Source organism: Pseudarthrobacter sp. TAF60_1 (genome assembly GCF_052113505.1).
GTDB lineage: Bacteria > Actinomycetota > Actinomycetes > Actinomycetales > Micrococcaceae > Arthrobacter.
On record NZ_JBFRDI010000015.1, the window covers coordinates 1 to 55497 of the forward strand.

At 66.2% G+C, this 55497-nt stretch carries 52 protein-coding genes, 2 tRNA genes and 1 riboswitch (1 of these 55 only partly in view); of the genes, 24 read left to right on the forward strand and 30 right to left on the reverse strand.

Annotation, left to right across the window (positions count from 1 at the left end):
* Positions 1-276: 276 nt before the first annotated feature.
* The gene (locus AB4Y73_RS16060) at positions 277-582 is read left to right on the forward strand and encodes a hypothetical protein (protein WP_441872893.1); all 306 of its coding nucleotides are present in this window, start codon (positions 277-279) and stop codon (positions 580-582) included.
* 3 nt (positions 583-585) lie between these two features.
* On the opposite strand, the gene AB4Y73_RS16065 is transcribed toward AB4Y73_RS16060, so the two are convergent.
* The 3 genes from AB4Y73_RS16065 to AB4Y73_RS16075 all read right to left on the reverse strand — a co-directional run bounded on the left by AB4Y73_RS16065 (position 586) and on the right by AB4Y73_RS16075 (position 2288).
* Positions 586-1203 (reverse strand): DedA family protein, encoded by a 618-nt coding sequence (locus AB4Y73_RS16065; RefSeq protein WP_441872894.1) that lies wholly within the window; start codon positions 1201-1203, stop codon positions 586-588.
* A 39-nt stretch (positions 1204-1242) separates the two neighbouring features.
* The gene (locus tag AB4Y73_RS16070; protein ID WP_441872895.1) at positions 1243-1962 is read right to left on the reverse strand and encodes an AfsR/SARP family transcriptional regulator; all 720 of its coding nucleotides are present in this window, start codon (positions 1960-1962) and stop codon (positions 1243-1245) included.
* Between the two features lie 125 nt (positions 1963-2087).
* Positions 2088-2288 carry a hypothetical protein gene (locus AB4Y73_RS16075; RefSeq protein WP_441872896.1) on the reverse strand — a complete coding sequence of 67 codons (201 nt, stop codon included), beginning with the start codon at positions 2286-2288 and terminating at the stop codon, positions 2088-2090.
* A gap of 214 nt (positions 2289-2502) precedes the next feature.
* Between AB4Y73_RS16075 and AB4Y73_RS16080 the strand changes: the two genes are divergently transcribed.
* The 4 genes from AB4Y73_RS16080 to AB4Y73_RS16095 all read left to right on the forward strand — a co-directional run bounded on the left by AB4Y73_RS16080 (position 2503) and on the right by AB4Y73_RS16095 (position 6201).
* Entirely contained in the window at positions 2503-2697 is a 195-nt protein-coding gene (locus tag AB4Y73_RS16080) for a hypothetical protein (RefSeq protein WP_441872897.1), read from the forward strand.
* 59 nt (positions 2698-2756) lie between these two features.
* Entirely contained in the window at positions 2757-2957 is a 201-nt protein-coding gene (locus AB4Y73_RS16085) for a hypothetical protein (protein ID WP_441872898.1), read from the forward strand.
* Positions 2958-3065: 108 nt separating this feature from the next.
* Complete coding sequence (locus AB4Y73_RS16090) at positions 3066-5609, forward strand: hypothetical protein (RefSeq protein WP_441872899.1); 2544 nt, start codon at positions 3066-3068, stop codon at positions 5607-5609.
* 61 nt (positions 5610-5670) lie between these two features.
* Complete coding sequence (locus AB4Y73_RS16095; RefSeq protein WP_441872900.1) at positions 5671-6201, forward strand: O-acetyl-ADP-ribose deacetylase; 531 nt, start codon at positions 5671-5673, stop codon at positions 6199-6201.
* On the opposite strand, the gene AB4Y73_RS16100 is transcribed toward AB4Y73_RS16095, so the two are convergent.
* Positions 6173-7156, reverse strand: coding sequence for an RluA family pseudouridine synthase (locus AB4Y73_RS16100; protein ID WP_441873033.1), 984 nt, complete (start codon positions 7154-7156; stop codon positions 6173-6175). The genes AB4Y73_RS16095 and AB4Y73_RS16100 overlap by 29 nt on opposite strands.
* Before the next feature lie 196 nt (positions 7157-7352).
* Between AB4Y73_RS16100 and AB4Y73_RS16105 the strand changes: the two genes are divergently transcribed.
* Positions 7353-8018, forward strand: coding sequence for a helix-turn-helix domain-containing protein (locus AB4Y73_RS16105; protein WP_441872901.1), 666 nt, complete (start codon positions 7353-7355; stop codon positions 8016-8018).
* Positions 8011-8703, forward strand: a complete 693-nt coding sequence (locus AB4Y73_RS16110) for an SRPBCC family protein (protein WP_441872902.1) — start codon at positions 8011-8013, stop codon at positions 8701-8703. Before AB4Y73_RS16105 ends, AB4Y73_RS16110 begins: the two co-directional genes overlap by 8 nt.
* Before the next feature lie 39 nt (positions 8704-8742).
* Here AB4Y73_RS16110 and yczR read toward each other — a convergent pair whose 3' ends face one another.
* A complete protein-coding gene (gene yczR, locus AB4Y73_RS16115) occupies positions 8743-10344 on the reverse strand; it encodes a MocR-like transcription factor YczR (protein WP_441872903.1) in 1602 nt (533 codons plus the stop codon).
* 61 nt (positions 10345-10405) lie between these two features.
* Here yczR and yczE point away from each other — a divergent pair, with 61 nt between their 5' ends.
* The gene (gene yczE, locus AB4Y73_RS16120) at positions 10406-11038 is read left to right on the forward strand and encodes a membrane protein YczE (RefSeq protein WP_441872904.1); all 633 of its coding nucleotides are present in this window, start codon (positions 10406-10408) and stop codon (positions 11036-11038) included.
* Between the two features lie 26 nt (positions 11039-11064).
* Here the strand turns inward: yczE and AB4Y73_RS16125 are convergent, their stop codons facing one another.
* The 4 genes from AB4Y73_RS16125 to AB4Y73_RS16140 are packed head-to-tail and all read right to left on the reverse strand — an operon-like array spanning position 11065 to position 19103.
* On the reverse strand, positions 11065-11985 hold the full coding sequence (locus AB4Y73_RS16125; RefSeq protein ID WP_441872905.1) for a DNA-formamidopyrimidine glycosylase family protein: 921 nt from the start codon (positions 11983-11985) through the stop codon (positions 11065-11067).
* On the reverse strand, positions 11978-17107 hold the full coding sequence (locus AB4Y73_RS16130) for a DNA glycosylase AlkZ-like family protein (protein WP_441872906.1): 5130 nt from the start codon (positions 17105-17107) through the stop codon (positions 11978-11980). Before AB4Y73_RS16130 ends, AB4Y73_RS16125 begins: the two co-directional genes overlap by 8 nt.
* A gap of 56 nt (positions 17108-17163) precedes the next feature.
* Positions 17164-18648, reverse strand: coding sequence for an FAD-dependent oxidoreductase (locus AB4Y73_RS16135; RefSeq protein ID WP_441872907.1), 1485 nt, complete (start codon positions 18646-18648; stop codon positions 17164-17166).
* A 59-nt stretch (positions 18649-18707) separates the two neighbouring features.
* Positions 18708-19103, reverse strand: coding sequence for a DUF4232 domain-containing protein (locus AB4Y73_RS16140; protein WP_441872908.1), 396 nt, complete (start codon positions 19101-19103; stop codon positions 18708-18710).
* Here AB4Y73_RS16140 and AB4Y73_RS16145 point away from each other — a divergent pair.
* Positions 19090-19344, forward strand: coding sequence for a hypothetical protein (locus AB4Y73_RS16145; protein ID WP_441872909.1), 255 nt, complete (start codon positions 19090-19092; stop codon positions 19342-19344). The two genes, AB4Y73_RS16140 and AB4Y73_RS16145, sit on opposite strands and share 14 nt — an antisense overlap.
* 112 nt (positions 19345-19456) lie before the next feature.
* Here the strand turns inward: AB4Y73_RS16145 and AB4Y73_RS16150 are convergent, their stop codons facing one another.
* From AB4Y73_RS16150 to AB4Y73_RS16165, 4 genes are all read right to left on the reverse strand, one after another.
* On the reverse strand, positions 19457-20221 hold the full coding sequence (locus AB4Y73_RS16150; protein ID WP_441872910.1) for a YcnI family copper-binding membrane protein: 765 nt from the start codon (positions 20219-20221) through the stop codon (positions 19457-19459).
* Positions 20222-20309: 88 nt separating this feature from the next.
* A complete protein-coding gene (locus AB4Y73_RS16155; protein ID WP_441872911.1) occupies positions 20310-20924 on the reverse strand; it encodes a hypothetical protein in 615 nt (204 codons plus the stop codon).
* Between the two features lie 72 nt (positions 20925-20996).
* Positions 20997-22265 carry a hypothetical protein gene (locus AB4Y73_RS16160; RefSeq protein WP_441872912.1) on the reverse strand — a complete coding sequence of 423 codons (1269 nt, stop codon included), beginning with the start codon at positions 22263-22265 and terminating at the stop codon, positions 20997-20999.
* 146 nt (positions 22266-22411) lie between these two features.
* Positions 22412-23491: an NAD(P)H-dependent flavin oxidoreductase gene (locus AB4Y73_RS16165; protein ID WP_441872913.1), complete on the reverse strand. Its 1080-nt coding sequence runs from the start codon at positions 23489-23491 to the stop codon at positions 22412-22414.
* 164 nt (positions 23492-23655) lie between these two features.
* Between AB4Y73_RS16165 and AB4Y73_RS16170 the strand changes: the two genes are divergently transcribed.
* On the forward strand, positions 23656-24000 hold the full coding sequence (locus tag AB4Y73_RS16170) for a hypothetical protein (protein ID WP_441872914.1): 345 nt from the start codon (positions 23656-23658) through the stop codon (positions 23998-24000).
* 1 nt (position 24001) lies between these two features.
* Here AB4Y73_RS16170 and AB4Y73_RS16175 read toward each other — a convergent pair whose 3' ends face one another.
* Together AB4Y73_RS16175 and AB4Y73_RS16180 are read right to left on the reverse strand one after the other, a co-directional pair.
* Positions 24002-25186, reverse strand: coding sequence for a cation:proton antiporter (locus tag AB4Y73_RS16175; RefSeq protein ID WP_441872915.1), 1185 nt, complete (start codon positions 25184-25186; stop codon positions 24002-24004).
* A gap of 62 nt (positions 25187-25248) precedes the next feature.
* Positions 25249-25644: a hypothetical protein gene (locus tag AB4Y73_RS16180; RefSeq protein ID WP_441872916.1), complete on the reverse strand. Its 396-nt coding sequence runs from the start codon at positions 25642-25644 to the stop codon at positions 25249-25251.
* A 361-nt stretch (positions 25645-26005) separates the two neighbouring features.
* Between AB4Y73_RS16180 and AB4Y73_RS16185 the strand changes: the two genes are divergently transcribed.
* Positions 26006-26374: a GNAT family N-acetyltransferase gene (locus AB4Y73_RS16185; protein ID WP_441872917.1), complete on the forward strand. Its 369-nt coding sequence runs from the start codon at positions 26006-26008 to the stop codon at positions 26372-26374.
* A gap of 69 nt (positions 26375-26443) precedes the next feature.
* Here AB4Y73_RS16185 and AB4Y73_RS16190 read toward each other — a convergent pair whose 3' ends face one another.
* Entirely contained in the window at positions 26444-27109 is a 666-nt protein-coding gene (locus AB4Y73_RS16190; RefSeq protein ID WP_441872918.1) for a M23 family metallopeptidase, read from the reverse strand.
* Positions 27110-27212: 103 nt separating this feature from the next.
* Here AB4Y73_RS16190 and AB4Y73_RS16195 point away from each other — a divergent pair, with 103 nt between their 5' ends.
* Positions 27213-27989, forward strand: coding sequence for a type 1 glutamine amidotransferase domain-containing protein (locus tag AB4Y73_RS16195; protein ID WP_441872919.1), 777 nt, complete (start codon positions 27213-27215; stop codon positions 27987-27989).
* Positions 27990-28088: 99 nt separating this feature from the next.
* Here AB4Y73_RS16195 and AB4Y73_RS16200 read toward each other — a convergent pair.
* A tRNA-Ser gene (locus AB4Y73_RS16200) sits at positions 28089-28175 on the reverse strand.
* Positions 28176-28359: 184 nt separating this feature from the next.
* On the opposite strand from AB4Y73_RS16200, the gene AB4Y73_RS16205 reads away from it, so the two are divergent.
* From AB4Y73_RS16205 to AB4Y73_RS16220, 4 genes are all read left to right on the forward strand, one after another.
* Entirely contained in the window at positions 28360-29877 is a 1518-nt protein-coding gene (locus tag AB4Y73_RS16205; protein WP_441872920.1) for a DUF222 domain-containing protein, read from the forward strand.
* A gap of 72 nt (positions 29878-29949) precedes the next feature.
* The gene (locus AB4Y73_RS16210; RefSeq protein ID WP_441872921.1) at positions 29950-30993 is read left to right on the forward strand and encodes a zinc-dependent alcohol dehydrogenase; all 1044 of its coding nucleotides are present in this window, start codon (positions 29950-29952) and stop codon (positions 30991-30993) included.
* A gap of 3 nt (positions 30994-30996) precedes the next feature.
* Positions 30997-31392, forward strand: a complete 396-nt coding sequence (locus AB4Y73_RS16215; protein ID WP_441872922.1) for a 6-pyruvoyl trahydropterin synthase family protein — start codon at positions 30997-30999, stop codon at positions 31390-31392.
* A gap of 2 nt (positions 31393-31394) precedes the next feature.
* Entirely contained in the window at positions 31395-32462 is a 1068-nt protein-coding gene (locus AB4Y73_RS16220) for a glycosyltransferase family 4 protein (protein ID WP_441872923.1), read from the forward strand.
* 53 nt (positions 32463-32515) lie between these two features.
* On the opposite strand, the gene AB4Y73_RS16225 is transcribed toward AB4Y73_RS16220, so the two are convergent.
* On the reverse strand, positions 32516-33022 hold the full coding sequence (locus AB4Y73_RS16225; RefSeq protein ID WP_441872924.1) for a nucleoside deaminase: 507 nt from the start codon (positions 33020-33022) through the stop codon (positions 32516-32518).
* Positions 33023-33152: 130 nt separating this feature from the next.
* Here AB4Y73_RS16225 and AB4Y73_RS16230 point away from each other — a divergent pair, with 130 nt between their 5' ends.
* The 3 genes from AB4Y73_RS16230 to AB4Y73_RS16240 all read left to right on the forward strand — a co-directional run bounded on the left by AB4Y73_RS16230 (position 33153) and on the right by AB4Y73_RS16240 (position 35019).
* The gene (locus AB4Y73_RS16230; RefSeq protein ID WP_441873035.1) at positions 33153-33845 is read left to right on the forward strand and encodes a phosphatase PAP2 family protein; all 693 of its coding nucleotides are present in this window, start codon (positions 33153-33155) and stop codon (positions 33843-33845) included.
* A 41-nt stretch (positions 33846-33886) separates the two neighbouring features.
* Positions 33887-34522, forward strand: a complete 636-nt coding sequence (gene upp, locus AB4Y73_RS16235) for a uracil phosphoribosyltransferase (protein ID WP_190990262.1) — start codon at positions 33887-33889, stop codon at positions 34520-34522.
* A 122-nt stretch (positions 34523-34644) separates the two neighbouring features.
* Positions 34645-35019, forward strand: a complete 375-nt coding sequence (locus AB4Y73_RS16240; protein ID WP_441872925.1) for a VOC family protein — start codon at positions 34645-34647, stop codon at positions 35017-35019.
* Between the two features lie 94 nt (positions 35020-35113).
* On the opposite strand, the gene AB4Y73_RS16245 is transcribed toward AB4Y73_RS16240, so the two are convergent.
* The 7 genes from AB4Y73_RS16245 to AB4Y73_RS16275 form a co-directional block, all read right to left on the reverse strand.
* Entirely contained in the window at positions 35114-35557 is a 444-nt protein-coding gene (locus AB4Y73_RS16245) for a YdeI/OmpD-associated family protein (RefSeq protein ID WP_441872926.1), read from the reverse strand.
* A 178-nt stretch (positions 35558-35735) separates the two neighbouring features.
* Positions 35736-36428 (reverse strand): hypothetical protein, encoded by a 693-nt coding sequence (locus AB4Y73_RS16250; protein ID WP_441872927.1) that lies wholly within the window; start codon positions 36426-36428, stop codon positions 35736-35738.
* Between the two features lie 5 nt (positions 36429-36433).
* A riboswitch (cyclic di-AMP (ydaO/yuaA leader) is annotated at positions 36434-36592 on the reverse strand.
* A 206-nt stretch (positions 36593-36798) separates the two neighbouring features.
* Positions 36799-38871 carry an ArnT family glycosyltransferase gene (locus tag AB4Y73_RS16255; protein WP_441872928.1) on the reverse strand — a complete coding sequence of 691 codons (2073 nt, stop codon included), beginning with the start codon at positions 38869-38871 and terminating at the stop codon, positions 36799-36801.
* A gap of 6 nt (positions 38872-38877) precedes the next feature.
* A complete protein-coding gene (locus tag AB4Y73_RS16260) occupies positions 38878-40971 on the reverse strand; it encodes a glycosyltransferase family 39 protein (protein WP_441872929.1) in 2094 nt (697 codons plus the stop codon).
* Positions 40968-42404, reverse strand: a complete 1437-nt coding sequence (locus tag AB4Y73_RS16265) for a glycosyltransferase (RefSeq protein WP_441872930.1) — start codon at positions 42402-42404, stop codon at positions 40968-40970. The genes AB4Y73_RS16260 and AB4Y73_RS16265 overlap by 4 nt, the downstream gene beginning before the upstream one ends.
* An 82-nt stretch (positions 42405-42486) precedes the next feature.
* Positions 42487-43965: a HAMP domain-containing sensor histidine kinase gene (locus tag AB4Y73_RS16270; RefSeq protein ID WP_441872931.1), complete on the reverse strand. Its 1479-nt coding sequence runs from the start codon at positions 43963-43965 to the stop codon at positions 42487-42489.
* An 11-nt stretch (positions 43966-43976) separates the two neighbouring features.
* A complete protein-coding gene (locus AB4Y73_RS16275; protein ID WP_441872932.1) occupies positions 43977-44717 on the reverse strand; it encodes a response regulator transcription factor in 741 nt (246 codons plus the stop codon).
* A 226-nt stretch (positions 44718-44943) separates the two neighbouring features.
* On the opposite strand from AB4Y73_RS16275, the gene AB4Y73_RS16280 reads away from it, so the two are divergent.
* The 4 genes from AB4Y73_RS16280 (at position 44944) to AB4Y73_RS16295 (ending at position 48949) form a co-directional block, all read left to right on the forward strand.
* Entirely contained in the window at positions 44944-45735 is a 792-nt protein-coding gene (locus tag AB4Y73_RS16280) for a hypothetical protein (protein WP_441872933.1), read from the forward strand.
* 595 nt (positions 45736-46330) lie between these two features.
* The gene (locus tag AB4Y73_RS16285) at positions 46331-47194 is read left to right on the forward strand and encodes a winged helix-turn-helix domain-containing protein (RefSeq protein WP_441872934.1); all 864 of its coding nucleotides are present in this window, start codon (positions 46331-46333) and stop codon (positions 47192-47194) included.
* Positions 47195-47374: 180 nt separating this feature from the next.
* Positions 47375-47902, forward strand: coding sequence for a SixA phosphatase family protein (locus tag AB4Y73_RS16290; RefSeq protein ID WP_441872935.1), 528 nt, complete (start codon positions 47375-47377; stop codon positions 47900-47902).
* Positions 47903-47929: 27 nt separating this feature from the next.
* A complete protein-coding gene (locus AB4Y73_RS16295) occupies positions 47930-48949 on the forward strand; it encodes an EamA family transporter (protein ID WP_441872936.1) in 1020 nt (339 codons plus the stop codon).
* A 559-nt stretch (positions 48950-49508) separates the two neighbouring features.
* Here AB4Y73_RS16295 and AB4Y73_RS16300 read toward each other — a convergent pair.
* The 5 genes from AB4Y73_RS16300 to AB4Y73_RS16320 all read right to left on the reverse strand — a co-directional run bounded on the left by AB4Y73_RS16300 (position 49509) and on the right by AB4Y73_RS16320 (position 54628).
* Positions 49509-50159 carry a TetR/AcrR family transcriptional regulator gene (locus AB4Y73_RS16300; protein ID WP_441872937.1) on the reverse strand — a complete coding sequence of 217 codons (651 nt, stop codon included), beginning with the start codon at positions 50157-50159 and terminating at the stop codon, positions 49509-49511.
* Positions 50156-52192: a YhgE/Pip family protein gene (locus AB4Y73_RS16305; RefSeq protein WP_441872938.1), complete on the reverse strand. Its 2037-nt coding sequence runs from the start codon at positions 52190-52192 to the stop codon at positions 50156-50158. The genes AB4Y73_RS16300 and AB4Y73_RS16305 overlap by 4 nt, the downstream gene beginning before the upstream one ends.
* Positions 52189-52932, reverse strand: coding sequence for an ABC transporter ATP-binding protein (locus AB4Y73_RS16310; protein ID WP_441872939.1), 744 nt, complete (start codon positions 52930-52932; stop codon positions 52189-52191). The genes AB4Y73_RS16305 and AB4Y73_RS16310 overlap by 4 nt, the downstream gene beginning before the upstream one ends.
* 66 nt (positions 52933-52998) lie before the next feature.
* Positions 52999-54468: a dihydrolipoyl dehydrogenase family protein gene (locus AB4Y73_RS16315; RefSeq protein ID WP_441872940.1), complete on the reverse strand. Its 1470-nt coding sequence runs from the start codon at positions 54466-54468 to the stop codon at positions 52999-53001.
* A gap of 86 nt (positions 54469-54554) precedes the next feature.
* A tRNA-Arg gene (locus AB4Y73_RS16320) sits at positions 54555-54628 on the reverse strand.
* 275 nt (positions 54629-54903) lie between these two features.
* Between AB4Y73_RS16320 and AB4Y73_RS16325 the strand changes: the two genes are divergently transcribed.
* A protein-coding gene (locus AB4Y73_RS16325) for a phosphoenolpyruvate carboxykinase (GTP) (RefSeq protein WP_441873037.1) crosses the window boundary here: on the forward strand, positions 54904-55497 show its 5' end (the start). Its footprint extends 1242 nt past the window's final position; the window shows 594 of its 1836 coding nt (coding positions 1-594); the start codon lies at positions 54904-54906; its stop codon lies beyond the right edge, outside the window.

Sequence of the window (55497 nt, forward strand, 5' to 3'; positions counted from 1 at the left end):
AAACAGTGAAGGGCCCACGGCGTGATCCCCGGCACCCGGCTTAATGACGGACTAAGAAGAAACATAGTGACTACGGCGTCGACAGGCGACCACAGGCACATTTTCAGCCCGGAACGGGCGCCCCGCAAGGGGCATACAAGCTTAATGTGCGTTTTTCGACAACGCTCTCTCACTTTCTTAAGGAAAGTGAGAGAGCGTCGCCGGTTTTCTTGCGTTAAGTGAGAGAGCGTTTCAGGCCGTGGGGGGGTGGGTGGCGCTTTGGGTAGGGTTGACGGCATGCCTTCGTTCCAGACCCGCCTGAAGATCACCGGCCTGAAGCCCGGCAATGCCCCCGAAGCCGTGATGGCCGCCGCGGTGGAGGCCTTGGAAACCCGCCACCACGTGGAGTCCAACCAGATCGAGCTCGCCGGCGGTGTCCCGCAGCTGAACCTCCGCTTCCTCGTGGAGGCCACCGAATACAACGGCGAGAACCATCAGGCGCGCGAATCGGCAGCCATGATGCGCGACGCCGTCGAACGCGTTGCGTTGACCGGCTCACTGATGGTGCTGCGACGCAACCGCGGCCGCTGGGCACCTGTGTAGAGGTCAGTCGCCGGGCGCCGGCTCATCCACCGGGGAGCGGGTGCCGCGCCGGCGGGTGACAATGACTCCGACGACGGCGCCGATCACCAGCCCTGCTCCCACACCGATCAGGGAGCTGGCCCAGAACGGCAGCTTGGTGGCCGAGCCGGTGAAGTAGCCAAGGCCCACCAGCCAGCTGGCCCAGAGGACAGCGCCGAGCCCGGCGCAGAGGCTGAAACCGCGAACCGAGACATCGGCAATTCCTGCTGCGGCCGACGTCGCCAGCCGTCCGCCCGGGATGAATCGGGCACCGATAATGGTCCCGTAGGTGGAAGAGCGGCCCGCCCTGGCGATCGCCGCATGGATCCCATGGTGGACCTTCCTGCCCCAGCGCCACCGGTCAAGCACGTGGCTGAGCCGGCGCTTGAAAAGCTGGAACACCACCATGTCTCCGAGCCAGGACGCCAGCGCCGCCAGGGCCGCCACGAGCAGAACGTTGGCCCGGCCGTCGGCCGAGAGAGCGCCGCCGGTGATCACCACCATCTCGGACGGGATGGGGGGGAAGATGGCGTCGCCGAGCACCGCGGGGATGATCCAGAAGTAGATCGCCGCGCCCCAGCTGTCTGCATTGCCAAAGTCCATGGCCACAAAGTACCGCACTTTCCAGCGGCGGGACGGGAGTCAGTGCACGGCTGGACGGAACCCGGCTACGAGATCACTCAACTGGCCTGATGGCGTAACGCCAAGTTCGCTTTTGAGCCGGTTCGCGAACATTGAGTAGGCACGGACTGCGGCGGACCTGTTCCCCGCGGCAAGATGGGCCTGGACCAGCAGGAGATGCGCCGATTCCCTGAGGGGTTCGATGCTCACTGCGGAAAGGGCCGCGATCACGGCCCTGCCGGGTTGGTCAGCCGCCAGATACTGCCGGGCCATGAGTTCCAGCGCGCTGAGGCGCATCTGCCGCAGGCGCTCCTGTTCGAAGATGACCCAGTCGTCATACCAGCCGGGCAGCAGCTCGGCCCTGCTCAGGTGGGCAAGGTAGTCGTCGGGAACCTGGGTTCCGGGCTGGGCGTGCAGCCTGGCGACGTGGCGCTGCAGGGCTGCGACGTCCACGCGGACCGATTCGTCCAGCTCCAGCGTGTCCGCGCCGGTGTGAAGCAGGTGCGGAAAGGAGTGGGAGATGCACCAGACGGTGGTGCGGAGGTTGCCCGCGGCCTGCGTTTCGCTGCTCTTCGGCCACAGCAGGCCGGCCAGGAAACTCCGGTGACGGCAACCGAGGAGCCCCACACAGGCGATGAGCCGCTGTTCACGGGTGGCTACCGTGACTGGATCGGTGCCGCAGTGCAACCGCCAAGCCCCCAGCAGACTCAGGTGCCAATCCTGTGCGAGAGCCACCGTCATGCTTTTCCCTCTCAAGCGTCCGGATTCCACGCATCCCCCAACTACCATCGTTGCACTCGGCCCAATCATGTCAAGCGATTTGAGTAAAGGGGGGTAGGGCGGACGGCCAAGTGGGGTAGGGGGGATCACCCGGCGGGGCGGTCGTCCGGTTGTAGCGAATCGAGCCACCGCCGGACCGCCAGCAGAATTTGGTCGGCGTCGGCCGCGGCTTCAACCAACTCGCCCTCGTGCCCTGGGCGGCTGGAGATCAAACGCGCCCGAATCTGGTTGTTTTGGGCAGGCTCCGCCCACGCTCGAATAACCATGGTGCCTTCGATGTCCGCCATGAGCGGGCGCCCTGCTTTCGTTGTCTGCAATTTGCAATCAGCCACGAACATTACTGCCCGGTAAGACCATCCTAGGCATAGAGTCCGGGCCGCCCAAGTCAAACAGTGTCACACCATAGTTTCACGAAATAACGCAAAAATAACGCGGTTGTAACGGGGTCACTACGGCCGGACGCGTTGACTGATCGGGAGACTTCGGAAGGGGGTGATTGATATGAAGAAGGAACTCACAATCCAAGAGCTGGAAAGCCAGCACGTGGAGCTGTTGCCTTCGCGGGAAACCCTGTTTCTGGACTCCACCAACTGGGCAAGCGTGGTCGCGAGCAATACCTCTCTTGCACTGAATGCCGGCTCATTGCTCTCATCGGCTAACAGCGCTGCTGTTCAGACAATCCTTGTAGCCCAGTAGTCCACGTGCTATTTGATATCTGAACCCCGGGTTCGCCTGGGGGAGAGAGGTGAGGTGCTATGGCAGCATCAAAAGAGCTGTCACCGGTGGAACTCGACGCCGAGGTTTTGGAACTGCTTCCTGTTCGGGAAACGCTGTTCTTTGACATCAACGTCGCACCCATTGTCGCTGTGAATCTTTCGATGGCCGTCAATGCGGCTTCAATAGGTTCCGTGGCTAATTCGGAAGCCTGGCAATCCCTGTTCGTAACTCAACAGTAGGCCTGCAGGATTCAATGCAACCTGATGGGCATGCTCCAATGTCGGGGCATGCCCACCCGCCCCAGTGATGAGTCCCTTCGTGCGGAAAATGACAAGTTGGCAGGGAAAGTGACAGCAACACCTGATGCCGCGTTTCTAGGCCGGTGGGTCCCGGCGCCCGGGATTGTCCTTCTGGGTCCGGTTGAAGGCTCAGGACTTAAGGACCACAGCTACCTGCTTCAGCGTGGAGACGGGCAGATTGTCCAACTTTCCGAGCTGCTCAACCTGGTGATGATTTCCCTCTCGGTGGAGAAATCCCTCGACGACGCCGCGCACCATATCAGCGACGCCTACGGCCGGGAGCTCAGCGTGAGCGGGCTGCGCCACCTGATCGACACCAGACTCGCGCCGATGGGGCTGGTCAGGGACGGGTCCGCCGATCCAGCCGGGGCCGAGCCCGTACCCGCGCCAAGGGCCAACCCGCTGCTGGCACTGCGGCTGAAGGGGACGCTTCTTCCGGAGAAGGCGGTCAATGCCTTGGCCGCGTTCCTGGCGCCGCTGTATTGGGGTCCTGTTGTGGTGACCGTCCTGGCGGCGTTGGTGTTAGTCGATGCCCTGGTCATTGCCAGGAGCGACTTTATGGCTTCACTGGAACAGATACTGCTCACCCCCGCCCTGTTGCTGGGCATCTTTGCGCTCCTGACGCTGGCTGCCGTGATCCACGAACTGGGCCATGCGACGGCGTGCCGGTACGGGGGTGCGCGGCCCGGGGTGATCGGCGTCGGCGTTTATCTTGTCTTTCCCGCGTTCTTCACCAACGTCACTGACTCATACCGGCTGGGCCGGGCAGGCCGGATCCGCACCGACCTCGGCGGGCTGTACTTCAACTGCCTCTGCCTGATCGGTTTGGGCGCAGCGTACCTCCTGACAGAACAGGCATTCTTCCTGCTGGCGGCCGGTCTGATGCATTTCCAGATGATCCAACAACTGGTGCCGACGCTGCGTTTCGACGGCTACTTCGTGCTGGCCGATATAGCCGGCGTCCCCGACCTGTTCAACCGGATCCGCCCGGTCCTGCTCAGCCTCATCCCGGGCCGCCCCGTGGATCCGCTCGTCACCCAACTCCGCCCATTCGCCCGCCGCATCGTCACCGCGTGGGTTGCCACCGTAGTGCCGCTCCTGATCCTCTCGCTCGGCTGGATGCTGGTCAACCTGCCCGCGATCATCGAGCAGGCGGCTTCCGCCATCCGACGTCACGCGGGGCTTGCCGCCGCCGCCGTCGAAACGGGGGATCTGCCCAGCGCGGCGCTCTCCACGTTGTCCATCCTCATGTTGTCCTTGCCGATGGCCGGCCTGGCCATCCTGCTGTACAGGCTGCTGTCCGGCGTGCTCGCCCTCTTCCGGCAGCTCGGCAGGCGCCTGTTCCGGAGCCCGTTGCGTTCGACGGCGGAGCCTGAGGCCGTGGTGCCACGGCACCTCCGGGCGGTACCGCCAGGGGCAGGGAAGCCATTGCAGATGGGGAAGCCACTACAGAAAGGAAGGTCCGCCATGGCTATTGCCGTCCCTCCCGCGGCCATGCCCGACAACAACGTCCCCCCGGCTCCGCTGCGCTCGCCGTCACATTTTGAGGCGGCAACGCATCTTCAGGCGCCGGCCCCCGCTGCGGCTTCCGGGTCTGTGCCCGGGTCTGCTTCCGGGCCTCTGCCCGGGTCCCTGTCCTGGCCCCCAACCGACGACGACGTCCCCACCCTGCAGGATTTTCTCGCCGACAGGCCGACGCCACCGTCAGCCCTGGCCGAGGGCGGCTGGCAGGGTGCCATCCGGCGGCTCACCGGCAATGCAATCAGCCCCGCACCCGGGCGCCGGGAACTGGCGCACTTGCGGGCTGTCGAAGACGTTCAGCGGCGGCTTGACGGCCCCAGGACCGTGGTTGTGGTCAACCCGAAGGGCGGTGCGCATAAAACCACGGCAACGCTGCTTCTCGCAGCAACTCTAGGTATCCAGCGCGGCGGTTACACCCTCGCGTGGGACAACAATGAAACCCGAGGCACGCTGGGGTGGCGTGCGCCGATGGCCGGGCACACCGCCACAGCCGTTGACCTCTTGCAGGAGGTGGACCGCTTCGAGGACCCGGCCCTGGGCCGGATCGGGGATCTGGACCGGTTCGTCCGCTATCAGGGGTCCGCCCAGTTCGACGTGCTGGCCTCGGACGAGGACGCCGCGGGGGCCGCCACCATCGGAAGCCGCGAGTTCGACCGGTTGCACTCGGCGCTCCGCCGTTTCTACCGGATCATCATGGTGGACACGGGCAACAACATGCGGTCCTCCAACTGGGAGGCCGCCGTGGAGGCGGCAGACGAACTGGTGATCGTCTCCACACTGCGCGAAGACACCGTGGCCAGTGCCGTGTGGCTGGTGGACGGGCTCCGCGAACGCGGCTTCCAAGCCAAGATCAGCAACGCCGTGACCCTGCTCGCCGCACCATCACGGCACACCGACGTGCAGCTTCATCAGCGGACGCGGGCCCACTTCGAGAGCCTCACACGTGAGGTCCTCGACGTTCCCTATGACACCTCTCTTGTGGCCGGCGGACCGCTCAGTTACCAGGCGCTGCAGCCGGAAACGCGGGAGGCCTGGCTCCGTGCCTCGGCGGCGGTGATGCAGGGCCTCTGAGCTGCCGCATACGGACCATGCGGCCGTTTATCCGGGCGTCCGCACATGCGAAACTGGCCGCATGCGGATCAGCATCCTCCAAGCCGACATCACCACCCGCAACGTAGACGCAATCGTCAACGCGGCCAACTCCTCGCTCCTGGGCGGCGGAGGGGTGGACGGAGCCATCCACCGGGTGGCAGGGCCCGAACTCCTGGCCGCGTGCCGCGAACTCCGCGAGGCCAGCCTGCCGCACGGGCTGGCCGTGGGTGCCGCCGTCGCCACTGCCGGATTCCGGCTCCCGGCCCGCTGGGTCATCCACACCGTGGGGCCGAACCGGCGCGCGGGGCAGACTAACCGGGCATTGCTGGTTTCCTGTTTCAGCGAAAGCCTGCGGCTGGCGGATTCGCTGCGTGCTGCTTCCATCGCTTTCCCCGCGGTGGGCGGCGGCGTTTACGGCTGGACAGGGCGGCGAGTGGCCGAGGCAGCGCACGACGCCGTTACCGGGCTTGGTGCCTCGCATCCGGAGAGCGCACTTGAGCGGGTCGAGTTCGTGCTGTTCAGCTCCGAGATGGAGGACGCCTTCAGCGCGGTGTTTGAGCAGCCTCGCTGAGTTCCAGCCGGCTGCGGTATTCGACGGGCTGGTTGCTGATGGGGTCCACGAACCGGATGCCGCGGGCCAGCAGCTGCAGTGGTTTGGCGTAGTCGTCCGGGGCCTTGTCCAGCAGGTCGGGGTAGAACGCGTCGTTCACGATGCCCAGGCCCAGCGACGCCATGTGGACCCTGAGCTGGTGCGTCTTCCCGGAGTGCGGCTCGAGCCGGTACCGCGCCAGCCGCTGGTGACCCTGGTTGCCGGAGCTCGCGGTGAAGGGCGCGCGCGAGGAGGTGCCGGCGTCGAACGTTTCCAGCCGTTCGATGCGGGTTTCCGCGTTCGGTTCGCCGGCGATCACTTCGGCCAGGAGGTAGCTGCGGGACTTGGTCATCCTGTTGCGGACTACCACGGGGAAGTCGACGGCGGGGTACCCGGCGGCGGGCTCGGCGGCAGAGACGCACTCGTATTCCTTCTGCACCTGGCGCTTTTCGAAGAGCACCTGGTACTTGCCGCGGGTTTCGGGGTTCGTGGACAGCAGGAGCAGGCCCGCCGTCATGCGGTCCAAGCGGTGCATGGGGATGAGGTCCGGCAGGTTTAGCTGGTTCCGCAGCCGCACCAGGGCCGATTCCTGGATATAGGTTCCGCCGGGGGTGGTGGGCAGGAAGTGCGGCTTGTCCACCACCAGCAGGTGCTCATCCTGATGCAGGATGCTGATCTCCACCGGGATGCGGGTCTCCGGGGGAAGGGTGCGGTAGTACCAGATGAAGGTGTGGTCATCGAGTTTCGTGGCCCGGTCCAGCGGGATGCCGCCCTCCCCGACGATCTCACCGGCGTCGAAACGGTCCTCGATGCCCTGCGGATCGATGTGGCCCCAGCGGTGCATCATGTAGTCCATCGCGGTGGTCCACGGCCCCTCGTCCGGGAGGCGCAGGCGGGTGGCGTTGACGCCGTCGCGCACGGGGAGGGGGGATTGCATCACCGGTCCATTCTACTTTGCGTTGCGGGCCGGCTCGGGCCTTGCTGGCACTGTCCCGCCCACTCGCCGGAATGCGCCGCACTCGCCGGAACGTTCCGGCGTCCCCGGCGTGCTCCGGCGATCCGGGTGCTCCGGCGTCCAGCCGACGGTAAAAAAGTTCTTGACAATAAAAGTTGTCGGTAGCCATACTTGAAGCATGTTGGACATCGAAGTGATCGAGGACCCCGCTGCGGCGGAAGCGTCGCTGGACCCGATCCGGACCCGCATCCTCCACGAGTTGGCCGAAGCGGGATCCGCCACGCAGCTCGCCGCCAAGGTGGGCCTGCCGCGGCAGAAGGTCAACTACCACCTGAAAGCCCTCGAACGGCACGGGCTGGTGGAGCTGGTGGAAGAACGGCGCAAGGGGAACGTCACCGAACGCGTCCTCCAGGCGACGGCGGCCTCTTACCTGATTTCCCCCCTGGCGCTCGCATCGGTGGCGCCGGACCCGCACAGGTTTTCCGACCGCTTTTCCGCCTTCTGGCTTCTTGCACTTGCCGGGCGCATGGTCCAGGAAGTGGGCAAGCTCATCGCCGGTGCCGCGGCGGCCCGGCAGAAGCTGGCCACGTTCGCGATCGACGGCGAGATCACCTTCCGCACGGCATCGGACCGGGCCGCATTTGCCGAGGAACTCGGCGTCGCGGTGACCCGGCTGGTGGACAAGTATCACGACGCCGGCGCATTGCCACCGAACGGGCCACGCACTTCGGCGAGCGGCACTCCGGCGGGCGGCGGCCGGAAGCATCGCCTCGTCGTCGCCCTTCACCCCGTACTCAAGACCCCTACCAAAACCCCCTCAGCGAAGGAGCAGGACAATGACTGACAAGCGCGAATTTGAGATCGTCTACGACACCGAGCTGCCGGGCACTCCCGAGCGCGTCTGGGAGGCCGTGACCGAAGGCACTCCGGCCTGGATGTTCCCCACGGACCAGTGGCCGGCCGTCAAGACCGTGCAGGAATACCCAACTCACCTGGTCTCCCGAATGGACGGCCCGGATGGCTGGTTCAATCAGCTCGAGCACGTCCTTGCACCCATCGACGGCGGCCGCGCCAAGCTGCACTATGTGCACAGCGGGATCTTTGCCGATAACTGGGATGAGCAGTACGACGGCGCCAGCCGGCACACCGAGTTCTACCTCCACACCCTCGGCCAGTATCTGGCGCACTTCGACGGCCAGCCGGTGGTGTTCACGGACATCCAGGGACCAGCGGCCTCGCAGACGCCGGACGGATTCGATCGGCTGAAGAAAGCCCTGGGCGTGGACTCTGCGGTGCAGGGTTCCGCAGTGGAGGTGGAGGTCGACGGCGTCGGGCAGCTTTCCGGGGAAGTGGACTTCACCAACGAGCACTTCCTGGGGCTGCGGACCGCCGATGCGATGTACCGGTTCTTCGGCCGCAACGCCTTCGGCGCACCGGTGGGCATGACGGTCCACGATTTCAGCGGCAGCGGCGACTCGGAAACCACTGCCAAAGCCTGGGGAGGGTTCCTCGCACGGGTTTACGGGTAGGCCGGTTCCGCGTCACCAATCCTTCTCCGTGTCACAGGTTTAGGCGATCGCGACGGCGGGGGCCGGCTTGAGGGTGCGGCGGAGCTGCGGGGTGGCCCGGAGCCTGTCCTGGGCTGAGCGCAAGGCCAGCACGGCTGTCTCCAGTTGTGCCGGCGGCAGGCTGAATGGCACCCGGAGGTAGCGTTCGAAGGCGCCGCCGACTCCGAATCGCGGACCGGCGGCCAGCCGGATGCCAAATTCCGGGGCGATAACTGTCAGCGCGGTGCTGACAGGCGCCGGCAGCCTGCACCAGACGGAGAGGCCACCGGACGGGCGTTCCGTTTGCCAGTCCGGGAGGTGCCCGGCCAGCAGTTCCAGCAGCGCGGCGCGGCTGTCCCGGAGGGCGCCAAGCCGGGCAGGAAGCGGTTCGTCCAGTGCGCGGACCAAGTGGGCAGCGGCCAGTTGTTCCATGATCGGTCCACCCAAATCCAGGGATGACCGTGCTGCGGCAAACCGCTGGATCATTGCTTCCGACGCGCGGATCCAGCCGGTCCGGAGGCCGGCCCAGTGGGATTTGCTGAGCGAGCCGATGGTTACTACCGCGTGGCTGAAGGCAGCCACGGGAGTGGTCACGGCGCCGTCGAGGTTCAACGCCCGAAGCGTCTCATCAACCACCAGGACAGTTCCGGCGTCCGCTGCCATGCGGACCAGTTGGCGGCGCTGGGTGTCTGGCATCAGTTGCCCTGTGGGGTTGTGGAAGTCCGGAACTACGTAGGCCATTTTGGGGCGTTGCTGCATCATGGCGGTGCGCAGGGCAGGCATGTCCCACGCCAGGGCAGGCGAATTGCCCGGGGATCCCGCAGCGCCGGCACCCGGGTGCGTGCCGGCGTCGTGCAGTGACGTGAACGCCACAGGAATGGCCCGGCAGCCCGTCGCCCGGATGGCATCCAAGGCGTTCGGATAGCTCGGGTGTTCCACCAGAACCCTGTCCTGCCGCCCGGCCAGCGCGCGGATGATGATGTTCAAGGCGTGCTGCGCTCCCGAGGTCACCAGGATCTGATCGGCAGTGGTGGGCGCGCCCGCAGCGGTGTAGCGCGCGGCCACTGCCTCGCGCAGGGGGAGCAGGCCGATGGCGTCGTAGCCGAAACCCGGCAGGAGCGCGGGCAGTTCGGTGAGGGCTGCTGCGAACGCACGGTGTACGACTTCGCCGCTGGCAGGCTGCGATGCGTGGGCGAGGTCGATCAGCCCATCGGATGTGGCAAGCCCGGGTGCCGCGAGCCCGGGCGTGGCAAACTCCAGCGCCGCGGTTTTGTGCCGCGGCGTCCCTGCAAGGTTGTTTGCAGGTGTGGATCCCGGCCTATTGAGCGACGCGGGTCCCATCGGCGTCGGGCGCGGAATTCGGGTGCGGCCCCGTAAGCCTTGCCCGCTGCTGAGAAATCCTTCCTCGCGGAGGAGGGCGTATGCAGCCGTCACCGTGGTGCGGCTGACGCCCAGCACCTCGGACAAGGCACGCTCGCTGGGCAGTGCGGTGTCTAGGGCCACGCGGCCGTCCAGGACCAGGAGGCGCACGACGGCGGCCAGTTCGCGGTAGGCGGGCGCGGCGCCGAGGTGCCACTCGCCCAGGAGGCGTCGCAGCGCGGCCGGGTTGAGCGATGCAGACATGAGGCCAGTATCTCAAACTGGCTATGTAATTCAATGCCAGTTCTCTGGCAGGGTAGTCGTTATGTTGACCCGTAGAGTCCTCCAGCTTTTCGTCGGCCTGGCCATGTATGGCCTGTCGCTGGCCCTGTTCATCCGCGCCGGCCTGGGCCTTGACCCTTGGGATGTGTTCCACCAGGGCGTTGCGGGCAGGACCGGATTGAGCATCGGCATGGTGGTGGTCATCGCGAGCTTTGTGGTGCTGCTGCTGTGGATCCCGCTGCGGCAGAAGCCCGGTTTCGGAACGCTGGCCAACGCCGTTCTGGTAGGGGTTTTCGCCGACGTGGGGCTGGCGTTGATCCCCGTGTTCTCCCATTTGGGCGGCCAGATCGTGATGCTCGTCGGGGCGGTGGTGCTGAACGGCATTGCAACCGCCTGTTATATCGGCGCACGGTTCGGTCCGGGGCCCAGGGACGGCCTGATGACGGGACTGGCGCGGCGGACCGGCTGGTCGGTGCGGATCGCGCGCACTCTCATTGAGGTAGTGGTGCTCGGCATCGGGTGGCTGCTGGGCGGTTCCGTGGGCGTGGGCACCGTGGTCTATGCCCTGGCGATCGGGCCCCTGGTCCATCTGCTGCTGCCATGGTTTATGGTGCCGGCTCCCGTCAAGGAGGCCGTCGCGCCCGAGTCCCGGGGACGTGACGCGCTGCGCTCCTAGCCCACCAGCGGCTGGTCCCCCGGCCGCTAACCCACCAGCGGCTGGTCCACGAGCGGCTGGCACTTCGGGCAGAAATAGATGTCCCGCTCCTCCTCGCCATTGAGTTTCCCAAGCGCACTGCGGCGGATGGGCGTGCCGCATTTGAGGCAGGCCTGGTGTTCGCGGCGGTAGACCCAATATCCCGGCCGGCCCGCCATTCGTCCAACCGGCATCCCGCGGGGATTGAGGATGGTGACCCGGCGTCCAGGGCCCAGGTTGGCTTCCAGCAATTGCTTGGCGTCCGCCATGAGGGTTCGGAGGTCCTGGACAGCCGAGACGGGTGTCGCCGGGTGCACGCCGGACAGGAAGCATGCCTCGCACCGGTAGATGTTGCCGATGCCGGCCAGGTTGCGTTGGTCCAGGAGGGCCACGCCGATAGGGACTTCCGGCGCCGCGCGGATCCGCTGTTCCGCTTCGTCCAAGTCCCAGTCCGGGCCGAGCAGGTCCGGCCCCAGATGGCCCACAATCTTGTCCTCATCAGCGGTGCGGACCACCTCCACGATCCCCAAGGAGAAGCCGACGGCGTCCGCCACCGCCGTGCGCAGCACGCACCGTGCCGTGAATCCAGGTTTGCGCCACCGGCCGCCGGGGGGATAGACCTGCCAGGTGCCTTCCATTTTCAGGTGTGAATGGATGGTGAGCCTGCGCTGCTCCGTGGCCTGTCGGCCCGGGGCGTGGCCGCCCGCTACGTGGTCGACCGCGCGATGTTCGTCCGTTACCGGTTCGCCCGGTCCCTGCACACGCATCAGGAGGTGTTTGCCGCGCGGCACAACTTCGGTGACGGTCCAGCCGGCCAGATTGAGGGTGGCAAAGCGGGGCACCCGGAAATCGGACGCGGTGAGCGTTTGCCCGGCCAGGGCCTGATGCAACTGGGCAGCGGCACGCCAGACGGAGTCCCCCTCAGGCACGGATCCTCAGCCCCTTGGGAGTGGAGTAGGCGCCGGCATCAGCCAGTGCCTTGGCCACGGCAGTGTCCAGGATGTCGTGGCCATTGACCTTCTCCATGATCAGCTTGTCCACGGCGCCGCGGGTGACCACACCCACCAGCGCGGCGCCGGCGGCTGCGAGGACGGCGTCGACGTTGCTGAAGGCCAGCAACGTCTTGCCGCCGCGCTCCACGTACAGGACCAGGGCGCCGTCCACGAGCACCACCAGTGCGCCCGCTTTCCGTCCCGGCCGATGGCCGGTGCCGGCTTCCTGGTTGAGTGCCGGCCACGCCAGCGCGGCACCGTACGGGTTGGCTGGATCGGTGGCGGCGAGTGCCAAGGCAACGGGTTCCGGCTTCGCCAGTTGGCCGTCCTCGGAATAGGACCGCAGCCGGTCCACGGTTGCCGGCACGGCGAACTGGGCGGCACCGAGGTGTTCAATGAAGTACCCACGGCGGCAACGCCCAGCCTCCTCCAGCCTGGCCAGGACTTTGTACATCAGGCCAAAACCGCCCAGGATCTGCTCCGCCATCACCGATCCGCGCGTCACCACACCATAGCGGTCCAACAGCAGCTCCGCCGTGGCACGGGCATGGATGGTGGCATCCAATTCGGGCAAGGGAAGCGCAGACCACCGTCCGGCCGCCAGCGGCGGGGTGGCCGCTGCGCCGCCCGAGGCGCCGTACCGGCCGCCAGCCAGGCCGGGCGAGCCCGATCCCGAGGATCCCAGGAGGCCGGTGCCGTGGGAGCGGCCCAGCCTGCTCAGCCGCGGTGCACGTGCCCGGGGTGCCCGGGCCACCTGCTTGTGGGCGGTATGGCCACCGGCGATGAGGGCGCGGACCGGCGCGAAAGTGTCCCCGGTGATGCGGCCGGCCCAGGCCAGATCCCACAATGCCGAGACCACGGCCTGGTCGCTCAGGACGGCGTCCATGCCGCCTGCCACTTCCGTCAGCTGGCGGAAGAAATAGCCACCGCCATTGTTCCGAAGGTGGTCGAGCAGCCGCTGTTGGGCATCCCCCGGCTCGTACTCTATGGCTGGGTTCAGGGTCAGGTCGGCGGAATCGGCCAGGTGCATGCTCACCCAGCCGTCATTGCCGGGGAGGGCACCGGCACCGGACCAGAGGACCTCGCCGGCAGCCATGAGTTCGTCCAGCATGGCGGGCTGGTAGTTGGAAACCCGGCTGGCCAGGACCAGCGGCTCCCACGCCGAAGCGGGAATGGGGACGCCGGACAACTGGTCGATTGCCGTGACAATCCCATCCAGTCCTCGCAGGGACGGCTGCCCGCGCCCGGAGCCCGGGGTGCGGACGTGTTGCCAGGCGGGAAGGAATCGCCCGTAGGCGGCGGCATCCACCGGTTCCACTTCCGCGCGCAATGCCGCCAGTGAACGACGCCGGAGCTTCCGGAGCACTTCGGCATCGCACCACTCGCTGGTGGCGGAGGGCTGCTGTGATTCCTGCCGGTGTTCGTGCGGGACCGGCTGGGACTGGCCGTCCGTTTCAGCCGCGGGGGATTCCGGCGGCGTGGCGTGGGGCCGGAATTCGCCTTCCACTACACGGCCGTCGGCGGCGAGCCGCTTCAGCGCAGTGCCAACTACGGCGACGCCGAGGCCCAGCCTCGCCGCGGCTTCCGTCGCCGTGAACGGCCCGTGCGTGCGCGCATAGCGGGAGACGAGGTCGCCGAGCGGGTCAGCGATGGGTTCGATGAAAGCAAGCGGCACGCCCATGGGCAGCGGTACGCCGATGGCATCACGCAGCCGGGCTGCGTCTTCGACGGCGGCGAACCGTTCAGCCCCGCCGATGTTTACCTTGATGGCGCGCGCGGCCCGCTGCAGCGCGGCCAGGTGGGTAGCGGCGAGGGCGGTATCCGCATGCGGCGTCTCAGCCGCCGGGGCTTCCTGGGCCGTCTCACCGGGCTCAACCAGCGGGGCCGGTTCAACCGTCCCAGCTGCGGCCGGCCCAACGTCCGGATCCAGCCGGGCGGCGACTTCCTCGGGCGTCAGCGGCCCCAGTAGCCGGAGCAGGTCGGCCACCCCTTCCATGCCGCGGGCACGGCGGTCCGGTGCAAGCCGCTGGAGTTCGAGCTCGGTGGCGTCGATGACTTTCGCGTCTAGCAGCTCGCGGAGTTCCACCCGGCCGAGCAGCTCGTTCAGGAGGGTCGAGTCCAGCGCCAGGGCCGCCGCACGGCGTTCGGCCAAGGGCGAGTCACCCTCGTACAGGAACTGCGCCACGTACCCGAACAGCAAGGACTTGGCGAACGGTGACGGCTGCTGCGTGGTGGTCTCGACGATCCTCAGCTCGCGGCGTTCCACCGAAGCGGCGATGTCCTTCAGCGCGGGGAGGTCGTACACGTCCTGCAGGCACTCGCGAACAGTCTCCAGCACGATGGGGAATGTCGGGTATTTCCGCGCTACATCGAGCAGTTGGGCCGACCGCTGGCGCTGCTGCCACAGCGGCTGGCGCTTGCCCGGCGTCTGGCGCGGCAGCAGCAGGGCGCGCGCGGCGCACTCCCGGAATCTCGAGGCAAACAGGGCGCTGCCGCCCACTTCGGCGGTGACAATCTGTTCGAGTTCCTCGGGGTCGAAGAGGAAAAGCTCAGCCCCGGGCGGTTCATCCTCCATCATGGGGACGCGCAGCACTATGCCGTCGTCCGCGGCCATCACGGAGCCGTCCAGGCCGTAACGCTGGTGGAGCCGTTGCCCGACGGCGAGTGCCCACGGCGCGTGCACGGGCATGCCGAAGGGGCTGTGGAGGATGACCCGCCAGTCGCCCAGTTCATCGTGGAACCGTTCCACCACCAGAGTGGTGTCACTCGGCACGACGTCGGTGGCGAGCTTTTGCTCGCTCAAATACTGGATGAGGTTGTTGGCGGCGAACGTGTCCAGCCCGCTGGCCGTACAGCGCTCGGTTGCAGGGCCGACGTCGGACGCCGAGAGTTCGCGGATGAATGCACCCAGGGCGCGGCCCAGGTCCACCGGCCTGCCCAGCGAGTCGCCTTTCCAGAACGGGAGCTTGCCGGGCTGGCCGAAGGCGGGGGAGACCAGGACGCGGTCGTGGGTGATGTCCTCGATTTTCCAGCTCGTGGCACCGAGGGCAAAAATGTCACCCACCCGGGACTCGTAGACCATCTCTTCGTCCAGTTCGCCCACCCGGCGCCCGCCCTTGGCCGGGGAGGGGGTGGAAGTCTTGCCGTCACCGGACGGCGAGGCCGAGCCCTCGGCCTCCGTGCCGATGATGTAGACCCCGAACAGCCCCCGGTCCGGGATGGTCCCGCCGGAGGTGACGGCCAGCCGCTGGGCACCGGGCCGGCCTTCGATGGTGCCCGCATTGCGGTCCCAGATGATGCGGGGCCGCAGTTCGGCGAACTCGTCGGAGGGGTACCGGCCCGCCAGTAGATCAAGGGTGGCTTCGAAGGCGGATCGCGGGAGGGAAGCGAAGGGCGCCGAGCGGCGGACCGTGGCGAACCATTCCTCTACGTCAATGCTGCCCAGGGCGGCGGCGGCAACGGTCTGCTGCGCCAGGATGTCCAAGGGGTTGGCCGGCACAAACAGCCGCTCGATCTTTCCCTCGAGCATCCGCTCCACCGTGATGGCGGTGTGGACCAGGTCCGCACGGTGCTTGGGAAAGAGCACACCTTGGGAGATTTCGCCGACTTGGTGGCCCGCCCGCCCCACGCGCTGCAGGCCGCTGGCCACCGACGGCGGGGACTCCACCTGCACCACGAGGTCCACGGCGCCCATGTCGATGCCGAGCTCCAGGGAGGAGGTGGCCACAACGCAGCGCAGCCGGCCGGACTTGAGGTCATCCTCGATGAGGGCCCGCTGGTCCTTGGAGACTGATCCGTGGTGTGCCCGGGCCAACACGGGATCGGCTCCTGCCGTGCTGCCGGCCTGCGCCATCATGTGGGCGGGCGTGGCCGTGGAGACCGGAAGGCCGCGAGATGCTGGAACGGCGCCCGACGCCGACACACCAGCGGGCGCGGGGCGGCCACTGGAAGATTCCGCGGTATCAACGTCTCCCCAACCCCCGCCGGCTGCTGCCGGGAGCTGACGTTCGGCATAGATCTCGTTGAGCCGGGCAGTCAGCCGTTCAGCCAGGCGGCGCGAGTTGGCAAACACGATGGTGGACTGGTTGGCCAGCACCAGATCAACGATCTTTTCCTCCACATGCGGCCAGATGGACGCCTGCGGCTGCAGCCCCGAAGCCGGCCCGGAGTCAAAGGCCCCCGCCGCGCCCTGAAGGTCAGACATGTCCTCCACAGGCACGGAGACGGTGAGGTCCCAGTTCTTCCGGGACGGCGGGGCCACGATTTCCACGGGAGCGGAACCCGCCAGGAACTGGGCCACGAGCTCCCGCGGCTCCACCGTGGCCGACAAACCGATCCGCTGGGCGGGCTTTGCCAGGAGAGCGTCAAGCCGTTCCAGTGAAACCGCCAAATGGGCTCCCCGTTTGGTGCCGGCGACGGCATGGACCTCGTCAACGATGATGGTGTCCACCTCGGTGAGCGTTTCCCATGCCCGGGACGTGAGCATCAGGAACAGCGATTCCGGCGTGGTGATCAGGATGTCCGGCGGGTTGCTGAGCAGCGAGCGGCGGTCCGCCGTGGTGGTGTCCCCGGACCTGACCCCTACCGTGATGAGCGGGCCAGGCAGTCCCAGCCGCTTGGCCGTCTGGGTGATCCCGATCAGCGGCGCGCGCAGGTTCCGCTCGACGTCCACGCCCAGGGCCTTCAACGGTGAGATGTACAGAACCCGGGTCTTGCGTTTGGGCGGCCGCGGCCGCCTCCCTTTGGCGGGGGCGCCATTTGCCTGAGCGTCTTTGTCCGGGGCAGCATCCAGCCCGGGCAGCTCAGGCTCAGGGGCAGGAGCCGAAACGAGCAGCCGGTCCAGGGCCCACAGAAACGCGGCGAGGGTCTTCCCGGAGCCGGTGGGCGCCACCACCAGGGCATGGGAACCGGACGAGATGGCGTTCCAGGCCCCGTCCTGGGCGGGCGTTGGCTCCGAAAAGGCGCCGAGGAACCAGTCCCGGGTGGGCCTGCTGAACCGGCCCATGGGCGTGCCGTTAGGGGCGTCCCGGCCCGCTACCGGCGGCTGCTGCTCCTGCATTCCTCCATCATGCCCTACCCCACCGACAGGATGGTCGGGCCCTCCCTCCGGGCGAATCAACCCTTCCCTGCCGGCGGAAGGTTCTTGGTGGCAGGGCCTTCGAGGAGCTGCCCGTCGTTGCTGAAGCGGGACCCGTGGAGCGGGCAGTCCCAGGTCTGTTCGCTGTCGTTCCAGCGCACAATTCCGCCGAGGTGGGTGCAGACGGCGGACAGCCTGCACGTGGTTCCCTCGACCGTGGAGACCGCCACCGGACGGGCACCATCGCGGTAAACCTTCCCGGCGCCGTCGGGCGGTGGTGTTCCGTCAGAGGCGAGCTTCACCCAACCGGCGGCGAGAGTCGCGGCTACTTTGGCATTAAGGGTGACGGCCGAGTAGGCGCCGGCGGGGGAGGTGATGCGGTGATGGATGGTGTCCGCCCACGGGATCTGTCCGCCCAGGATGTCGGCCGAGATCCCGAGGGCAACGGCCACGGCGTTGGTCATGCCCCACTTGTTGTAGCCGGTGCCGAAGAGGATCTTTCCCCGGCCCCGCGGCAGCTTGCCAAAGAACGGCATGAGGTTGGTGGCCTGGTAGTCCTGGGCCGACCAGGTGTGGGTGGCCGCGGCGCCGGGAAAATGGGTGGCCGCCCAATCAAGCAGGCCCGAAAGGTGGGACTGTTCCGACGTCGTCCGCCCCACCTGGTGCCCGTGCCCGCCCACCAGCAGGAGCCTGCGGCCGTCCGTTTCATAGTCTCGGAGGGAATGCGTGGGCTCTTCGGCGGAAAGGTACATTCCCGGCGGCGGCGCCAGCCCCTGGGGCAGTTCGAGCGCTGCGCCGTAGGAGCGGTTCGGCTTCAGTTTTGCGAAGTAGAGGCCCCTGTCCAGTACCGGGATCCCGGTGGCCAGGACTACGTGGTCAGCGGTGACGTTGCCTTGATCCGTCCGGACCGTCATAGGTCCATGCCCGGTGACATCCTGCAGCCTCACCCCGGACGCAACCAGGCCGCCGTGGGCACGGACGTCCACCAGCAGGGCGTCCAAAGCGTCCATGGGATTGATCTGGGCCTGGTCGGCCAGCATCAAGGCGCCTTGGATGGGGAAGGGAAGGCCGGCGTCGAGCACGTACTCCACATTGAGTCCCGCCGTGGTTGCCGCGATCAGTTCCTCGCGGAGCCGCTCGGCCCCGTCACCGGTGGTGGCATAGGTGTAGGCGCTCCGGCGCTGATACGGCACCCTGTTCTCGTCGAAGTAGCGCAGCAGCCACGCCTGCCCTTCACGGTTGGCCTCGACGTATGCCTGGACTTGTTTGTCCGAATACTGCCGAGACAGCGAGCCCAGGACGGTTCCCTGCAAGAGGCTGACTTTCGCCGTGGTGTTCCCCGTAGTCACGGCACCCGGGTACCGGGCTTCCAGCACTAGGACCCGCTGCCCGGACCGGGCAAGCAACAAGGCTGTGACCAGCCCGGTCAGCCCGGCTCCGGCCACTACGGTGCTGTACCTGGCGCCGGGCTGGAAGGGGTCAGAACTGAATGTCTTTTCGCGGTCCAGCCAGAGGGACGTCATAGAAGCTAAGTGTACTTATCACTGCTGCATACGCCCATAGTCCAGGCCGGCGGAAATGCCTAGGCCGGCTGGAACGCTCCGATGGTCAGCAGTTCAATAGTTGCGTTGCTGCAGGCCTGGGTGGGCTGGGCCAGGAAGAGGGACGCGGTGTCCTCCGGGGGATAGATCCGGTAACCGGCTGCTGGCGTCAGGGTGCAGTCCGTGTAGTTTTCGGCGTGGGTGTAGCGGAGCACGGCCTTGCCGCCTTGGCCTGGGGCCAAGAGGACATCCGCAACAGGTGTTGTCTCGTCGCGTTTGGCAGGGGCGCCGATGGGCTCGCCGTTGGCGTCCGCGGTGAGGGAGACGCCGGGGAATCCTCGCAGGAGGCACGGTTCATTGCCGGTGTTGGTCAGCGTGAGGGTCATGTAAACGCTGCCGGCAGCCCCGCCGCCGGTGGCGTCCGTGGCGGCTGACAAGGTGGCCGCCTTGCAGCGTGCGGGGCCGGCCGGGCTGGCCGGGCTGGCCGGGCCAGTCGTCGCCAACGACGCCGGCGGCTGGGACGTGCTCGGAGCCGCCGAGCTGGGTGCCGGGCTGGCGGAGTCGGTGCCGGGTGCCGAGGATCCCTGCGGCTGCGCTTGGCTTGGACCGCACGCGGTGAGCATCAGTGCTGCCGCGGCGACCGCCGTCGTAATCAAAAACCCCTGTGAAATGCGCTGAGACGTCATGGCATAACCTTTGTTGTTGCCGTGACCGGAGTCAACGACGCCACGGGGCGGCGTGGGGATTTGATGCCCGGATCGTGATGATCCGGGCACCAAACCACGCAACGTTACGTAGCTGGCTGAGACTTACGCTTCGAGCCGCTGCGTGCGAAGGCCACTCCGCCCAACACCAGTCCGCCGAGCCCGGCGGCCAGGCCTGCCCAGCTGCGCGCGTCTGCGCCGCTGTCAGTCACCGCGGCAGCCTGCTCCGTGTCTGCCTCGGGAGCGGAGCCCGCAGAAACTGAGCCGGCGGAGGCTCCGTGGGAGGCCGAGGCGTGGGCGTCCGCCGCCTCGCTGATGGTGATGGACGGGGCCGGCGCCTTCAGGGAGTGCGGGTCCTGGCCGTCCTTGGCGATCTCCGACCAATCGGTCTGCCCCGTTTCGCAGGTCTGCAGGGTGGGGAAGTACAGCGTGGTGCCGGCCGCATCTGGCAGCTTTACGGAGAGCACCAGGGCGTCCCGCAGTTCGTGGGCCAGCGGCGCTTTGGCCGTGTAGACAATCTGGCTGGTGCGTTTGGTGATGGACGAGCCGTCCGCGAGTTTCTTGGGTTCCGCCAGCTGCTCCGTCATTTTCTCCACGGTCCAGTTGGGGTTGACCGTGGGCTGTGCGTCGTTGAGTTCGGCCGGCAGCGTGATGGCCACCTTGGTGGTGCCGGACTCGTCGCAGCCGTGCGGGATGCCGAAGGTCAGCAGGGCGTACGAGTTGGCCGCGGTTTTGTCCGGGGTAACGCCTACGTGTGCCGACGCGCCGGTGGCGGCGGTCAGCAGGAGGACGGCGGCGCCGGCAGCGGCGGCTGCCGGCGTGAGGGTGCGGCGCAGTGCGGTGGTGTTCATGGGTGTGCCTTTCGGCCGCATGCCTGTTGCGGGCATGCGGAAGTACGGGGGGAGGCCCGTCAGCCGGTGAAGTCCGGTACGGGCTGGGTCAGGGAAGGACGACGGCGGAAGGCGGGCCGCGTCGGCTGTCCGGTCTGAGGTTCCGCCAGGGGCGGTGGGGCAGGACCGCAGCGGTGCGGGGCACCGCCCGGGGGGTGCCGGCGTCGGGCGTTACTGCTTCGGGGAGCCGGACGAGGGGTCTGAGCCAGGCCGCGAGGGCCCAGAGGGCGGCCTCACCTTTGGCGAGCAGGAGCGCACACGCGGCGGTGGCCAGGGCGTGGGCCGCAAGCATCAGGATGCTCGTGGGGCCGGCCAGGGCGTGGATGTGCGCGGCTGTGTCGAGGGCGGGTATTGCCGCTGCGGATAGGTGGTGGGTTTCTGCCGCCGGGTGGGAGGCCACGACGGGGGCGCTGAACACCGTAAAGACTTCGTGCAGGGCGAACTGTCCGGCACCCAGCACCGCGATCATCGCGGCGAAATTCAGCTTCAGCCGGGTGGCCGAGGTGGCCGCAAGGACTGAAAGGGCCAGGACCGCGAGCAGGATGCCCGGGGCGGGGAGATCGCCGCCGCCCAGCACGTGGGCCCCGGCCGCAAGGGTGAGGGTCCCCGTGGAAAGCGACGCGGCGCGCAGGAAATGAAAGGGCGCCCGGGCGTGGGTTCGCACTGGATCCTCCCTTGTTTCGGTGCCGCCATTGGAGTGCCGGCGCGCTGTGGTTCCCGCGGCGACGTTCAGATTCTATCGGTGATTGAGCCCATCGCCCGTCTGTGACGGGGCATGCAGGGGGAGCACATTGGACTCCGTCTCCACGCCGTCGGCTGGCTCGTGAGCGGGATTCAGGTAACCCAGGGCCAGGTCCACACACTGGACGGCCACAGGGGGAACCCGGTAGGCAGTCGAGGCCTCTACGAGCCCCAACTCAGCCAGCAAGGACAACCTCCGCCGGGCCTGCATGGCTGTGAATGACGCGTAGATCTCTTCCAAGCGGCTATCGGCGAGCTCCGGATCCGCATGCTCTGTGTCGTCGAGGAACGGTCCCTTCGGGTCCAGTGCTGCCAGACTTTCGAGTTGCGCCACGGGCACCGGGTCATCTGTTGTGCCGTAGACAAGGATGGCTCGCATAGTCTCAGACACTGCTTCCCGGTCCCACGTGTCATCCGATTCGCTGAGCACCCTGACTAAGAGGACCACGGAAAGCGTCCGACGCATATCCAGCCGGTCTTCGATCTTGGCACTGTTCCAGGCGGTCGATGCGGGGCCGGGTACGGCGCGCGTGGGACTGAGCGAGATGAGACCGGCGCCGACCAGTGCCGCCCAGATGTCACGGAGCACCGGCACGTCGAACATGGTGTTCACCTCTAGCGGTGCGTCCGGCTGGCCTCCGGCAGCTTCCGGCTCGTCGCGTGACACGATTCGCTGCGCACCTCGTTTTCCACGGGCCTGCACCCCCACCGCGGCAGCGGCCGGCTCGATGTCCTTGAGCCGCAGGGCGCCGGTGGCCGTGACTTCCTTGCCCGTGCCCAGCCACTCCAGCAGGGAGGACGCCCGCTGGATCAGAGGCATGGCTGTGAATGCGGTGTCCTGCTCCTCGTCGCTGAGCTGGGGCACCAGGATGTCCGGAAGGCTCGGGGTTGCCGCGCCGATGCCGCCACCCAGTACCGAATGAAGTTCCTCGTAGGCCTCCTCGGTGCCGGTCCAGCGGCCGGTTTCCTTGAGGAAGTGGGCGAAAGAATGCAGGGCGAAGTAAAAGTCGTCCAGGGCGTCCTCAGCCTGCTCCGGGTCCAACGCTGCAATGACCGACCCCACAGCCGGGTCCACGCTTTCGCCGGGAATTTCTGTGGCGGAGCTCGAACCGCTGATGGCGTGCTGGGAGGTAAGGAAGAGCTTGACCAGCTCGAGGCATTCGAAGGCCTCGGCCGGGTCAGAGGATTCGGTCCCGTGCCACCGAATGAACTCGACAGCCATCGAATCAACGGCGCGATGGTTCAGGACCAACTGCAGTGGCATCTTCGGGGCCTGCGGTACTGCCTTGAGATGCCGTTGGTTCTTGCTTTTGCTCTTGGACCTGCCGGGTTTTTTCGCCAAGGATTTGCCTCCGGTCCCAGGGGCGGTTCCCCTCTATGATTCGCGGAACATCCGCGGACATATCGAGCTTACAAAACAGGACTGCCGGCCAGAAGCTCGGCAAGGACATCGGCAGCGGAGTCATGGCGGATCAACGGCGCGGCCTGGCCTGCCCACAGCGACATCAACTCCGTATTTCCCTGCGCTGCAGCTTGGGGCCGGAAACGGCCGGTCAGCCAGTTCTGGACGGGGAACGGGGCGGTTCCCCCGCCCTTGGAGAGCTCGCGAATGATGCGGTTAGGGATCCCGCGGGCCAGCCGTCCGCTGAGGACGCGCGTCAGCACGGTTTCGCTCGCGGCGGGGCTGTGCAGGATATCGCGGTACGCCGGGACCGCAGCGGATTCCCGGGTGGCCAGGAAGGCCGAGCCCACCTGCACCGCGTCGGCGCCGAGCACTCGTGCGGCTGCGTAGCCACGGCGGTCCACGATGCCGCCCGCCGCGATCACCGGAATCTTAATGGCGTCCACCACCTGCGGGACCAGGGCGAAGGTGCCGATAAGCGACTCTTCCGCGGGCCTGAGGAACGAGACCCGGTGACCGCCTGACTCCGTGCCGCTGGCAACCACCGCATCGACGCCGCCGGCCTCCAGCGCAACGGCTTCTGCCACAGTGGTGGCGGTGCCCACGAGCACGATTCCACTCCGGTGGGCCGCCTCCACAATTTCCGGAGCCGGCACCCCAAATACAAAACTGACGACGGCGGGACCCGCCTCCAGCGTGGCAGCCACCTGCTCGTCGTAGTCCGGCATGAAGCGGTCGGGCATGTCCGGAAGGGGCAGGCCTACTTCTTCGAAGTAGGGCTTCAGGGTTTCCACGTAGTTGCCGAAGTCCTTTTGGGGGAGGGAGGTTGTTTCGTCCCCGGTGGGGATCCACAGGTTGAGGGCGAAGGGTTTCGCCGTCGCCTTCCTGAGCTGGGCGGCGGTGTCACGGATGGCATCGGCGGTGTAACCGTACAGGCCGTAGGAACCCAGGCCGCCGCCGTCGCTCACTGCCGCCGTCAGTTCCACGGAGGACACTCCCCCGAAGGGTCCAAGGACCACGGGAACCTCCGTACCGAACAGCTCGGTGAGGCGGTTCCTGTGGGTGGGGGTGCTGGGGTCCGGCGTCATGGTGTGCTCCTGGAAGTTCGCTGCTGGCTTCGGCTCCAGTCTCGCAGGGCGCCCGCCTGGTCCCAAGCCCGTCCCGTCTCGCGGCGGGAGGTGTGGCTATATACCCCGTCAGGGGCCGGGCTAAACTGCTCGCGTAAGTCGCCGACAATCTCAGGAGACAAACCATGAACTATTCAGGCACTGGCAACGAGAAAGCCGTTCTGGCCAGCGAACTCAACCGAACCCACGTTGGGCAAACTGTCAGCTTTGAACCGGACGAGTTCACTTTGGTTTTCGGCAAGATTGCGGCCATCGCACGGAAGGAAGGCGGGGTCACCATCGCCTTGCGCGGCGTGGAAGGAAGTGGCGGCCTGCAGTCCAGCTACAGCCTCCCGGGCAGCCAGCACGTGTATTTGCAGCCGGACATGCTCACGAACACGGAGTCCACCATTAAGGATCTTTTCGGCAAAGTGCAGGAAAACCTCCGTGGTGCCGGCCACAAGGGCGAAGACAAGACGGACAAGCTGTGAGCTAGCGCGCGTCCCTTGGTGGATGCGCCTTTGCACCATGGGGAGTTGGCGGCACGGGCTTCCCGAACGTCCGTGCCGCCTGGGAGCCGGCCGCGGCGCTCGCTCCGATGCTGATGAGTGCACCCAGAATAAGGGCCGCCGCCTCGCCCGGTTCCAGCAGGTGCAATTGTGATCCGATGGTGGCTGCGGCCACCGGGACACCCAGTTGCGAGGCCGTCATGATCGCCAGCGGCAGCGGTTGGCCCAGGAGCCGCAGGCTTCCATGCACCAGCAGGGTCCCGAAGCCCAGGCACACCCCCAGCAGGATCATCCGGGGACTTTCTGTCAGGGCCCGCAAATCCAGCGACGCGCCCAGCCAGACGAAAAAAACCGGGCCAAGAAAGCCGTCGCTCACAGCAAATAATTGGTGCGCCAGGCGTCGCGGCTCGCCCACTGCGGCCACCACCAGGCCGAAGGAAAATCCGGCCAGCATGATGGAGACGTGCCCCGCAACCGCCAGCCCAGCCAGGGCAAACAGCAGGGCCAGCTGGATGCGCAGTTCGAGGGCGAACTTCCGGTCCTCGGACATGTCATGCAGCCGGGCCCGGGTGCCGCTGTTCTCCACGAAGCGGAGGGCAAAGTAGAGGACTACCGCGCAGCCGGCCACGGCGGCGGCCCCGATGGCCGCCCGCCCTGCATTGGGTGGGTCTACGGCCAGCGGAAGCGCCACAATGCAGGCTATATCGGCGATTGCCACTTGTGCCGTGGTGGTCAGGACCTTGGGCCCGGACAGCCGCAGAGAGTCGATGATGGGGAGCACGAGTGCCGCTGACGAGGACGCCAGCAGAACCACGTATAAGGGGGCATGACCGGTGCCGAAAAGCAGGGCAATGACGATTCCGACGACGGCGGCGAGCCCGGCAGCTATGCCTGCCCGAAGGGCACCCGAACCGAGGGCAGGGCGGATTGCCTTATCCCGGACGGGGACGTGCGACCCCGCGACAAACATGATTAAGGCGAATCCGACGTCGGCCACGAAGGTGAACGTCGGATCCGTGGAATCCACCAGCCCCAGCCCTGTGCGCCCGATGGCTATCCCCGCGAGTAACTGCCCCAGCACCACAGGAAGGTGCCACTTTTGGGGAAGGGCCAGCAGGGGTCCGAGCAAGGCAACGGTGGCGATCAGCGAAAGCTGAAGAAATGACACGGGCCCCCTTCTGCTGGCGTTCTGGTGACGGGTGTTCCGAGGAATGCGGTGGCGGGCCGCAGCTACCGGGGAAGGTTCGCCAGTTTGAGCGGGATGTCCGTGTTCTCATCCGTATAGTAGCTGGCGCAGACCCGGTGGTAGCCGTCCGCTACCTGTGCGGGAACGCCGCTGGCCAGGTCGCCGCGGACCATCAAGATGGGTGAGAGCTGTTTGCCGTCTTTGATTTTCTTCAGGTCCCCAGCCACATGAGCGTTGTCCTCAGGCAGGAGCACCAACCGGGCGGCCCGGAGGATGTCCTTGGCCTTGCGGTGCTCGATCGGGGCGTCCCTGAGCGCCGAGACTACGGGGCCGACGACGTCGTCCCCGCTCAGCAAGGACAGGTAGGCGGACGCGTTCGGATAGTCCTGCTCTTCGGGCGCGGGCAGCCAGAGCACTTCACCTTTGTCTTCATCATGCATGGCGTTCTCCTTGATGGCTCCGCGGCGCGGATGATGGTGCTCAACAGTAGTCAGGCGCCGAGAGGACGGTCAACGGTCCGTCTTTGCCGGGGAAAGGGCGCCGGGATGTTCAGGCGGACGAACGAGGCCGGGGGATAGGCTCGAAGCTGATGACTGAGACGGAGGTTCGTGATGCCAGGCACCAGGCCCGGAAGTCCAGCCAGTAACGGCGGCGGACCCGCTGACACGGCCAAAGGTAGTAGTGCCGGCTAAGCGGGAGGCGGCCGGACCGCCATGTCTGCTGCGCGTGGCTCGGGCTGACGACCTCGCTGCAGTGGCTGGGCTGTGTCGGGACAGCGGAGCCGCGCCATGGACTGCCGGGATGATCGCAGCGGATACTGCCAGGACGGTAGTTGTTGCCACCGTAGGCGGCGAACTGGCGGGCGTGGCTAAGACACATCATCATCCCGAAGCCGACGCAAGAGCTCCCGCTGGGCACTATTTGGGGGGAATCCTTGTCGCACGACAGCGGCGTCGCCGGGGCATCGGAACGATGCTCACCACGGCGAGGCTGGACTGGATCTGGGACCGTACGGACACGGCCTTCTATTTCGCCAACGAACACAACGCCGCTTCGATCGAGCTCCATAAGCGGCTGGGTTTCGAGCCGATCGCTACCGCCCCGGGTTTCCATTCCGTCCGGGCCGATGGGCTTTCACAGCTCGTCCTCTTCTCGGCGAATCGACGCTAAGAACTCCCGCTGAACGGCACTAGGAGCCAGCGTGCCAACACCCGCACCCAGTCAATAGGGCGCTCGGGATCAGGACTTGACGATTTCAGAATCCCCGGGAACCCACACAGTCCCGGCAGGGTGACGGAACGCAAGGGGAACTCCGCGAGCGTGTGGCCAGTCCGTTGAATCAGTTACTTGGACATGCACGTGCGGCTCGGTGCTGTTGCCGGAGTTCCCGCATTGGCCGATGGGTTCGCCTGCCTCCACTGGCTGCCCCGGGCGTACGCGGACAGTACCTTGCCGCAGATGCGCAAGCAGCACGAAGGGACCGCTAGCACCTGAGGCGATCACAACGTGATTCCCGGCCACGGCCGCAACGCCTTTGCGGATTCGTTCGGCCTGCCCCAGCATGTACGGCACAAGTGTCAGCTGTGATCGGCGACCGTCATGGTCTGGCTCGCCGTCAAGAATAGCGGTCACGGTTCCGGACAAGGGCGCGAGGATCGGTTGCCCGAAGCCGAAGAAGACTTCAGGGCGTTCCGTTGCGACGAGGGAGCGCCACGAACGGGGCGCGGATCTGCCGGTATCGTTGACTGCGACAAAATCGATCGCGTGCGAAGTCCCGAAAGCGTATGTACCGTGACTGGGCACGCGGCGCGCGGGACTGTTCTCTACCCGCCAGCTTCCTCGGAAAGGCAAATCGAGCACAACTGCGTCGGCAGGAGGATGGGAGGAACCTTTGCGGCGAGTCATACCCACATGGTCCTCGTCTCGCTGGGATCAAGGCAACGGGCAGCGCGAGGTCTCCTGAATGGGGCGGGGCGTAGGGTGGGGAGTCGGACGATAGGAGCACTTCATGAAGAAAATCCTCATGGTACTGACCAGCATTTCCGAGATCGGCGATACGGGAGAGAAGACCGGCTACAACGTGGCCGAGGCTGCACACCCCTGGAAGGTCTTCAAGGATTCCGGGCATTTCGTCGACTTCGCATCCATCAAGGGCGGCCAGCCCCCACGTGATGAGGTGGACTCAGAAGATCCCATTCAGGTCGCCTTCACGAAGGACGAGACTACACGCGCCGGGCTCTACAACACTGCCCGCGTCGACGTCGTTGATCCCGGCCAGTACGACGCCGTCTACCTCGTCGGTGGCCACGGCACCATGTGGGACTTCCCGGACAGCGAAGGCCTGCAGAACCTCGTAGCAAGCGTCTACAACGCAGGCGGCCTGGTGGGCGCGGTCTGTCATGGGCCAGCCGGCCTGTTGAACGTGGAATTGGAGAACGGGCTTCGCCTCGTCGAGGGCCGGAAGGTGGCCGCCTTCACCAACGACGAGGAGGTTGCCGCAGGGAAGGACAAGGTTATCCCATTCTTTTTGGCAGACCGACTTGAGGAACAGGGCGCCACCCACGTCTCCGCCGATGTCTTTGAGGAGATGGTCGTGGTCGACGACCGGCTGGTGACCGGCCAGAACCCGGCCTCGGCCGCCGGCGTCGCCAAGGAGATGGAGAAGCTCTTCGCAGAGGTCATCCACCGGGAGAAAGCTGAGGAACAGCACGAGACGGAGGCTCTCCGGGCCGAGAAGGACGCCGAGAAGGACGCCAAGAAAGCTGCGGCGGACTCCGAGCACTAACGCCTGCAACCCACTGAAATTGTCAATGAGCGCGTTCCAGACAAAGCAAAAGGCCCTGCTTCCCTTTGTTTACAAGGGAAGCAGGGCCTTTCTCATCAGCGGTGACGGTGGGATTTGAACCCACGTTGGCTTTGACACCAAACAACATTTCGAGTGTTGCACCTTCGGCCGCTCGGACACGTCACCAACCTGTATAGGGTACCGGAGCAAGGCTCACATACCCAAAACGGCCGGTGATTTGCCTGCCTTGGCCGGTCTCTTGCCGAGTGTGGGCACCGCTGAGGAGGTCAGCGGCTTCGCGGTCGCAAAGTTATGCACATAGGCGGTCTTCCTGACGTAAAGTGCCTGATTCTCGCGGGATGATTTGGGTATGGAACGACGAGCTGCGGTGGAGGTTGCAGAGGCCCTAGTTGCTTCTGCCAGTGCGCTGGTTGCAGCTTTGCGGGGCACAGGATCTGCCGGCGCCGGTACGGTTCGGGGCGACGGTGACGCTGATCCGCTGCGGGTGTTGGCGGATGATTTCATAAACGGGTTGGGGGAGACTTCCCGGATTGACGCAGTAACGTCGGCTCTTAGAGTCCATCTAGCGGCGGGCTACTCGTACGCCATGGAGGCCCTCGCTCCGCCGCCTGCGTCCCCGCGGGAACACACAGCTCAGGAGATGGCCGTCATAGCGGAGGTCGCTTGTGCCATGACGGTCAGGGAACCGGCCGCCGCAGGTCTGTTGGTAGAGGCCCGGGAGTTGACGTCGGGGCTGCCTTTGACGTTGTCGGCGTTGGAGGCGGGGTCGATTTCGTGGCAGCATGCCCGGATCATGGTGGATGAGACCAGCGGCCTGGGGCCGGTGGGGGCGCGGGCTTTGGAGGCGCATTTTCTTGACCCTGACGAGCCGAGATCGGTTCGTGCGTGCCCAGTAGGTGAGTTGGTCCCCGGCCGGTTCCGGGCAAAGGCCCGGACCTGGCGGGAACGGCACCACCCGGCGAGCATCGAGAAGCGTCATGCGAAATGTGTCGCGGACCGGCGGGTGGTGTTTTCCCCCGACCGGGACGGCATGGCCTGGCTCTCGGCGTACCTGCCGGCGGACACCGCGTCCGGGATCTGGGAACGGACCACCACCGCCGCCCGCGCCATGCAGGGCCCCGACGAGCCCCGCACGCTCACCCAGATGAGGGCGGACATCGCGGCGACGTTGCTCCTTGGGGGTATTCCGGACCGTGAGGACAGCTCTCGTGAGGCAAGTGCTTCCGAGGTGGCGTCGACCGGTGGGGCAGGCGCCATGCCTGCCGTCGAATCTGACGGTCCTGGTGGCCCTAGCGCCGGGGTGCCGTCGCCGCGGGCGCAGGTGCTGATCACTGTCCCGGTCATGGCTTTGCTGGGTGTGACGGAGGAGCCGGCAATGCTGGACGGGTATGGGCCGATCCCGCCGTCGATGGCCCGGAAACTGGTGGCCGATGGTGCCGAGTCGTTCCATCGCGTCCTGATCGACCCGCGCGACGGAGCCCCGCTGGAGATCGGCCGGAGCAGTTACCGGGTGACCAAAGCCCAGCGTCAATGGCTCAGGCTCCGGGACGGGAGGTGTCCGTTCCCGGGCTGCGGCAACCAGTCCCTGGACAACGAGGCCGACCACGTTCTCGCCTGGGCCGAAGGCGGGGCTACCGGGATCAGCAACCTGGGTCAGCCCTGTCCGAGGCACCACAGACTCCGGCATACCACCGGCTGGACCCCCACCAAACCCAGCAAGGGCGAACCACCGGGCTGGATCTCACCGGCCGGACGGCACTACCGAAGCGAACACCCCGACTGGGAACCACCCCACTGGCCTCGGCTGGCTATTCCGGATGCCACCGGCCGGGGATCGACCGCCGATGCGTTGGAACCTCCTGAATGAGTGCTGCCACAACACAGTTCGACCGACGCGACTTCCTCAAGCAGCCTCCAGCGGACTAGATTCATAAGCAAGATGACTACTTCAGACGAACTGACTCCTCAGGCAGCTCAGGCAACGGCATATTGGACCACCGGCCCGGAACGCGGTGAACTCCGGACTGAGGTGCTGCCTGTCCCGGGGCCCGGCGAAGCGCTGGTCCGCACGCTGTACTCCGGCATCAGCAAAGGCACGGAAATCGTGGTTCATACCTGCTCCGTCCCGCCCCGGGTGGCTGAGGCGATGCGCGCGCCACACCAGGAGGGTTCGTTCCCTTCTCCGGTGAAGTTCGGTTATCTGTCTGTCGGCATCGTTGAAGGGGGCCCGGAGGACTGGATGGGCCAAAAGGTCTTCTGCCTGAATCCCCACCAGGACCGTTATGTCATCGATACCGCGGCGCTGACCAGAATTCCCGACGGCGTCCCCGCCCGCCGCGCAGTGCTTACCGGGACTGTGGAAACAGCCATCAACGCGCTCTGGGAAGCAGGCCCAAGGATCGGTGACAGGATCGCCGTCGTCGGTGCCGGGTTGGTGGGCGGAATGGTGGCGACGCTCCTGCGCACGTTCCCGTTGTCCCGCCTGCAGCTCGTGGATCTGGACCCGGAACGGAAGCAGCTAGCGGACAAGCTGGGCGTGGAATTTGCCCACCCGGATGATGCCAAAGCGGACTGCGACATCGTGTTCCACTGCTCCGCCTCCCAGGAAGGTTTGGAACGCAGCCTGCAACTGGCCGGCGACGAGGCGGATGTCATTGAAATGTCCTGGTACGCCAACCGTGATGTCACCTTGCCGCTCGGCGAGGATTTCCATGCCCGCCGGCTCTCCATCAGGGCCAGCCAGGTGGGTGTTGTGGCCCGGGCACGAAGGCACCGGCGAACCACCGCCGAGCGCCTGAGTTTGGCAGTTTCGCTTCTGGCGGACCCGGTGTTTGACGCCTTCCTCTCCGGGGCATCGCCCTTCCTGGACCTGCCGGACGTGGTGCAGAGCCTGGCCGACGGCAAACTCGAAGCCCTGTGCCATGTGATCGAATACCCCGGCAACAACAGCTCAGCCAAAACCGACCCCAAAGACAGGACGTAGCCCGTGTTCAGCCTGACCATCCGCCGCCACTTCATGATCGCCCACAGCCTCCCGCGCGAGGTTTTCGGCCCCGCCCAGGCCCTGCACGGGGCCACCTTTGTGGCGGAGGTGACGTTCCGGCGTCGTACTTTGAACAACGATGCGATAGTGCTGGACATCGGAGCTGCCGGCGGCATCATCGAAGATGTCCTAGCCGGGCTCAACTACACCAACCTCGATGAGCACCCTGACTTCGCCGGAAAACTCAGCACCACCGAGGCACTGGCCGAATACATCGCCCAAGCTGTGGCGGGGAAGATCAAGGACGACGCCGACGGCCGTGAACTTGCCGGCATCGACGTCACCCTGCGCGAAAATCCTGACGCCTGGGCCACGTTCGCCCTTGACCTGTCCGCCTGACCATGCGCGTCAGGTTCCTGGTCCCCGGCAACATCCGCCACAACTCAGGCGGCAATGTCTACAACGGCCGCCTCGCCGAAGGTCTGCAGAGTTTGGGCATCGACGTTGAGGTTCTCGCCGTGGATGGGGCCTGGCCGGATGCCGGGAACAGTGAACGACGGCGGCTGGGCAGCCTGCTGGAACGAGGCGAACCAGAGGCGGAGGGCAAGTCAGCCACGGTCACCGTGGTGGACGGGCTGATCGCGTGCGGTGCCGCTGGTGAACTGGAGGCTGCCGCTACTGCGGGGCACGGCGCGTGGATCCTGCTCCACATGCCGTTCCCCGATCATTCCGACGGCGAACGGCGGGCGCTCCAGGCAGCCGCCGGCGTGATCTGCAGCAGTACGTCGGCCGCGGACCACGTCAGGGAAACGTACGGCCTTGCGGCAAAGGTGGCGCTGCCCGGTACGGATTCCGCGCCGGTTGCTGCCGGTTCGGACCCCGCGCACCTCATCTCGGTAGCGGCCCTGCTGCCCAACAAGTGCCAGCTGCTGACGGTGGAAGCGCTCGCCAAGCTGCAGGACCTGGCCTGGACCGCATCCCTGGTGGGTACGGACGGCGTCGACCCCGCCTACGCGGCGGAGGTCCGGGCCGCCATATCCTCGCACGGATTGGACCACCGGATTCGGCTGACCGGCCAGCTCGTTGGCAACGCCCTGACGGACGAATGGAACCGGGCCGACCTGAGCGTGCTCGTCTCCCGGGCCGAAGCGTTTGGCATGGTGGTTACTGAGTCGCTGGCACGCGGAATCCCGGTCATCGTGCGGGCCGGCACGGGGGCCGTGGAGGCGCTGGGCCTGGCCGCCCTGCCGGTCCTGCCGGGAACCGCCGTCGTCCTTACCGGCAGTGAAAGCGACGAACCGGAGATTCTCGCAGCGGCGATCCGGAATTGGCTGGCTGACGCCGTACTCCGCGCAGATTGGCGGACAGCTGCACATGCCGCCCGGGACCACTTGCCTGGCTGGGAATCCACAGCACGCAAGGTGGCGGCGCTCCTCGGTGTGCTCCCTCAGATGCACCATCAGGCATGAACAGGCACGCGGCAACAGCCGCCGGCCTCCAGGATGAAAGCTCTACCCTCTGCCTAGAGCTTGCCGCGGTGGGCGGCGAAGAAATCCCTGAGCAGGGCCCCGCACTCGTCCTCCCGGATGCCGCCGTAGACCTCCACCCAATGATTGAGCCGGCGCTCGCGGAGGACGTCGAACACCGATCCGGCCGCCCCGGCTTTCTCATCCCACGCACCGAAAACCACCCGTGGGATCCTGGCCAGTACCACGGCTCCGGCGCACATGGCACACGGTTCAAGCGTGACCACCAGTGTGCAGTCGGCCAGTCGCCAGCCATCCCCGGCCCCTCCCTCACGCTTCGACAAGGCACGCAGCTTCTCCGCCGCCTCGCGGATGGCAACGATCTCGGCGTGGGCGGTGGGGTCGCCCAATTCCTCCCGCTGATTCCGTCCGGAACCCAGCACGACGCCGTCGGGCCCTATAACAACGGCGCCGATGGGCACGTCCTCGGTAACCAGTGCGCGCCGGGCTTCGTCAAGGGCGAAGCCCATCCACTCGTTGTGTTTCTTGTCGCCCGGTGCCATGGCTCAATGATAGTTTCGAGGGATATCCGTCCTTGCCACCCACTGACGCCAGGAGGAATTCGTGGATGTTGACACAGTCAGGGGCCGTGTAGGCCGCTGGTTCAAACCCTACGCGGCGCTGTGGATCACCATGCTGGTGGGTGGTGTGCTGGTGGTCATCATGGCGCTGCTGGGTGCCGAGGTCTATGACAACGTGGTGGACGACGTAGGTTTGGCCAACCTGGACAAACCTGCCCTGTCGTTTGCCGAAGGCCTGCGGAACCCTTGGCTGGATTCGGTGGTGACCGGGTTTACGAATATCGGTGGCGGTATAGGAATGCCCATTCTTGCCAGCATTCTTGTCGCCTGGCTGACATATGTGGGAAGGACCTGGCGCGCTCTGATCGTGGTCGGCGGGGCCGCGGCGTTTTCCGTTACTGCCACCACCATCGGTAAGAAGCTGGTTGGCCGCACGCGGCCGGACCACGCGGACGCGGTGCCGCCATATGAAGACTCGCCTTCCTTTCCCAGCGGCCACACGCTGAACACCACAGTGGTGATTGGACTGGTGGTCTACCTGGCGTGCGTGCAGTTCCAACGGACGGTGGTCCGGGTGTCACTGATCACCGGCGGAACGCTCTTCATCGTTGCCATGGGACTGAGCCGCGTTTTCCTGGGGCACCATTGGCTCACGGACGTCATGGCGGCGTGGCTGCTCGGACTGGCGTGGGTGGGAATCGTGATCCTGGCCCACAGGCTTTTCCATGTATTGCGGAAACGCGAGCATGCCGGTCCGGCTCCCACGTTCGAACACCCCGTCATCCGGGACGAACAGCCGAGCTGACTCGCGGCAGGGGCAGCCGGGCCGGATGATAGTTTTGACCCATGCGCACTCTTGTTGTGGACCACCCGCTGGTCGCCCATAAGCTCACCGTCCTGCGGGACAAAAACACCCCGTCTCCGGTCTTCCGGATGCTGACGGAAGAGCTGGTGACACTGCTCGCGTACGAGGCCACCCGTGATGTGCGCACCCAGCCTGTGACCATCGAAACGCCGGTAAGCACTACGGTTGGCACCGCCTTCACGAAGCCGACCCCGCTGGTGGTCCCCATCCTCCGCGCCGGCCTCGGCATGCTCGAGGGCATGACCAAACTGGTCCCCACGGCTGAGGTGGGATTCCTGGGCATGGCCCGCGACGAGGAAACGCTTGACATCATCACCTATGCCGAACGCCTGCCGGAGGACCTCACCGACCGGCAGATCTTTGTCCTGGATCCCATGCTGGCCACCGGCGGCACCCTGCGCGAGGCCATTAAGTTCCTGTTCAAGCGCGGCGCCTCGGACGTCACCTGTATCTGCCTGCTGGCCGCGCCTGAAGGCCTGGCGAAGCTGGAAGAAGAACTTGCTGACGCCAACGTGACCATCGTCCTGGCCTCCATCGACGAAAAGCTGAACGAGAAGTCCTATATTGTGCCGGGCCTCGGTGACGCAGGAGACCGCCTCTACGGCATCGCCGGCTAAACGGCGGAATTTCAGGCTGAGGGTTTGGCTGCTGTCCTTCGGGCGGCAGATTGGCCAGCCGGACCCGCCACAGGAAATATCCAGGCCTTTCGGATTCGGGAGGCCACCGCTAGCCTGTGCGGATGGACTGGAAACTTGAACTTGTCTTTGTCCCCGTGTCCGACGTGGACCGCGCGAAGGATTTCTACGTCAACAAAGTGGGCTTCAACGCTGATTACGACGAGCGGCCCAGCGAGGGCATCCGCTTTGTCCAGCTGACGCCGCCCGGCTCCGCCTGTTCCATCTGCATTGGCGAGGGCCTGAATGACGCCCCGCCGGGTACGGCCCCAAGCCTGCAGATGGTGGTCAGCGACATCCAGGCCGCCCACGACCACCTCAAGAACAACGGCGTTGACGTCAGTGACGTGGACGTTCAGGACTGGGGCCATTTTGTGTATTTCGCGGATCCTGACGGCAATAGGTGGGCCGTGCAGTACATTCCGGGCCGCGAACCCTGAGTCGCCGGACCGCGAACCTTAAGGCCTGAGCCACGAAACCTCGGTTGATTCACGTAGGCGACGCCGTGCTGCGGTTGGATGCATTGGCGGGAGATCATTTCTTTCCGGCCTTGAGGTCGGCCACGGCCTTCATGATCCGGCGAGCTCGTGTTTCCGCCGTCTTGGCGTCGCCGATCGGCTCCACGTATCGGCGCTGTGCGCTGTAGTTCAGCGTGCCGTAGAACGCCTGCGCTTCCGGTTCGGCGGCCAGGGCGGATGCGAGGTCGTCCGGGACTTCGACGATGCGGGGCTGGGTGTCCAGTTCAACGTCCACTTCCACCGTGTCACCGGACGCTACGCCGGTGAAGTCCCGGTTCGCGGTGCTCACTCCAATCAGGTACTGCCCGCCCATGACCGCAATGCTGCTCCGGTAGCTCTTGCCGTTGAGGGTCACCACCACCGGCGGACGCTTGCCCGCCCCCAGTTCCGCCACCACCTCCTCGGGGACCTCAATGCCTGCCTTGTTGCCGCTGCCCACGATAGTGGTGGTGAATTTCATGGGCCAAGTATGCCCCGGCGCCCCGAATCATGGGAAGGACACGAACCATGGGAAGGAAGGGGCCGCCGGGAAGGAAGGGCCTGCCGGGACAGTGGACGGCAGCGTGGATGCAAAACAGCAGGCCCTGAACCGGGGGATTCAGGGCCTGCTGCGGCTGTGCGGATTCCGGGGAATCGGTTTAGTACCAGTTGTGTGACAGGTGGAAGTTCAGCGCACCGCACGGCGACTGGTAGCGCTCCTGGATGTAGTTCAGGCCCCAGTTGATCTGTGTGCGGTAGTTGGTGAGGTAGTCCGCGCCGGCGCTCGCCATCTTCTCGGCAGGCAGCGACTGGACGATGCCGTATGCGCCGCTGCTGGCGTTGGTTGCCGTGGTGGTCCAGTCGGATTCCTTGGTCCACAGCGTCTGCAGGCACTGCATCTGGTCCGCGGACCAACCGTGGCTGGCCAACTGGCCGGCGGCGTAGGCCTGCGCTCCGGCGGGGTCATTCACGGCTACAACAGGCGCCGGCTCCGGTGCGGCGGCCGGCACGGGTGCAGGCGCTGGCACGGGTGCAGGCGCTGGCGCGGGTGCAGGCTCGGCGGCCTGCGGGGCTACGCTGATTTCTGCAGCGGCAGGTTCCGGTGCCGGTTTGGCCTGCATCTGGGCCTTTTCCATCGTCAACTGGGACTCGATGTCGGCAGTGGACAGCTTCTGGGTGTCGCTGACCGCTGTGAGGCCGCCGGACTCGGACACCTGGCCTGCTGCGCCCAACCCGACGAGGAGTGCGAGCGCCGTACCGACTACGGCCACGCGCTGTCCCAGGGAGGGAATGCGGTTGCGGAGTTTATTTGACCCGTCCTGCGGGCGCGTTTGTACCTTGGATTCAGACATGATTGATCGCCTCTCACACCTGCGGAGTTAGCTGTCGGGTTCGGATGAGGGCATCCGGCCGCACGGAACATCACGTGCTGGCTTCACCCCAAGGGCACTAAAAGCCCGGGACTCTGGGTCCCCCGCCTCTGCCTCGATCGAACGGAATCCGGGGAGTGGCAGAGCTTGGCGTCATCCGGATGAGAGGTCCTATTGGCGGCCTCACTCTATCGACGGTACAGGAGCCGACCGCATAAGTCACATTTTGGTAACGAGCATCACGATGGCGGCGTGTTGCCTTGTGGTGTTCGGCGGACTTTGAGTGCGGGAAGACTTTCCGCTTTCAAAGGAGGGCCCTGCGTGAGTGCGCAGGGGCCATTCAGTGCACGTTCTATCCGGTCAGCGCGTAGACAGTGGTTCCGCCGATGGTCTGGGCCGGGAAGGTCGCTGCCACCCATTGTGCTATCTGAGAGGGAGCGTCCGATCCGCTGGTGGACCGCATCGTTCCGCCGGCAATGAAGTAGTGGACCTTACCTTGCCTCAACAGATCCTGGAACTGGGCAAGGCTGGGGGAGGGGTCTGTTCCATTGAAGCCACCCACGGGCATAACCGGCAGTTCCGTGGCCAGCTGGTAGCCGGCGGCATTGTTGGAACCTACGACGGCGGCGGCCCAGGTGTAGCGGGAAGCGTCGCTTTTCAGCGCTGCAACAAGCTCGGACGACGGCGTGGTGGCACCTAGGAGGCCACCCATTCCGCCGGCCTGCCGGCCTGTGCCGCTCGGCCGGTTGCCGTTGCCCTTGGCATTGGCGTTGCCGTTGGCGTTGCCGTGGGCACCGAAGCCGTTGCCGTTTGCGCCGTTGCGTGCCCCTCCAGCGGGGCTGCCTATTCCGCCGGCAGCAGGGCCGCCCGGACGGAAACTGTCGGCGCTCGTAGCCGGTCCGGCGCTAACGATCGCGCCGCTGTGAGCGACGGCCGCCGTTGACAGCGAGAAGGCCAGCGGTCCGGAGAGGGAGGCAGCGACGGCGAGGACCGCCGTCGTCCGCTGAACGGAACGGAACGGCATGTACCTGCCGGACAGCACACCTGCGGCGCCGGCGAGCCCGCACGTCAGGACCAGCCAGCGGAGCCACGGACCGTAGGCAGAGGTGGTGCCCAGCAGGGCGAAGGCCATGAATGCCGCAGCCGCCACGGCGGCTGAGAGAAACAGGGCTGCGACGGGCTGCCGCCGGTGCTGCCACAGAAGGACACCGCCCAGCCCGGCCAGCCCCGCGATGCCGGGCGCCAGCGCCACCGCGTAGTAGGGGTGGATAATGCCCGCCATGAAACTGAACACCAGCCCGGTGACCAGCACCCACGAGCCCCACACCATGACCGAGGCCCGGACAGCGTCCGTGCGCGGTGCGCGGCGGCCAACCCACAGCAGGCCGGCGGCGAGGAGCAGCACGGAAGGCAGCAGCCACGCTATCTGGCCGCCGAATTCGGTGTTGAACATCCGCAACAGGCCGGGAATGCCCCATCCGTTGCCGCCGCCCACGCTTCCGGTTTCCTCGCCGGTCAGGCGGCCTAAACCGTTGTAGCCGAGCGTGAGCTCAAGGATCGAGTTGTTCTGCGAACCGCCGATGTAGGGCCGCAGGTTCGCGGGCGTCAGCTCCACTGCGACGAGCCACCAGCCGGCCGCGACCAGCATGGCTCCGCCCGCCGCCGCCAGATGCAGCAGGCGCCGGCCGATTCGTCCCGGAGCCGCCAGAGCGTAGGCCGCGGCAAAACCGGGAAGCACCAGCAGTACCTGGAGCTGCTTGGTTAGGAACCCGAAGCCCAGGAACACCCCGGCCAGCGTCAGCCAGCGCACCCTGCCGTCCTGGATAGACCGGATCGTCGCGTATCCGGCAGCAGTCATGAGCAAGACCAGCAAGGCGTCGGGATTGTTGAAACGGAACATCAGCGTGGCCACCGGTGTGATGGCCAGAACCACTGCCGCCAGCAGGCCGGCCCGGTGTGCCAGCCGGGTATCGCCGGTGGCCGGTGCCGCCGCCCGCCGTACCGCGAGATACAGCAGCCAAGCCGTGGCTACGCCCATGAGTGCTTGGGGGACCAGGATGCTCCACGAGCTCAAGCCGAAGAGACGGACTGAAAGGCTCATGAACCACAGCGAAGCCGGGGGCTTGTCAACGGTGATGGAATTGGCGGCGTCGGAGGAACCGAAGAACCAGGCATTCCAATCCTGTGAACCGGCCTGCGCCGCCGCTGAATAGAACGCGTTGGCCCAGTCCGAGGCGCCGAGGTTCCAGAGGTACAGCACCGCCGTGGCCGCCAGGACCACCGCCAACTCCAGACGCTGGCGGAGATGTGGTGGACCGCTCTGCGCAAGTCCCGCCTGAGGACGGCCCGCCTCCGGACCGCCGGCGTGCACGCCCGTTATTTCCCGGGGATCGCCGGTGGCGTGACCCGGAATGTTGATGGCCACAGCGTGCTACTTCGCCAGCGCGTACACGGTGGAGTTGCCCACGGTCTGGGCCTGGAAGTTGGCCTGCACCCACGCTGCGACCTCAGAGTTGCCGCCGCGGCCCCCCGTGCCGGCTCCGCGCATGCCCCCGCCACCCATGCCGCCGCCTTCGATGAAATAGCCGATCTCGCCCTTGGACACCATGTCCTGGAACTGCGCGAGCGTCGGGTACGGATCGCCGCCGTTCCATCCGCCCAGGGCGATCACACTGGTATTTGTTGCGAGTTCCAAGCTGGCCGCCTGCGTAGCGCCGGAGACAATCGCGGACCACTTGGTGGTGGTGGTTGAGAGCAACGCGGTCACCGCGGAGTCCGCCGTTCCTTCCCCGCCGGGGCCGCTGCCGTCGTCCCGCAATCCGGCTGTGCGGTTTCCGAAGGCGCCACCGGAGGAACCTGCGGGGCCCGACGTCGGGATGGAGCCCGAGTGCGCGGCGGCAGCAGTCGCCAGCGTCCAGGCCCCGGTCCCCAAGCCTCCCGCAAGGAGTGACACCACGACGACGGCAGCGGCCGAGGCCGGCCGGAACCTGCCCGCGGTGCCATGGGAGTCGAGCCGAAGGATAACCGCTGCAGCGGCGAGGACGCCGAGGAAGACGATGGAAATGCGGAGCCACGGGAGCCAGGACGCATCGCGGCCCAGAAGCACCGCGGACCAGACGGAACTGCCCAGGATGACCACGGCCAGGACGATCCGGGCAGGCCAGTGCGCGCGGCCACGCCACAGCTCCACGGAGCCGATGCCCACCAGGGCTGCGATTGCCGGAGCCAGCGCCACGGCGTAGTAAGGGTGGACGATGCCGCTCATGAAGCTGAAGACCCCGGCCGTGACCAGAAGCCAGCCGCCCCACAGGATCAGCGCAGCACGGGTACGGGAGGTGCGGATTTCCCTGCGGGTGAACCACAGGCCGGCCGCCAGCAGGACCAATGCCGCCGGCAGCAGCCAGGACACTTCGCCGCCGAAGCTGGTACCGAACATGCGCAGTAGGCCCGCGGCTCCGCCGAACCCGCCGTTGCCGCCGCCGAAGCCACCTGCAAGGCCATCCGTCCCACCCGGGACACCTGCGCCTCCCGGACCACCTGCGCCGCCGCCTGGCATGCCCTCGCCCGAGCCGGTGATACGTGACAGGCCGTTGTAGCCGAAGGTCAACTCGAGGAAGCTGTTGGTGGTTGAGCCCGCCATATACGGCCGTGCCGATGCCGGAGTCAGCTGGAACAGTGCCACATAGCTGCCGGCCACTACAAGGATGCCGCCCAGCGCGCCAAGCAGGTGCACTAACCGCCGTCCCAAGGTGGTGGGCGCCGCCCACAGGTATGCCAGTCCGAGGGCAGGAACAATCAGGAATCCTTGCAGCATCTTGGTGAGGAAGGCCAGGCCAACCACTGCTCCGGCAGCCACGAGCCACTTCCAGCCCGCCCGCTCAACGGCACGCGTGGTGAAGTACGCCGCGAGGACCAGGCAAAGAGTGAGCATGGCGTCGGGGTTGTTGAACTTGAACATCAGCGCCGCTACGGGCGTCAGCGCGAGGGCGCCCCCGGCCAGCAGGCCGGCCCCCGGCCCGGACACACGTTTGACGGTCAGGTAGAGGATTCCGACGGCGGCGACCCCCATGAGTGCCTCAGGGACCAGCATCCTCAGCGAAGAGAAACCGAAGATCCTGCCAGCAAGGGCGGGGATCCACAGCGCCGCCGGGGGCTTGTCCACCGTGATGGCGTTGCCGGCGTCGAGTGAACCGAACAGCAACGCCGTCCAGTCTTTGGTTCCGGCCTGGATGGCAGCAGCGTAGAAGGAGTTGCCGTATCCGGTGGCCGCAAGGTCCCACAGATAGAGGATGGCGGTGGCCACCAGCAGACCCGCGGCCGAAGGCCGGACCCAGCGGGGCTGGCTGCCGAAAGCGAAGCGGGTCCACCGCGTGCCGGGACCCGCGCTGCCGCGAACTGAATCTCCGGAATGTGCCTGTCCGGGATGTGCCTGTCCGGATTGTGCGGCGGCGGGCTGCCCTGCAGGGACGTTCGGCGGCGCATTCCCGGCGGGGCCGGTGCCTGACGGGGTGATGGTGGAGGTCATGATGCTGCCGTTTCCGTCGAAGTGGTGGTGGGGGCTGCGGCCGCTGATACTGCGGCTGATGCGGGCGAAGCTTGGAATGCGGGCGAGCCGGGTGATGCGGGAGAAGCGTGGGATGCTGGCGAACCGGGAGCCGCAGGGGCTGCCGGCCCGCGGAAGACCCACAGCCGGAACAGCAGGAACCTCACGGCGGTCGCGGCGAGGTTTGCGCCCACCACGGTGAGGACTTCCGCCCAGCGGTCGGGCGTCGTCGTACTGTGCACCAGGGCGAGGGCACCCGAGGTGAGCAGCAGGCCGATGCCGAACACGATCAGCCCCTCGAAATGGTGCCGCACCGGGTTCCCGCCCTGGATGCCGAAGGTGAACCGCCGGTTGGCGGCGGTGTTGGCCACCGCAGTGATGAGCAGGGCCACGAAATTCGCCAGCTGGGGGTCCAGGAACCCGCGGCCGAACAGGAAAATGAGCAGGTAGGCGAGCGTGGAGGCGGCGCCGATGGCACCAAACCTGACCAGCTGGCCGAACAGGCTGCCCACACGCGTCTGCTCGGCGGCACGGAATGAAGCCGGCAGCGGGCCGCGGGCCAGGGCCGCACGCAGTTCCGGCACGGGGATGCGGCCGTAGACCAGGTCCCGGGTCAGCCGGGCCATGCCGCGGAGGTCTGCCACGGCGGTGCGGACGAGGTCAACGCTGGAATCGGGATCGTCGGTCCAGTCCACCGGGACTTCATGGACGCGCAGTCCGCAGCGTTCGGCGAGGACCAGGAGCTCCGTGTCGAAAAACCACGAGTTGTCCAGGGTGTAAGGCAGGATCTGCTGCGCGACGTCCGCCCGGATGGCCTTGAAGCCGCACTGCGCGTCGCTGAACCTGGCACCCATGAAGGAATGGAGCATGAGATTGTAGCTGCGGGAGATGAATTCCCGCTTGGGCCCGCGGATAACCCGCGAGTTGCGGGTCAGCCGCGTGCCGATCGCGAGGTCCGAATGCCCCGAGATCAGCGGGGCCAGGAGGGGTGCCAGCGCGGCAAGATCCGTGGACAAGTCGACGTCCATGTAGGCAAGGACCGGCGACGGCGAGGCCAGCCACACTTTCCGCAGGGCATTGCCGCGTCCCTTTTCCCCGAGGTGGACCACCACGAGCTCCGGAAGCTCCCGGGCCAGGCGTTCGGCGATCTTCAGGGTTCCGTCCGTGCTGGCATTGTCCGCCACGGTAATACGGAAGCTGTGCGGAAAGGACTCCCGCAAGTGGGCGTGAAGCCGGTGCAGGCATTCCTCCAAGTCGCGCTCCTCGTTGAAGACGGGGATCGTGACATCGAGGACCGGGATCGCGGTGCGGGTGTCCACCGGGGCACGCCGCCCGGCGGGCCGCCGGGACGGGAGGCTCGGCGGCGCCACTGCGGCGTCCGGCAGGCTTCCTGAGGTGGGGTCGGTGAGCGTCATGAGTCAAGACTGGCGCCGGTTCATTTGAGGCCTTTAGGCGCAACCTGTGACGTGCCTGTGTAAGTCAGCTGACCTGCCGGACTCAGGCTGCCGCAGCCTTGGATCCGGGCAGCCGGATGGCGAACTCGGTCCGGCCGGGACGTGAGGTCAGTTCAACACTCCCGCCGTGGGCCTCCACAATGGATTCCACGATGGAGAGCCCCAGCCCGGATGAGCCCTCCAGGCCGGAGCGGGCAGCGTCCGCGCGGGCGAAGCGCGAGAAGATCCTGCTTTGGAACTCCGCCGGAATGCCCGGCCCGTCGTCGGTGACTGTGACCACAACGCTGCCATCGGCTGACCGCATCAGGCCGGTGGCCACCGTGGTGCCGGCCGGTGTGTGCTTGCGCGCGTTGGACAGCAGGTTGGCCAGGACCTGGTGGAGCTGGGTGTTGTCCCCCCGGACGGTGATGGGTTCGGCCGGGAGCTTCAGCTGCCAGACGTGGTCCGGGGCCATGACCTTTTCGTCGCTGACGGTCTCGACGACCAGTTGGGTAAGGTCTACATCCGTGGTCTCGGGAGCCTTGCCTTCGTCCAGCCTGGCCAGCAGCAGCAAGTCCTCCACCAGTGTGGTCATTCGTTCGGACTGGCTCTGCACCCGCCCCAGCGATTTTCGGCCGTCCTCGGTAAACGTCTCGGTCATGCGCATCAGCTCCGTGTAGCCGCGGATGGCTGTCAGCGGGGTGCGCAGCTCGTGGGACGCGTCCGCTACGAATTGGCGCACCTTAGTTTCGCTGCGCTGGCGGGCTTCCAAGGCGCTGGAGACGTTGTCCAGCATGAGGTTCAGTGCGTGTCCCACACTGCCCACTTCCGTACTCGGATGGGCGGCCGACGGCGGCACGCGGACCGCCAATGCCACCTCGCCGGCGTCGAGTGGCAGCTTGGACACCTTCGTAGCCACATCAGAGAGCTGCTCCAGCGGCCGCATGGTGCGGCGGATCAGCGCGGTCCCCGCAAGCCCGATCAGGACAAGCCCACCCAGCGACACCAACACCATCGTCAGCACAAGCGAGGCCTCGGTGCTGTGTTTTGTCGCCAGCGGCAGGCCGGTAATGACGACGTCGCCGAAGGGCGTCTCCGTGGCCATCAGCCGATACTCGCCATTGGAGAGTCCCCGGTCCACCGGGCCGCTGTTGTGGGGGAGCGCCTGAAGAACGGCGACGTCACGGGACGTCAATGCCGTTCGGGTTGCATCCGATGTCAGGAAACCTGCTTCTCTGCTGACTTGACCTCCCACTACCCGCGCGTTAAGCGTTCCCACGCTCTGCCCGCGCGCGTCCAAGGGGTCTGGCCGCCCTGACGGGTTGCCCTCGGGTGGGCGGCCGCGGGAGGCCAGCATCAGCTGCGCGTCCAACTGGTTCGTGAGGACCACGTCCATGGAGGCGTAGCTGACTATGCCGATAGCGCCCGAGATGGCCACCAACAGGGCCATCGAGAGCAAAATAAGGCGGGTGCGGAGGTGCCAGGTGGACGGGTTGAGCCAGGGCCGGCCGGATTGCCTGGGAACACCGGAAAGCGCGGACATACGGTGGCCGGCTAGTCTGCAGGCTTGATGACGTAGCCGGCGCCGCGCACGGTGTGGATCATCGGTGGGTGGTTGGCCTCGATTTTCTTGCGCAGGTAGGAGATGTACAGTTCCACGATGTTGGCCTGGCCGCCGAAATCGTAGTCCCACACCTGGTCCAGGATCTGGGCTTTGCTGACCACCCGCTTGGGGTTCTCCATGAGGTAGCGCAGGAGCTCGAACTGGGTTGCCGTCAGCTGGATCTCGTCGCCGCCCCGGGTGACTTCCCGCGTGTCCACGTTCAGGCTCAGGTCACCCACCACCAGTTCTGCGGTATCCATGGCCGCCACGCCGGAACGCTGGACCAGGCGGTGGAGGCGCAGCAGGACCTCTTCCATGCTGAAGGGCTTGGTGACGTAGTCGTCGCCGCCGGCGGCGAGCCCGACGATGCGGTCCTGGACATCGTCCTTGGCGGTGAGGAAAAGCGCGGGTACCTCCGGCGCGAAGGCGCGGATCCTGCCCAGCAGCTCCACGCCGTCGAACCCCGGCAGCATCACGTCCAGCACCAGGACGTCAGGGTGGAAGTCCTTGGCGAGCTTGACCGCCGTGGGTCCGTCCCCCGCCACTGCCACGGACCAGCCGGCCATACGCAAACCCATGCTCATGAGCTCGGACAGGCTGGGTTCGTCGTCCACCACGAGGGCGCGGATCGGCGACCCGTCCGGATGCGTGAGCTGCGGAAGGTTGTTGGTCATGGAGTGCGGGGATGCCATGGGACAACTCTCTGATCTACCGGTTTGCCGGGGCTTTGCGGTTCCTGTGTGCGTGCTGTGAGTTCCAGCGTAGCCACCTGCCGGTAGCGGCGATACGCGGGGGCCGCGGGAAACGGTCCCAGATCACAGGCAGGTTTGCCCTGCTGCACAGCATGCGCACAGCAACGCGGCCGACGCTGTTGGGACAACCGTAGCCAGCAGTACCGACTTCCTCTGGAGAAAAGCCATGGATCAGCAGAACAACGCCGCAGTCCCGGAGGCCGCAGCCGATAGCGGACAGCCACAGGTCTCGGCATCGGCGGGACAAGGCATGCCGGCACCGGTTTGGGAGGGCGCAAACGCCGGGACGGGTTGGGGCGCACCGCAGCCTTTCTCCCTGCAGAATTCCCCTGGTAGCCGCGGAAAGAGGACCTGGACGGCGAAAAAGGGCATGGCCGTAGGTGGCGTGGCGGTAGTGGTCGCCGCAGCAGCAGGTGCCGGCGCTTATGCGGCCGGGAATGGTACGAGCGCGGCTGCGGCCAACAGCCAGGCCGCAGGTGCCCAGAGCCAGTTCGGGCCCGGAAGCCAAAGCGGCATGCCCGGGCCTGGCGGTGCAGCAGGCGGAATGGACGGCGGCCCCAGCGGTTTGGGAATGGGGATGGGCGGCCTCACTGCTGCCATCCATTCCGAGTACGTCATTCTTCAAGACTCGAGCTATGTGACCATGGCCGGCCAAACGGGAACCGTCACGGGCATCTCGGGGGAGTCCCTAACCGTCAAAAGCGATGACGGCTTTACCCGCACCTATGCCGTGGGCTCCGACGTGCAGGTCTCGGAGGGAATGCGGGAGCGCAGGGGAACCGCCGGCAGCACGCTCGGCCTGTCCGATGTTACCGCCGGTGCCAGCGTCCGCGTTACCGCCATTAAGGAGTCTGATTCCTACCGGGCAGAGTCCATCCAGTTGGCAATGTCCGGGACGTCCACCGCCCCGAACTCCGGCACGTCCGTCACACCGAGCACGGGCACCACCACGAACTAGGCCTCTGGGGCCGGTCGGTCCTCTAGTCCGTCCTATTGTTGGCAGCGCCGGCGCTGCCGGGTCCCGTCCGCGTGCGTATGAATCGTGCCCGGGTGGGAACATCCACGGGGGAGATTGGACAACGCACCCTGGCCGGTGCGGTGATTTTACGTCAAGCGCGTGAAGTTCCCCACGATTTCAGGATGGTCTCGAATTTCGAATAATATTCTTTAAATGGCGATTTGGGAGCCGCTATTCATGAATCCTGCAGCACAGAGGCCCACTCGCCGAATTGTGATACGAGGCACATTATTGTCGCTTTGTCTCACGATGTGGACGAACGGCGCCTTTGTTACTTGCAAGTTTTCATTGTTACGTTGCACACTTCAATTGTGAACAAGAACTCAACAGCAACTGCAGCCGCAGAATATTGGCCCAGCACATCCGCTGCTGCCGACATGCGCTGTTGTCGAATGCACGCCTGACCTTCAAACCCCTCGAAGTTCCTAGGCATTCGCCTTCCCAGTCCAGAGTCGGGCGCCCTCCCAGATTTTCATTGCGGGCAACCCCAGCATTCGAGCCGCAACGACGGCCATTCACATTGAGGTAAGCATTCATGTCAGTTGCATCCGGATACGTCCACATCTCCGTCCGTAACGCAGGTAAGCCCAGCCAGGCTTCCGGGCTCCGTCAAGGTTTCGGCACCCGCCAGGCGTTCCCGCCGGCCGCTGCCGGAAGCAGTTTCCCCGCCCCCGGATACGTCCCCCAGGGCTACAACCCGAACTCCTACGGCCAGTTGCGCGCCGTGCAGCCGACCGAAGCTGCCCCGCTCACCGCGCCGACGCCGGTTGTTGCAGGGAACAACGCCGCCAGGCCCGCGAACGACAACCTCGCCCGGGGATTCGTCCTCTACATGGGGATCGACGAGGAGACCGCGGCGGCCGCCGGAACCTCCATCGCCAAGCTTGCCCAGGAAATCCGCGCCTACGCACAGTCCCTCGTGACCGGTGCCGAAAGCTACGCTGCCGTGGCCATGGCTCCGGCCGGCACCCCCGGCTCCGCGCTCGACGTCGTCCGTTCCACCTTCGGTGACCCGACCGTCAATGCCCAGAAGCGCACCGAAACTGCACGCCTGCAGCAGGCCGCAGAGCCCCGTCCGTCCGGCGTCCTCATCGACCTGGCCCGACGCGAAGTCCACCTCGACGGTGAATCCCTGAACCTGACCTTCAAGGAATTCGAACTCCTCAACTACCTCGTGGAAAACGGCACCCGCACCGTTGGCCGCGATGAACTGCTCGAAGGCCTATGGCGCAACGCCGAGGAAGTGCCCAACGAGCGCACCATCGACGTCCACATCCGCCGCCTTCGCTCCAAGCTCGGCCGGCTCGCCAACACCGTGCGCACCGTCCGCGGCCAGGGCTACCGGTTCTACGAGCACCCCGAAGTTGTTGTCTGGGCCGCTCCGGAATACTCGATCTAGTCCTTCAGCGACGCACGAAAGCGGCATTTCGCCGTGCCTTAGACACCTCCTTCGTTCCTCAGTCGGCGATGCGGCACTACGCGAAACGTCGCTTTCGTGCGTTCGGGCCCGCGCGCATTGGCCTCCGCGGCTATGGGTCGACGGCGGCGCCGTGAGGCCTGCTGGCGTTAGGCTTGGGGCATGAGTGACCACCACATCAAACGCTTGGTGATCATGCGCCATGCCAAGGCTGACTGGCCCGGCGGGGTTGCGGATCATGAGCGGCCGCTGGAGGAGCGCGGACACCGGGAGGCGCCGCTGGCCGGGAAGTGGCTGGTCAAGCACCAGATCCTTCCGGACTTCATCCTGTGCTCCAGCGCGTTGCGCACCCGGCAGACGTGCACGTGGGTATGCGCCGAGTTGGGGGACAAGGCCCCGACGCCGAAACTCGAGGACGGCCTCTACGCCGCCTCAGCGCTGCGCATGCTCGCCGTGGTCAACCATGTGCCGGACACCGTGACCACACTGATGCTCATCTCACACATGCCCGGAGTCCAGGACCTCGCCATGCACCTGGCGTCACGGGACTCGAACCACGATGCCTACATGGACGCCGCCACCCGCTACCCCACCAGCGCCCTGACGGTGCTGGAAACGGAAAAGTCCTGGGCCGAACTCGACGGCCAGGACGCCCGAATCACCAAATTCAAGGTTCCGCGCGCCCACTGAGGCGCGGCAGTCTGTCAGAGTTGAACGGTGAACCTCCGACACTCCCTCCTGGCCCTGCTGGTCGCCGTTCTCTGGGGCGTTAACTTCGTGGCCATCGACATGGGCCTGCATCCGGACAGCGGTGACGTTCCGCCGCTCCTTTTCGTGGCCATGCGGTTCGTCCTGGTGGTCTTCCCCCTGATCTTCTTCATCCGGAAGCCGGACGTGAGCTGGAAGGCGATTCTCGGCGTCGGGCTCTTTATGAGTGCCGGCCAGTTTGGCCTCCTGTATTTGGCCATGGCCCTTGGCATGCCGGCCGGCCTTGCCTCGCTGGTGCTTCAGGCGCAGGTGCTGCTGACGGTCCTCCTGTCGGCCGGGTTCCTGGGGGAGCGTCCCAGCCGGAGCCAGCTGTTCGGGGTTGTTCTTGGCGTCGCCGGACTGGCCGTGGTGGCTGTGGGCCGCAGTGCAGTGGCGCCCCTGCTGCCGCTGATCATTGTGCTGGGCGCTGCGCTGTCCTGGGCCGCCGGAAACGTCATCGCCCGCCAGGCCAAGGCGGCGTCGGGGCTGGGCCTGGTGGTCTGGTCCGGGGCTGTGGTTCCGGTGCCGCTCGCCGGACTTTCGCTTCTGGTGGACGGCCCGGACGCCGTGCTCGGAACGCTGGCCCACCTGCAGCCCGTCACCATCGCCAGCGCGCTGTACACGGCGATTTTCGGGTCGTTGGTGGGGTACGGGATCTGGAACCGGCTGCTTGCCCGCTACCCGTCGTCGGCCGTTGTTCCCTTCACCCTCCTGGTGCCCGTGGTGGGGATGAGCGCGGCGTGGCTGCTGCTGGCGGAGATACCGACGCCGGCCGAACTGGCTGGCGGGGCGCTGCTCCTGGGCGGGGTGGCGACGGCGGTACTCACCCGAGGGGGCAGTCCGCGTCAGCGCCGGGACGTGGTTTTGGCGCCGGACTTTGGTGCTGGTGGTGGCACCGGCTTGGGCTTACGCACCGGAGATGCGGACGACGGCCGTTTGGCTGCCGCCGCCGGCAATCGGGCGGGCGCGCGGGAGCCGGAGACGCGCTGAGCGGTTGCCCCGGTGCCGCGGGGTGCCACGGTCCGGGTTGCAGATTTGCGGTCGGCTGAAATGCCCCGGGCTGGGGGGCGGCCCTTCGGCGGAGAAGGCCTGCGGCCACCTGCAGCCACCGGCCGGCTCCCCGCGCCGAACCGACGTCCTGAGGGCCAGGCCACGCCCAGGAACAGGACCAGCACGGTGGCGACAGCTGAGGCGGCGGCCCAGAAGAAGTAATTGTCGGGGTCGTCGGTGGGAAGTGGCGTACCAATAATGGTCGACTGATCCACGAAGGCGAGTTCCCAGGTGCTGAGGAAAGCCAGCGAAAAAGCGATGGTCAGGCTGCTGCCCACGCTGGTGGCCACCAGGGCGATATGCCGGCGCTGGAGCAGCACTTCGGCCACTGCGGCAACGTACGCCACGGCCACGAGCCCCAGGAACGTGACCATCACGGCTTCCTCGAGCGTGATGGCGGTAAGTACCAGCATGCCCAGGGCGGCGACGGCCGTGATGAGGGCGAACTTTCCGCTGATACCCATGTGGCGCATGGGATCAATCATCCCCGAGGGTGGAGTTACTTCAGCACGTAGCCGCGCATGATTGCCATGATTGCTGCAACGCTTTGATCACGGCTCCGCTCCGGGTTGTACGTCACCCGGTCCAGGCCCACCACAAAGCAGGCACCGAAAATTGCCGTCTCCAGGCTGCCCCGCGAGACTGTTCCGTCGACAGGGTGGACGGCGGCCACAGCCTCGATGGCGTCCCCGATGACTGCCAGGAGTTCGGCCCTGAGCACGGCAAAGGTATCCTGCCACACGCTGGGAGTGCGCCAGTTTTCACTGACCCACAGCCTCGCGAAGGACGGATAGTCGGCCATGAAGTCCATGGCCTGGCCGATCATTGCTTCCATGGCCACCAGGGGATCAACCGCGGGACCACCCGCGGCGCCGGGCTCACTGGGCGCGCTGAGCAGGCGCGCCTTCAGGATGTCCACGCCATACCGCAGCAACTGCGCGATCAGGTCCGATTTACTGCCGAAGTTGTAGTAGACGGTTCCTTTGGAAACACCTGCCGCGGCGGCGATCTCGTCCACGGTCACACCGGCTGCACCCCGCTCGCCGATCAGCTCCATGGAGGCGTCGAACAGCTTCTGCCGGGTGGCGTTAGTCCTGGCGGGGCGGAGTTTCTTCTCCGCCGCACCATGGTCCGGCAGCACGGCGCTCATACGGCAATCTCGGGCTTGAGTGTCTTAAGGGTCCAATACTTGTGCTTCCGGACCGCGAAGGTGGACATCGCGGCGCCCAGCAGCGTGTAGCCGAGCAGCCCCAGGACAGTTGGCACAATCATCGACAAATCCGCGCCGTAGATGAGATGCCGCATGCCGGTCACCACGTAGCCCATGGGGAGGACCTCGTGCACCACGTGCAGCGGCTGCGGCGTGGTCTGCCACGGGAAGGTTCCGCCCGACGATACCAGCTGCAGCACCAGCAGGATCAGCACCACCATCTTGCCGGGCGACCCCAGCAAAGCAACCACACCCTGGATGATGGCGCTGAACGCCATCGCCGCAGCCAGCATGAACAGCCACATCAGGACCGGATGCGCCGGTTTCAGACCCAGCGCCAGGTTCACCACCAAGGTCAGGAGGGTGGCCTGGACTACTGAGACGGCCAGGAACGGAAGCCACCCGCCCACGGCAATTTTCCAGGAAGGGGCGTTCGAAGCCAGGGCCCGCTGGGTGATGGGCCGCATGGCCTGGACCAGCATAAAGATTCCGATCCACAGTGCAAGGGTCAGGAAGAAGGGTGCCAGCCCCGCGCCGTAGGAGTCCGCTTTAGCCTGGGAGACGTTGCTGACTGCAACAGGATCAGCGATCACCTGGGACAGACTGTTCTTCTGCGCATCGTCGGGATTGGGCACCTGCCCGGCACCCTTGGCAATTTCGGTGGCGAGCGTCCGCGACCCGTCAGCGGCCGTAACGGTGCCAGCCTCAAGCTGCCCCGCGCCGGCGTCGAGCGTCTTGGCCCCTTCCGCCAAGCGGCCGGCTCCGTCGAGGGCGCTCTGCTGGCCGGTGGCCAGCGTGGCAGCGCCAGTGTGGAGCTGATCGGCACCGGCTGAAGCCTGAGCCACCGCGTCTTTCAAGGCCGGCGTGGCCGAGGCGAGCCGGGCAGCGCCCACACTCACGGCCGAGGCGCCGTCCGCCAGCTGCTGGACCTGGGCGGCGTCGGCCTGGATGGTGGTCTTCGCCGCGGCCACCGGGCTGGACGCTGCGGCGTTGTCGAAATCGGCCAGAATGCTGTTCGCCTGGTCCTGTGTGATCACCCCGGCGGCGACGAGGCGGGTGTTCGATTCGATCACCCGTGCCCGCAGCCCCTGGTCCGCCGCATCCAGTTGGGTGACGACGTTCTGGACTTTGGTGTTCAACTGGGCGTTCCCCGCGGCCACGCTCGCGGCACCGTTGGCCAGGGTCCGGGTGTCCGTGGGGAGGGTGGCGGTCTTGTCCTTCAGGAGGGTGAGGCCGCTGCTGAGCTGTCCGGCGCCGTCGGTCAGCCGGTTGGCGCCGTCACGCAGTTTCAGAAGACCGTTGTAGAGCTCCGCGGCACCGTTGCTGAGTTCGGTGGTACCTGTGTGCAGTTTGGTGGCCCCGTCGCGGAGGGCGGCAACCCCGTCGGCCAGTTGTCCGGCCCCGTCTCCTGCCTTGAGCATCTGGGCATGGATGGTGCCGAAGCCCGTGAGGAGCTGGCTTGCGGTCTCTTCGCCCACCTCCTTGGCGACGGTGTTGTGGACGGCGGTGGTCAGCTTATCCACGATGGTGCTCAGCAGGTAGTTGTTGGCATCGTTGGTGGTGACGTTCAGCATCGCCTGGCTGGCTGAATCGAAGCTGCCCGGTGAGACCAGGTTGGTGGAGAAGTCCTGGGGGATCTTCAGCGCAAACGCGTACTTGCCGCTGCTGACACCCTCGTCCGCCTCTGCGGCCGTGCTGACCGGTTTCCAGTTGAAGACATGGCCGTCGATCAGCCCGTCTGCCACCTTTGTTCCGGCGTGAAGTTCGGTGCCGTCGCCCGAGGTGGCTCCGGCGTCCTCCACCACCAGGGCGGCGTCGATCTGGTTCAGGTTCCCGTAGGGGTTCCAATTGGCGTACAAGTACACGGCGCCATACAGGAGCGGCACCATGATCAGGGCAAGGATGGTCAGCTTCGGCAGTAGCCCGCCGGTCATCCGCTTCAGTTCGGAACGGGCCAGCCGCAACACGGTCACTTGGCGTCCTCAGTTTCGCGTAGGAAGGCTTCTGTTTCGTCAGCCCGTGCAGGTTCGCCCATCGGGGCAGGCCGGGTCGGGGCAGGTTCCACGGCGGCCGGCGTTTCCTCCGGCCGCCAGACCGCGTTGCCGATCACGGCAGCCGGTCCCGTCCACGAGTCCGGGAGGGCGGTGACGGTAGCGACGACGGCGAGTGGCCGGCCGCCGTCGTACGCCAGCGCTTCCAGCCGCGGCAGCCAGTCCGCAGCGCTGGCACTGTGCCGGTCCGGGGAATCCACCACCAGCAGGTCCGTGCGCGGGTTGGCCAGCGCCAAGGCCGTCAGGAGCTCCATCCGTTTTCCGGCGGGCAGCTGCTCGGTCCAAAGATCCGCGATGTCCCCAAACCTGTTCACCTTGAGCCAGGGTTTGCTGAGGAGCGCGCCGCGGTAGCGCCGGGGGACCAGTGCGAGGTCCTCGGTCACCAGGTCGCGCACGCTCAAGTGCTGCTCGAGTTCGTTCACACCAGGGGAGTCGACCAGGGCGCTGGCCAGCCGAAGGGCCTTGGTGCGGGAGCTGCCGGCCCATGTGACCTGGCCACCGCTGGGCTTCATGCGTCCGCTGATGGTCAGCGCAAGGGCGGTCCTTTGGTCCTGCCGGTCTGCTGCCACCAGGAGCAGCTCGCCCCTGCTGACGCTCAGGGAGGTGGGCGGAAGCAGGTCGTCGCGCCGGCCCTTCACATGGAGCTGCTGGGCAAATAACAAGGGTGACCTTTCGAAGACTGATGTCTGCACCCATTCTAACTGAACTGACCAGTCAGTTCAAATAAGCTAGAGGCCATACTTTTCCAGCAGCCGCAGCCACACCTCGCTGATGGTCGGAAAGGACGGAACGGCATGCCACAGCCGTTCAAGCGGCACCTCGCCAACCACGGCAACCGTGGCGGCATGGAGCAGTTCTGCCACGTCGGGCCCTGCGAAAGTGGCGCCCAAGAGAACCTTGCGGTCCTCGTCGATGACCAGCTGAGCCCAGCCCTCGTAGTGCTCGGAGTGCAGGGACGATCCTGATACCTCGATGGGCAGCTCCACGGACGAGGCGTTGTAGCCGTCCTTCCTGGCTTGCTCCAGCGTCCGTCCCACGGCGGCCAGTTCCGGATCCGTGAACACCACGCTGGGTACGGCGTGCTGGTTGGCCGTCTGGGCGAACCGGCTCCAGGCTGCCGGGACACCATCCAGCTCGCCCTTGGCCCGGGCGGCAATGGCGTCGCCGGTGGCCCGGGCCTCGTACTTGCCCTGGTGCGTGAAATAGTTCTTGCCGGCGGCGTCGCCCACCGCGTAGAGCCAGGGTTCCTTTCCTTCCAAGCCCTGGACTAGGCCAGTGGAGTCGGTGGGGACCCGGAGTGGCGTCCCCTCCCGGGCCTCGATTCCCACGTTTTCCAGGCCAAGGCCTTTGAGGGCCGGATGCCTGCCGGTGGAGACCAGGACCTTGTCCGCCGTCACGGTGCTTTGTTCATCGCCAGTCCCGTCACGCAGCGTCACGGTGAAGGTGCCATTGTCGTTTTGGTGGATGCTTTCCGTCGACGTGCCGAGGCGGATCTCCACTCCGTCCGCCCGCAGGCCAGCGGCCACGATGCTGCTGGCTTCGGCCGGGAAGCTGCTCAGGAGCCCGCTCCTGGCGACCAGCGTAACGTCTGCGCCCAGGCGGGCGAATGCCTGAGCGAGTTCGGTGCCGGCCACACCGCCGCCAAGGACCATCAGCCGTTCCGGGATTTCCTTTGCCGAGGTAGCTTCCCGGGTGCCCCACACGTGGAGTCCTGGCAGTCCCTTGATGGGCGGTTGATTGGGGGCGGAGCCGGTGGCCAGGACGACGGCGTGCCGGGCCTTGAGCTGGTAGGTGTTGCCATCAAGCCCGGCTACTTCCACGGCGCGAGGCCCGGTGAGCCGGCCGCGGCCGCGGATGAGTTCGATCCCGGCACCGTCTAGCCACTTCACTGCGCCGTCGTCCTGCCAGTTGGCAGTGAAATAGTCGCGACGCTTGAGCACTGCCGCAGCGTCCAGCGTGCGGGTGACCGCCTGTTCGGCGCCCGGCACGGTCTGCGCCCCGTGGAGGGCCGTGCCCGGACGGAGCAGCGCCTTGGACGGCATGCACGCCCAGTAGGAACATTCACCGCCCACGAGTTCGGCCTCAACAACAACGACCGTGAGTCCTCCCTGGACTGCGCGGTCCGCGACGTTTTCACCCACAGCGCCTGCACCAATGATTACGACATCAAATTCCCGGTCCACGGTTTGGGGCGTCATTTCTCCAGCCTACGCCCGGCCTTGTGGGGCCCTGGTGCTTAAAGCAAAAGGTCCGCACCGGCGAACCGGTGCGGACCTTCATTCTGTGCGCCCAAAGGGATTCGAACCCCTGACCTTCTGTTCCGTAGACAGACGCTCTATCCAGCTGAGCTATGGGCGCATATTCCGTTTCGCGGAGTATCTCGCTCCCCGAACCTCGAATTACTTTACGCGAGTCCGGGCCCTCGTGCCAAATCGGGAGCCGTGTAATATGGACGACTAGACCGGTCTACGTGACCTTAGTCACTTAATTCCAGCGATTTGCGCAGATTTTCCTTGAATTTGCGCGGCTTCCATCCCAAAGGAGCAGAAACGTGCACAACAGGCATCGCCGGGGACCCCGGAGCGGCCAATAACATTTAGGACACACCGATGAACCCGAGGAAGGGAACCGTAATGGGCGATCTGGCGCAGAAACCGCTGCTTGAACAAGCACCCACCACGCATGCCGCACTGCTGGCATGGGTCGAAGAGGTTGCAGAGCTTACGCAGCCGGACCGGATCCACTGGGTTGACGGATCCGAAGAAGAAAACACCCGTCTCACCGACGAACTCGTGGCGGCCGGCACACTGACCCGGCTGAACCCGGAGACGTTCCCCAACTCCTTCGCGGCATTCTCCGACCCGGCCGACGTGGCACGGGTCGAAGAGCAGACCTTCATCTGCTCCGAAAAGGAACGCGACGCTGGCTTCACCAACAACTGGATGGCTCCGGCTGAGATGAAGCAGAAGCTGCGCGGACTGTTCGCCGGTTCCATGCGCGGCCGCACCATGTACGTCATCCCGTTCGTGATGGGCCACCTCGACGCCGAGGATCCCAAGTTCGGTGTGGAGATTACCGACAGCGCCTACGTGGTCGCCTCCATGCGCATCATGGCAAACATCGGCACCGAGGTGCTGGACAAAATCACGGCGACGAACGCATTCTTCGTGCCCGCCCTGCACTCCCTGGGCGCGCCGCTCGAAGCCGGCCAGGCCGACGTCGCATGG

Excerpts from the sequence above, each read along its gene's own strand:
- AB4Y73_RS16285 (WP_441872934.1), top strand. The coding sequence starts at position 46,331 with ATGTCAGTTGCATCCGGATACGTCCACATCTCCGTCCGTAACGCAGGT.
- AB4Y73_RS16080 (WP_441872897.1), top strand. The coding sequence starts at position 2,503 with ATGAAGAAGGAACTCACAATCCAAGAGCTGGAAAGCCAGCACGTGGAG.
- AB4Y73_RS16170 (WP_441872914.1), top strand. The coding sequence starts at position 23,656 with ATGAACTATTCAGGCACTGGCAACGAGAAAGCCGTTCTGGCCAGCGAA.
- yczR (WP_441872903.1), bottom strand. The coding sequence starts at position 10,344 with ATGTCTGCATCGCTCAACCCGGCCGCGCTGCGACGCCTCCTGGGCGAG.
- yczE (WP_441872904.1), top strand. The coding sequence starts at position 10,406 with ATGTTGACCCGTAGAGTCCTCCAGCTTTTCGTCGGCCTGGCCATGTAT.
- AB4Y73_RS16130 (WP_441872906.1), bottom strand. The coding sequence starts at position 17,107 with ATGCAGGAGCAGCAGCCGCCGGTAGCGGGCCGGGACGCCCCTAACGGC.
- AB4Y73_RS16185 (WP_441872917.1), top strand. The coding sequence starts at position 26,006 with ATGATCGCAGCGGATACTGCCAGGACGGTAGTTGTTGCCACCGTAGGC.
- AB4Y73_RS16075 (WP_441872896.1), bottom strand. The coding sequence starts at position 2,288 with ATGGCGGACATCGAAGGCACCATGGTTATTCGAGCGTGGGCGGAGCCT.
- AB4Y73_RS16060 (WP_441872893.1), top strand. The coding sequence starts at position 277 with ATGCCTTCGTTCCAGACCCGCCTGAAGATCACCGGCCTGAAGCCCGGC.
- AB4Y73_RS16280 (WP_441872933.1), top strand. The coding sequence starts at position 44,944 with ATGGATCAGCAGAACAACGCCGCAGTCCCGGAGGCCGCAGCCGATAGC.
- AB4Y73_RS16160 (WP_441872912.1), bottom strand. The coding sequence starts at position 22,265 with ATGCCACTGCAGTTGGTCCTGAACCATCGCGCCGTTGATTCGATGGCT.
- AB4Y73_RS16260 (WP_441872929.1), bottom strand. The coding sequence starts at position 40,971 with ATGACCTCCACCATCACCCCGTCAGGCACCGGCCCCGCCGGGAATGCG.
- AB4Y73_RS16315 (WP_441872940.1), bottom strand. The coding sequence starts at position 54,468 with ATGACGCCCCAAACCGTGGACCGGGAATTTGATGTCGTAATCATTGGT.
- AB4Y73_RS16100 (WP_441873033.1), bottom strand. The coding sequence starts at position 7,156 with ATGCAATCCCCCCTCCCCGTGCGCGACGGCGTCAACGCCACCCGCCTG.
- AB4Y73_RS16095 (WP_441872900.1), top strand. The coding sequence starts at position 5,671 with ATGCGGATCAGCATCCTCCAAGCCGACATCACCACCCGCAACGTAGAC.
- AB4Y73_RS16290 (WP_441872935.1), top strand. The coding sequence starts at position 47,375 with ATGAGTGACCACCACATCAAACGCTTGGTGATCATGCGCCATGCCAAG.
- AB4Y73_RS16265 (WP_441872930.1), bottom strand. The coding sequence starts at position 42,404 with ATGACGCTCACCGACCCCACCTCAGGAAGCCTGCCGGACGCCGCAGTG.
- AB4Y73_RS16225 (WP_441872924.1), bottom strand. The coding sequence starts at position 33,022 with ATGGCACCGGGCGACAAGAAACACAACGAGTGGATGGGCTTCGCCCTT.
- AB4Y73_RS16230 (WP_441873035.1), top strand. The coding sequence starts at position 33,153 with ATGCTGGTGGGTGGTGTGCTGGTGGTCATCATGGCGCTGCTGGGTGCC.
- AB4Y73_RS16190 (WP_441872918.1), bottom strand. The coding sequence starts at position 27,109 with ATGACTCGCCGCAAAGGTTCCTCCCATCCTCCTGCCGACGCAGTTGTG.
- AB4Y73_RS16250 (WP_441872927.1), bottom strand. The coding sequence starts at position 36,428 with ATGTCTGAATCCAAGGTACAAACGCGCCCGCAGGACGGGTCAAATAAA.
- AB4Y73_RS16065 (WP_441872894.1), bottom strand. The coding sequence starts at position 1,203 with ATGGACTTTGGCAATGCAGACAGCTGGGGCGCGGCGATCTACTTCTGG.
- upp (WP_190990262.1), top strand. The coding sequence starts at position 33,887 with ATGCGCACTCTTGTTGTGGACCACCCGCTGGTCGCCCATAAGCTCACC.
- AB4Y73_RS16300 (WP_441872937.1), bottom strand. The coding sequence starts at position 50,159 with ATGAGCGCCGTGCTGCCGGACCATGGTGCGGCGGAGAAGAAACTCCGC.
- AB4Y73_RS16195 (WP_441872919.1), top strand. The coding sequence starts at position 27,213 with ATGAAGAAAATCCTCATGGTACTGACCAGCATTTCCGAGATCGGCGAT.
- AB4Y73_RS16070 (WP_441872895.1), bottom strand. The coding sequence starts at position 1,962 with ATGACGGTGGCTCTCGCACAGGATTGGCACCTGAGTCTGCTGGGGGCT.
- AB4Y73_RS16240 (WP_441872925.1), top strand. The coding sequence starts at position 34,645 with ATGGACTGGAAACTTGAACTTGTCTTTGTCCCCGTGTCCGACGTGGAC.
- AB4Y73_RS16270 (WP_441872931.1), bottom strand. The coding sequence starts at position 43,965 with ATGTCCGCGCTTTCCGGTGTTCCCAGGCAATCCGGCCGGCCCTGGCTC.
- AB4Y73_RS16210 (WP_441872921.1), top strand. The coding sequence starts at position 29,950 with ATGACTACTTCAGACGAACTGACTCCTCAGGCAGCTCAGGCAACGGCA.
- AB4Y73_RS16150 (WP_441872910.1), bottom strand. The coding sequence starts at position 20,221 with ATGAACACCACCGCACTGCGCCGCACCCTCACGCCGGCAGCCGCCGCT.
- AB4Y73_RS16135 (WP_441872907.1), bottom strand. The coding sequence starts at position 18,648 with ATGACGTCCCTCTGGCTGGACCGCGAAAAGACATTCAGTTCTGACCCC.
- AB4Y73_RS16180 (WP_441872916.1), bottom strand. The coding sequence starts at position 25,644 with ATGCATGATGAAGACAAAGGTGAAGTGCTCTGGCTGCCCGCGCCCGAA.
- AB4Y73_RS16165 (WP_441872913.1), bottom strand. The coding sequence starts at position 23,491 with ATGACGCCGGACCCCAGCACCCCCACCCACAGGAACCGCCTCACCGAG.
- AB4Y73_RS16105 (WP_441872901.1), top strand. The coding sequence starts at position 7,353 with ATGTTGGACATCGAAGTGATCGAGGACCCCGCTGCGGCGGAAGCGTCG.
- AB4Y73_RS16205 (WP_441872920.1), top strand. The coding sequence starts at position 28,360 with ATGGAACGACGAGCTGCGGTGGAGGTTGCAGAGGCCCTAGTTGCTTCT.
- AB4Y73_RS16085 (WP_441872898.1), top strand. The coding sequence starts at position 2,757 with ATGGCAGCATCAAAAGAGCTGTCACCGGTGGAACTCGACGCCGAGGTT.
- AB4Y73_RS16275 (WP_441872932.1), bottom strand. The coding sequence starts at position 44,717 with ATGGCATCCCCGCACTCCATGACCAACAACCTTCCGCAGCTCACGCAT.
- AB4Y73_RS16245 (WP_441872926.1), bottom strand. The coding sequence starts at position 35,557 with ATGAAATTCACCACCACTATCGTGGGCAGCGGCAACAAGGCAGGCATT.
- AB4Y73_RS16220 (WP_441872923.1), top strand. The coding sequence starts at position 31,395 with ATGCGCGTCAGGTTCCTGGTCCCCGGCAACATCCGCCACAACTCAGGC.
- AB4Y73_RS16110 (WP_441872902.1), top strand. The coding sequence starts at position 8,011 with ATGACTGACAAGCGCGAATTTGAGATCGTCTACGACACCGAGCTGCCG.